Source organism: Streptomyces sp. NPDC051173 (genome assembly GCF_040689515.1).
In the GTDB taxonomy this organism is placed as follows: Bacteria; Actinomycetota; Actinomycetes; order Streptomycetales; family Streptomycetaceae; genus Streptomyces.
This window is the reverse complement of sequence record NZ_JBFBBD010000049.1, coordinates 1-52,169: the sequence shown is the minus strand read 5'-3', so window position 1 is coordinate 52,169 and position 52,169 is coordinate 1. Positions and strand designations below refer to the sequence as shown.

The window sequence follows — 52,169 nt, the reverse complement described above, 5'->3', positions numbered from 1 at the left end:
GGACGGGCTGATTTCAGCCCGTCCGGCGTTTGAGGACCGGGGTCTGGGGCGGAGCCCCAGTTTCGGGAAGGGGCGGGGCTGGGGAAAAAGCCCGCCGCAGGCGGCAACGGACCCGCACCCAGAAGCCCGCCAGGCCACCCCCTAAGCCCCCGGCAACCGCACCGTCAGCCCGTACAGCCGAGTGACCTGCTTCGGGTTCTCGTTGTCGTCGCTGACGAGCAGCAGGCGGAGCCGGCCGCCCGGCGCCCGCCCGGTCACCGCCAGCCCCTCGATGTTGTCCAGCAGCGGATTGTGCTGCGGCTGCTTCGCCCTCGCGCCCAGCGAAGGGCACGCCCCGATGTCCGCGACCAGCGTCTTGCGCACGGTACGGACGGCGGGCGACAGTTCGCCGACGCCGCTGACGTCGTCCGCGCCCCGGAGGTCCGCCACATACAGCCGCACCGTGTTGCCGACGCCCTGCGTGAAGCCGCGCTCCAGGACGAGCAGGCGGCCGTCGCCCGCGGCGGTCGCCTCGGAGACGCCGAGTCCCGCGTCGACGGGGTAGGCGAACTGCCGGGAGAGGCGGAACTCCCCGCCGCCGTGCCGCTGCCAGCTCTGGAGGCGTACGAGCGGGTGCCCGGCGGCGTCCGGGCCGTCGCCGGTGAGCGGGGCCTCCATGGACGCCACGAGGGTGTGCCCGCCGGGCTGGAGGGCGAGGCCCTCGAAGGTGAGGTTGGGCCGGGCGCGCCCGGCCGGGGCGACCCGCAGGGCGTCGGGGACGGGCAGCCGGCCGAGGAGCTTGCCGGAAGGGTCGTAGCGGCGGACCGACGGCTCGGTCTCGGAGGTGATCAGGCGGCTGCCGTCGCGGTCCACGACGAGCGCCTCGGAGTCGAGCTCGGCGCCCTTCTCGTCGGCAAGCCGCACGACCCGCACGGGCTCGGCCGTGGGCCCCTTCCGTACGTCGAGGGAGAACAGCCGCGACCGGTCGGAGAGGGCGGCGACCGTGCCGTCCCGGTCGACGGCGAGCGCCGAGAGGTCGCCCACGACCGCGCCCTGGAATGTCGTCTTGTCGAGCCCGTCGGAGAACCCGTCGATCCGGGCGTACGGCGAGCAGGCGCGCGACGCCCCGTGCGCCTGTGCCTGTGCTTGCGCCTGCGCCGGCCCGGCGACGGTCAGGCAGGCGGCCACCGCCAGCGCGGCGGTGGCGGCGAGCGCGGGTCGGATGCGCACAGGCGGACCTCCTGGGTCTCGAACAGTTTTCGGCTGCTGTCGACGGTAGAGGCCCGTGTGCGGGGCGGGAGGCGGGTTCCCGGAACTCGCGGTGAACGCCCGGTTCACATCCCGGGGGCGCGTCACATCCCGGGGACGAGCTGGAGCAGCAGGTCGATGACCTTGATGCCGACGAACGGCGCGACGAGGCCGCCCAGGCCGTACACGCTCAGGTTGCGGCGCAGCAGCGCGTGCGCGGTGGAGGGGACGTAGCGGACGCCGCGCAGGGCGAGCGGGATCAGGGCGACGATGACGAGCGCGTTGAAGATGATCGCCGAGGCGATGGCCGAGGTGGAGCTGTGCAGGCCCATGACGTTGAGCTTCTCCAGGCCCTCGTAGCCGGCGACGCCGCCGAACATCGCCGGGACGATCGCGAAGTACTTCGCCACGTCGTTGCAGATGGAGAAGGTGGTGAGCGCCCCGCGCGTGATGAGCAGCTGCTTGCCGACCTCGACGATGTCGATCAGCTTGGTGGGGCTGGAGTCCAGGTCGACCATGTTCCCGGCCTCCTTGGCGGCGGAGGTGCCGGTGTTCATGGCGACGCCGACGTCCGCCTGGGCGAGGGCCGGGGCGTCGTTGGTGCCGTCGCCGGTCATGGCGACGAGGTTGCCGCCCGCCTGTTCCTGCCGGATGCGGGCCAGCTTCTGCTCGGGCGTGGCCTCGGCCAGGAAGTCGTCGACTCCCGCCTCGGCGGCGATGGCCTTGGCGGTCAGCGGGTTGTCGCCGGTGATCATGACGGTCTTGATGCCCATGCTGCGCAGGGCGGCGAAGCGCTCGGCGATGCCGGGCTTGACGACGTCCTTGAGGTGGACGGCGCCCAGGACGCGGGCGCCGTCGCGGTCCTCGACGGCGACGAGCAGCGGGGTGCCGCCGCCCGCCGCGATGGAGTCGGCGATCCAGCGGGCGTCGTCGGGGACGTCGCCGCCGCGCGTGGCGACCCACCGCGTCACCGCGCCGGCCGAGCCCTTGCGGATCCGGCAGATCTCGCTCTCCCAGGCGAAGTCGACGCCGCTCATGCGCGTCTGCGCGGAGAACGGCACGAAGTACGCGTGCGCGAGCTCGCCCTCGGCGCGTTGCCGGATCCCGTGCTCCTTGGCCAGGACGACGACGGAGCGCCCCTCGGGCGTCTCGTCGGCCAGCGAGGAGAGCTGGGCCGCGTCGGCGAGGAGGTCGTGCCGGACGCCCCGGACGGGGACGAAGGCGACCGCCTGCCGGTCGCCGAGGGTGATGGTGCCGGTCTTGTCCAGGAGCAGGGTGTTGACGTCGCCCGCGGCCTCGACGGCGCGCCCCGAGAGGGCGAGGACGTTGCGCTGGACGAGCCGGTCCATCCCGGCGATGCCGATCGCGGAGAGCAGCGCGCCGATGGTGGTGGGGATCAGCGTCACCAGCAGGGCGACCAGCACGGTGATCGTCTGCGGGGCGCCCGCCCAGCCGGCCATGGGCTGGAGCGAGACGACGGCCAGGATGAAGATCACGGTGAGCGAGGCGAGCAGGATGTTGAGCGCCAGCTCGTTGGGGGTCTTCCGGCGGCTGGTGCCCTCGACCAGGGCGATCATGCGGTCGAGGAAGGTGTGGCCGGGGCGGGAGGTGATCCGTACGACGATGCGGTCGGAGAGCACCTTCGTGCCGCCGGTGACGCCCGACCGGTCGCCGCCGGACTCCCGGATGACCGGTGCGGACTCCCCGGTGATCGCCGACTCGTCCACGGCCGCGACGCCTTCGACGACCTCGCCGTCGCCCGGCACGGTCCCGCCCGCCTCGACGACCACGACGTCGTGCGGCCGCAGTTCGGCGGCGGGCACCTGCCGCTCCTCCCAGTCGCGCGCGTCCATGCCCACCCGCCAGGCCTGCAGCCGGCGGGCGACGATGGTGGAGCGCGTACGGCGCAGCGTCTCGGCCTGGGCCTTGCCGCGGCCTTCCGCGACGGCCTCGGCGAGGTTGGCGAAGACGACGGTGAGCCAGAGCCAGCCGCTGATCAGCCAGGTGAAGACGGAGGGGTCCAGCACGGCGGAGAGCGTGGTGAGGACCGAGCCGACCTCGACCACGAACATCACGGGGTTCCTGACCATCGCCCGCGGGTGCAGCTTGCGGACGGCGTCCGGCAGGGACGCGATCAGCTGCTTGGGGTCGACGGCACCGCCGGCGACGGCCCGGTGCCTGTGCCGCTGCCCGAGGGCGATGGGCGGGGTGGTGTCCTGCGGGGCGACCAGGTGCGGCATCAGGGGCCTTCGGGTGAGGTGAACGATCACCTCACCCAACCGGCCGGGCGGGGGCCGCGCCGACGCCCTGACGGGCCTTTGTCGCCGCCGGGCACGCGCCTGACGGGGCTTTGACGCGCCCGCCCCCGGTCGCGTCGCGTCAGCCCCGGGACGCCGCGATCTGCCGGGACATGATCGTCGTCAGCTCGTACGCCGTGTGGGACGCCGCCACGGCCGTGATCTCCGCGTGGTCGTACGCGGGGGCCACCTCGACCAGGTCCGCGGAGACGAGGTTGCAGGAGGACAGGCCGCGGATGATCTCCAGCAGCTCGCGGGAGGTCAGGCCGCCCGCCTCCGGGGTGCCGGTGCCGGGGGCGTGGGCCGGGTCCAGGACGTCGATGTCGATGGAGATGTACAGCGGGCGGTCGCCGACGCGCTGGCGCAGCTGGTCGGCGACCTCGTCGACCCCGCGGCGCATGACGTCGGCGGACGTGACGATGCCGAAGCCCATCTTCTCGTCGTCGGTGAGGTCCTTCTTGCCGTACAGCGGGCCGCGCGTGCCGACGTGGGACAGCGCCTCGGTGTCGAGGATGCCCTCCTCGACGGCCCGGCGGAACGGCGTGCCGTGGGTGTACTCGGCGCCGAAGTACGTGTCCCAGGTGTCCAGGTGCGCGTCGAAGTGCAGCAGGGCCACCGGGCCGTGCTTCTTGGCGACCGAGCGCAGCAGCGGCAGCGCGATGGTGTGGTCGCCGCCCAGCGTCATCATCCGGGCGCCGGTGCCGAGCAGGTCGTCGGCCGCGGCCTCGACGGTCTCGACGGCCTCGTCGATGTTGAACGGGTTCGCGGCGATGTCACCGGCGTCGGCGACCTGCGCGAGCGCGAAGGGAGAGGCGTCCTGGGCCGGGTTGTAGGGGCGCAGGAGGCGGGACGCCTCACGGATGGCGTTGCCGCCGAAGCGGGCGCCCGGCCGGTAGGAGACGCCGCTGTCGAAGGGCACGCCGACGACGGCGACATCGGCGGTGCCGACCTCGTCCAGGCGCGGCAGGCGGGCGAAGGTCGCCGGGCCCGCGTAGCGCGGGATCCGGGAGGAGTCGACAGGGCCGCGCGGTTCACGGGGGGCGGGGGTGCTCATACGGAAGCCTCTCGAAATCACGGACGCGTTACGGTCGGACCAACGCCGGGGCGGCGGCTGCGGACGTACCCGAGGGTAGGCAGGGCGGCGGGTTCCGCACATGTACGTACTGAAGGATCCGGCACCGCCATATGGACATCACGTCCATCGCGAGGCCGTCGGGGGAGAGAATGAGCCGTATGCCGATACCGAGCCGTGCCGAACTGATCGACCACCTTGTCCGTACGCGCATCGCGGGCGCCGTGGCGACCCCGCGCGAGAACAACCTCGACCACTACCGCAAGCTCGCGTCCGGCGACCGGCGCCACTGGCTGGGCCTGGAGCTGGGCGACCGCTGGACGGACGAGCAGGACGTGCTGGCCGTGATGGCGGAGCGCTGCGGCGTCAGCGACGACCTCGGCCACCGTGCGGGCCAGGACACGATCGACCCCGAGCTGACGGTCGACGGCCTGGAGCGGATGGCGACGCTGCTGCGCAAGGCGGCCGAGGGGCGGCAGCGGGTGCTGCTGGCGACCGGGCACCCGGGCGGCCTGCTGGACGTGCACCACACGACGGCGAAGGCGCTGCGCGCGGCGGGCTGCGAGATCGTCCGCATCCCGGGCGGGCTGCGGGCCGACGAGGGCACGGTCTGCCAGTTCGCGGACGTCGCGGTCTTCGAGGGCGGCGCGACGCTGTGGCACACGCACTCCCCCGCGCCGATGGCCACGATCCTCGACGCCCTCGCCCGGGAGGGCCGCCCGCTGCCCGATCTGGTCGTCGCCGACCACGGCTGGGCGGGCTGCGCGGCGCAGCGCGGCATCGACGCGGTGGGCTACGCGGACAGCAACGACCCGGCGCTCTTCCTGGCGGAGTCGGAGGGGACGCTGCGGGTGGCCGTGCCGATGGACGACCACGTGGTGGATCCGCGGTTCTACGAGCCGATGACGGCGTACCTGCTGAACGCGGCGGGGCTGGCGGTACCGGCGTAGCGCATGGCCGACTGTTGTCCGGCTCTCCCCGGACTCCACCCGGGGGCGCCCCCAACGGACTGACCACGCTGTGCCGTTGGGGGTCTGGGGGCGGAGCCCCCCCACGCGGCGGAGCCGCACATCAGATGCAGCCGGGAAGGGGCGGGGCTGGGGAGAAAACCCCGGTCACCCCCGCGGCACCCGCACCAAGCCCTCCTGGATCACCGATACCGCCAGCGCGCCGTTCTCCGTGAAGATCCGGCCCCGGGCCAGCCCCCGCCCGCCGGAAGAGGTCGGGCTCTCCTGGTCGTAGAGCAGCCAGTCGTCGGCCCGGAACGGCCGGTGGAACCACATCGCGTGGTCCAGGCTCGCCCCGACGACGTCCCCGACGGCCCAGCCGCCGCGCCCGTGCGCGAGCAGCACGGAGTCCAGGAGCGTCATGTCGGAGACGTAGGTGGCCAGACAGATGTGCAGCAGCGGGTCGTCCGCCAGTTTGCCGTTCGTCCGGAACCAAACCTGCGACTTCGGTTCGCGGGGCTCCCCCACCTTGCCGAACGGCGGCTCGTCGGCGTAGCGCAGGTCGACCGCCGCGCGGGCGTCCAGCAGCCGGTCCAGCAGTCGCGGGTCGGCGAAGCGGTGGGCGTGGCGGGGCAGCATCTCGGCCGCGGTGGGCAGGGAGAGCGGGTCCGGCGCGGCCGGCATCGGCTCCTGGTGCTCCAGTCCCTCCTCGTGCGTCTGGAAGGACGCGGAGAGGTGGAAGATCGGCTGGCCGTGCTGGACGGCGACGACCCGGCGGGTGGTGAAGGACCGCCCGTCGCGGATGCGGTCGACGCTGTAGACGATGGGCACCTCGGGGTCGCCGGGGCGCAGGAAATAGGAGTGCAGGGAGTGCGGGAGCCGGTCCCCGGGGACCGTGCGCCCGGCGGCGACCAGGGCCTGGGCGGCGACCTGGCCGCCGAAGACGCGCGGCACCAGCGACGGGCGGCTGGTGCCGCGGAAGATGTCCCGCTCGATCTGCTCGGGGTCGAGGACGGAGAGCAGGTCGTCCAGGGGTGTAAGGGGCTCGTTCATGGCGTCTGGGGCTTACCGGCCCTACAGACCCATGGACTTGGCGATGATGGAGCGCATGACCTCGCTCGTACCGCCGTAGATCCGGCTGACGCGGGTGTCCGCGTACAGGCGGGCGATGGGGTACTCCATCATGTAGCCGTAGCCGCCGTGCAGTTGGAGGCACTTGTCGATGACGACGGCGGCGCGCTCGGTGGTGAAGAGCTTCGCGGAGGCGGCGTCGGCGGCGGTCAGCTCGCCCGCGTCGTGGGCCTCCAGGGCGCGGTCCACGACCGCCTCCATGGCGTCGACCTCGGCCTTGCAGTCGGCGAGCACGAACTTGGTGTTCTGGAAGGCCGCGACGGACTGTCCGAAGACGGTGCGGTCCTTCACGTACGCCTTGGCGAACTCGACGGCCGCGGCGGACTGGGCGTACGCGCCGACGGCGATGTAGAGCCGCTCCTGCGGGAGGTTGTGGCCGAGGTAGCCGAACGCCTTGCCCTCCTCGCCGAGGAGGTCCTCCACGGGCACCTTGACGTCGGTGAAGGAGAGTTCGGCGGTGTCGGAGGCGTGCAGGCCGAGCTTCTCCAGCTTGCGGCCGACCGCATAGCCCTCGGAGCTCGTGTCGACGACGAGGATGGAGATGCCCGCGCGGCGGTCCTCGGGGGTGGGCGGCGCGGTGCGGGCGCAGACGAGCACCCGGTCGGCGAGCACGCCGCCGGTGATGAAGGTCTTCGCGCCGTTGAGGACGTAGTGCGTGCCGTCCTCGGAGAGCTTGGCGGTGGTCTTCATGCCGGCCAGGTCGGAGCCGGTGCCCGGCTCGGTCATGGCGATGGCGGTCATCATGTCGCCGGAGACGAAGGACGGCAGCCAGCGCCGCTTCTGCTCCTCGGTGGCGTACTTCAGGATGTAGGGCAGGCACAGCGCGGTGTGCACGCTGCTGCCGCCGAAGCTGACGCCGGCGCGGGCGCACTCCTCGGTGACGACGGCGTGGAACTTGAAGCTGTGCTCACCGGCGCCGCCGTACTCCTCGGGCACCTCGATGCCGAAGACGCCCAGCTCGCCGAGCTTCTTGTAGAACTCGCGCGGCGCGGCGCCGGCTTCGCGCCACTGCTCGTAGTACGGCACGACCTCCGCGGCGACGAAGTCGCGGATCGTCTCCCGGAACGCCTCGTGGTCCTCGCCGTACACGGTCCGACGCATGGCCATCCCCCAGTCTGCGTATCACCTAAGCGCTTGCTCAGGGCGAAGTTACCCGGCGGTCACCGAGACTGTCCAGAGGTCAACTTCCCGTCCTCGCGGGCCCGCGAGCCGTCCGAGAGGGCCGCGAGGGCGCCCAGCGCCAGGCGGCGCAGGAGGGCCGCGGTGGCCGCGCGGCCGGGGAGGGCGCCGGGGCGGCCGAGGTGGGGCGTGGAATTGAGCAGGCCGAAGACGGCGTGGACCGCGGCGCGCGCCTCGGCCTCCAGGGCGTCCGGGTGCAGCCCGCGGACGACGTCGACCCACAGCTCCACGTACTGCCGCTGGAGGGAGCGCACCAGCTTGCGGTCGGCGTCGCGCAGCTGGCCCAGCTCGCGGTCGTGGAGCGTGATCAGCGCCCGGTCGTCGAGGGCGAAGTCGATGTGGCCGTCGACGAGCGAGTCCAGCACGGCGGCCGCGCCGCCGCCCGCCGCGACGGCCTCGGCCACCCGCTTGCGGCCGCCCGCGAAGAGCCGCTCGCTGATGCCCACCAGCAGCTCGGCGAGCATCGCGTCCTTGCCCGCGAAGTGGCGGTAGAGGCCGGGCCCGCTGATGCCGACGGCCGCCCCTATCTCGTCGACGCCGACGCCGTGGAAGCCGCGCTCGGCGAAGAGGCGGGCGGCCTCCTGGAGGATCTGCGCCCGGCGGTTGGAGGCGGCCGGTGTGCGGGTCGGTGCGTTGTTCACGAAATCGATTCTAGACAGCGGCGTTAGTGGTCGTTAACCTGAAGGCGATGTGTTAACGCTCATTAACCGAGTTGACCGAGCAAGGGAGCTCGAGCACATGCAGCAGGCACCGGTGCTGGGGAGCACCGCGGACCCCGCGTCCGATTCCTGGCGGACGAACGAGGCGGCGCACCGCGAGCTGTCCGCGGGGCTGCGGGAGCGGCTCGCCGCGGCGCGGCTGGGCGGGGGCGAGAAGGCCCGGGCGCGGCACACCGCGCGCGGCAAGCTGCTCCCGCGCGACCGGGTCGACACCCTGCTGGACCCGGGGTCGCCGTTCCTGGAGCTCGCGCCGCTGGCGGCCGAGGAGATGTACGGCGGGGCCGCCCCGGCGGCGGGCGTGATCGCGGGCATCGGCCGGGTGTCCGGGCGCGAGGTGGTGATCGTCGCCAACGACGCCACCGTCAAGGGCGGCACGTATTACCCGATGACGGTGAAGAAGCACCTGCGCGCCCAGGAGATCGCCCTGGAGAACCGGCTGCCGTGCCTGTATCTCGTGGACTCCGGCGGCGCCTTCCTGCCCATGCAGGACGAGGTCTTCCCCGACCGCGACCACTTCGGCCGGATCTTCTACAACCAGGCGCGGATGTCCGGCGCGGGCATCCCGCAGATCGCCGCGGTCCTGGGCTCGTGCACGGCCGGCGGCGCGTACGTGCCCGCGATGAGCGACGAGGCGGTCATCGTGCGCGGCCAGGGCACGATCTTCCTGGGCGGTCCGCCGCTGGTGAAGGCCGCCACCGGCGAGGTCGTCACCGCGGAGGAACTGGGCGGCGGCGAGGTCCACTCCAAGGTCTCCGGCGTCACCGACCACCTCGCCGAGGACGACGCGCACGCCCTGCGGATCGTCCGGACGATCGTCTCCACCCTGCCCGAGCGCGGGGCGCTGCCCTGGCCGGTGGAGCCGGTCGAGGAGCCGAAGGCCGACCCCGCGGGGCTCTACGGCGCGGTCCCGGTCGACTCCCGCACGCCCTACGACGTGCGCGAGGTCATCGCGCGCGTGGTGGACGGCTCGCGGTTCGCGGAGTTCAAGGCCGAGTTCGGGCAGACCCTGGTGACCGGCTTCGCCCGGATCCACGGCCACCCGGTGGGCATCGTCGCCAACAACGGCATCCTCTTCTCGGAGTCCGCCCAGAAGGGCGCGCACTTCATCGAGCTGTGCGACCAGCGCGGCATCCCCCTGGTCTTCCTCCAGAACATCTCCGGCTTCATGGTCGGCCGGCAGTACGAGGCGGGCGGCATCGCCAAGCACGGCGCGAAGATGGTCACGGCGGTGGCCTGCGCCCGTGTTCCCAAGCTGACGGTCGTCATCGGCGGCTCCTACGGCGCGGGCAACTACTCGATGTGCGGGCGCGCCTATTCGCCGCGCTTCCTGTGGATGTGGCCCAACGCCAAGATCTCCGTGATGGGCGGCGAGCAGGCCGCGTCCGTCCTCGCCACCGTCAAGCGCGACCAGCTGGAGGCGCGCGGCGAGGAGTGGAGCGCCGAGGACGAGGACGCCTTCCGCGCCCCGATCCGCGAGCAGTACGAGACGCAGGGCAGCGCCTATTACGCCACCGCGCGGCTGTGGGACGACGGCGTCATCGACCCGCTGGAGACCCGTCAGGTGCTGGGCCTGGCGCTGACGGCCTGTGCCAACGCCCCGCTGGGTGAGCCCGGCTACGGCGTCTTCCGGATGTGAGGCGGAGCATGTTCGACACTGTCCTTGTCGCCAACCGAGGCGAGATCGCCGTACGGGTCATCCGTACGCTGCGCGCGCTCGGCATCCGCTCCGTCGCCGTCTTCAGCGACGCGGACGCCGACGCCCGGCACGTACGCGAGGCCGACACGGCCGTGCGGATCGGCCCGGCGGCCGCCGCCGAGAGCTATCTGTCCATCGAGCGGCTGCTGGAGGCGGCCCGCCGGACGGGCGCGCAGGCCGTGCACCCCGGCTACGGCTTCCTCGCCGAGAACGCGGCCTTCGCGCGGGCGTGCACGGAGGCGGGCCTCGCCTTCATCGGGCCGCCCGCCGAGGCGATCTCGCTCATGGGCGACAAGATCCGCGCGAAGGAGACGGTCCGGGCGGCGGGCGTGCCCGTCGTCCCCGGCTCCTCGGGCAGCGGGCTGAGCGACGCCGAACTGGCCGCCGCGGCACACGAGATCGGCATGCCCGTCCTGCTGAAGCCCTCCGCGGGCGGCGGCGGCAAGGGCATGCGGCTCGTGCGCGACGCGGCGCTGCTGGGCGAGGAGATCGCCGCCGCCCGGCGCGAGGCGCGCGGCTCCTTCGGTGACGACACGCTGCTCGTCGAGCGCTGGGTCGACCGCCCCCGGCACATCGAGATCCAGGTGCTCGCCGACGGCCACGGCAACGTCGTCCACCTCGGGGAGCGCGAGTGCTCCCTCCAGCGCCGCCACCAGAAGATCGTCGAGGAGGCGCCGTCCCCGCTGCTGGACGCGGCCACGCGCGCGGCGATGGGCGAGGCGGCCGTCCAGGCCGCGCGCTCGTGCGGCTACGCGGGCGCGGGCACGGTGGAGTTCATCGTGCCGGGCGACGACCCCGCCTCGTACTACTTCATGGAGATGAACACCCGCCTCCAGGTCGAGCACCCCGTCACCGAGCTGATCACCGGGCTGGACCTGGTGGAGTGGCAGGTGCGGGTCGCCGCGGGCGAGCGGCTGGGCATCGCCCAGGAGGACGTGACCCTGACCGGGCACGCGGTCGAGGCCCGCATCTGCGCGGAGACCGCACGGGCCGCCGGCGACCGCGTCGACTTCCTGCCGTCGGCGGGCACGGTGCGGCTGCTGCGCGAGCCCGCGGGCGAGGGCGTGCGGGTCGACTCGGGCCTCTCCGAGGGCACGGAGGTCGGCACCTCCTACGACCCGATGCTCGCCAAGGTCATCGCGTACGGCCCGGACCGGGCGACGGCGCTGCGGCGGCTGCGCGCGGCCCTGGCGGAGACGGTGGTGCTGGGCGTCGACACCAACGCGGGATTCCTGCGGCGGCTGCTCGCGCACCCGGCGGTGGTCGCGGGCACGCTGGACACGGGCCTGGTGGACCGGGACGCGGCGACGCTCGTGCGGTCCGAGGTGCCCGACGAGGTGTACGCGGCGGGCGCGCTGCTGCGGCAGGCGGCGCTGGAGCCGGGCGCCCCCGGCGGGACCGGCCCCGCCCCGGCCGCGCCGTCCGCGTCGGCCGCGTCGGCCGGGGCCCTGACCCCCCGGCCGGCCGCCTGGGTGGATCCCTTCTCCCTGCCGACCGGCTGGCGCCTGGGCGGCGAACCCGCCTGGACCGTCCACCACGTGCGCGTGCCGGGCCAGGACCCGGTCACGGCCCGGGTCCGCGACACCGGGGCGGCCACGGAGATCGCACTGGAGGGCGCGACAGGGCTCGGGGAGAAGACCTCCGCCCGCCTCGTCCCCCTCGACAGCACCACCCTCACCCTCGAACTGGACGCCCTGACCCACCGCTTCACCCACGCCCCCGCCCCGGAGGGCACCTGGCTCGGGCGCGACGGCGACGCGTGGCTCGTGCGCGAGCACGACCCCATAGACGCGCGCGGCGGCGCGAGCACGGCCGGCGCCGACACCCTCACCGCCCCCATGCCCGGCACCGTCACCGTCGTGAAGGCGGCCGTCGGCGACGAGGTCCGCGCCGGGCAGAGCCTGCTGGTCGTGGAGGCGATGAAGATGGAGCACGTCATCGCGGCCCCGCACGACGGCACCGTCACCGAGCTCGACGTCCAGGCAGGTGCCACGGTCGCCATGGACCAGGTCCTGGCCGTCGTCACCCCCGCGGAGGAGTCATGATCGAGGGACTGCCGATGACCGTGCCGGAGCCCGGTCTCCCGGCGCGCGTGCGGATCCACGAGGTGGGCCCGCGCGACGGTCTGCAGAACGAGAAGACGGTCGTGCCGGTCGAGGTGAAGGCGGAGTTCGTCCGCCGCCTCGCCGCGGCCGGGCTCGGCACCGTGGAGGCGACGAGTTTCGTGCACCCCAAGTGGGTGCCCCAACTGGCCGACGCCGAGCAGCTGATGCCGATGCTGGACGGCGTGCCGGCCCGCCTGCCCGTCCTCGTGCCCAACGCGCGCGGCCTGGACCGCGCGCTCGCCCTGGGCGTCCGGGAGATCGCCGTCTTCGGCAGCGCCACCGAGTCGTTCGCGAAGGCCAATCTCAACCGCACGGTGGACGAGTCCCTGGAGATGTTCGCCCCGGTCGTCGCCACGGCCCGCGAGGCGGGCGCGCGGGTGCGCGGCTATCTGTCCATGTGCTTCGGCGACCCCTGGGAAGGGGCCGTCCCCGTCGAGCAGGTGGTGCGGGTCGCCCGCCGCCTGCTGGACCTCGGCTGCGACGAGCTGAGCCTCGGTGACACGATCGGCGTGGCGACGCCGGGCCACGTCACCGCGCTGCTGACCGCGCTGAACGGCGCCGGGCTGCCGACCGGCCGGCTCGCCGTGCACTTCCACGACACGTACGGCCAGGCGCTCGCGAACACCCTCGCGGCGCTCCGGCACGGCGTGACCACGGTCGACGCCTCCGCAGGCGGCCTCGGCGGCTGCCCGTACGCCAAGAGCGCGACGGGCAATCTCGCCACCGAGGACCTCGTCTGGATGCTCGACGGCCTCGGTGTCGACACCGGGGTCGATCTCGGCCTGCTCACCGCCACCAGCGTGTGGATGGCCGACCGGCTGGGCCGGCCCAGTCCGTCCCGCACCGTCCGCGCCCTCTCCCACCAGGAGCCCTGAGCCATGTCGCTGGACCACCGCCTCTCCCCCGAGCACGAGGAACTCCGCCGCACCGTCGAGGAGTTCGCGCACGACGTCATCGCACCGAAGATCGGCGACTTCTACGAGCGCCACGAGTTCCCGTACGAGATCGTGCGGGAGATGGGCCGCATGGGCCTGTTCGGACTGCCCTTCCCCGAGGAGTACGGCGGGATGGGCGGTGACTATCTGGCGCTCGGGCTCGTCCTGGAGGAGCTGGCCCGGGTCGACTCCTCGGTGGCGATCACCCTGGAGGCCGGGGTGTCGCTGGGCGCGATGCCCGTCTTCCGCTTCGGCACCGAGGAGCAGAAGCGGGAGTGGCTGCCCAAGCTGTGCTCCGGCGAGATGCTGGGCGCCTTCGGGCTGACGGAGCCGGGCGCCGGCTCGGACGCCGGCGGCACCCGCACCACCGCGCGGCTGGACGAGGCCACGGACGAGTGGGTGATCAACGGCACCAAGTGCTTCATCACCAACTCCGGCACGGACATCACCGGCCTGGTCACCGTCACCGCCGTCACCGGCCGCAAGCCCGACGGCAAGCCGCTGATCTCCTCGATCATCGTGCCGTCCGGGACGCCCGGCTTCACCGTCGCCGCCCCGTACTCCAAGGTCGGCTGGAACGCCTCGGACACCCGGGAGCTGTCGTTCTCCGACGTGCGGGTGCCGAGGGCGAACCTGCTGGGCGAGGAGGGACGCGGCTACGCCCAGTTCCTGCGGATACTGGACGAGGGCCGGATCGCGATCTCCGCGCTGGCCACCGGCCTGGCGCAGGGCTGTGTGGACGAGTCGGTGAAGTACGCCAAGGAGCGCGAGGCGTTCGGCCGCCCGATCGGCGCGAACCAGGCGATCCAGTTCAAGATCGCCGACATGGAGATGCGGGCGCACACGGCCCGCATCGCCTGGCGGGACGCGGCGTCGCGGCTGGTGCACGGCGAGCCGTTCAAGAAGGAGGCGGCGCTCGCGAAGCTGTACTCCTCGGAGATCGCGGTGACCAACGCCCGCGAGGCCACCCAGATCCACGGCGGCTACGGCTTCATGAACGAATACCCGGTGGCCCGCATGTGGCGCGACTCCAAGATCCTGGAGATCGGCGAGGGCACGAGCGAGGTCCAGCGCATGCTGATCGCCCGGGAGCTGGGGCTGTAACCGGCGTCCCGAGAAGAAGACCCGGGAGAAGCTCCGCCCCGGATCCGGCCCCAGCGGCCGGCTCCGGGGCGGAGCCCTGTCGAAATCACCGCCAAGATCACCGATCTGTCCCCAAAGGGCGTTTTCCCCCGCTTGACCGCTTCCACCCCTCCCCCTTGCCCGATATCGGGCAGGATTCTTGCGAAACGTCGCGGCAGCCCGCAGTATCGACGGGTGCTCGAACGCCGTACTTCCCATGACGACCTGGTGGATCACCTGGTGCGCAGCACGCCGCTCCAGCGCGGCGAGGCCGCCCGGGTGGTCCTGGACGTCCTGGCGTACTTCGACGAGACGACCGAGGCGTTCGTTCGCCGCCGCCACCGCGAGCTGCAGTCCGGCGGACTGCGCAACGCGGAGATCTTCGAGCGGATCGCGGCGGAGCTGCCGCACCGCGCGGTGGCACCACCCGAACTCTCGCTGCGGCAGCTGCGCCGCATCGTCTACGGCTGATCACGGCGGCTCCTGCCGTCGTCGAGCATCACCGAACTTCGCCTGGGAGGGCTCACTATGTGCGGAATCGTCGGATATATCGGTAAGCGCGATGTCGCTCCGCTGCTGCTGGAGGGCCTCCAGCGCCTGGAGTACCGCGGCTACGACTCCGCCGGCATCGCCCTGCACGCCAGCGGCAAGGCCGGTGGCCTGAAGACCGCCAAGGCCAAGGGCCGCGTCCGCGAGCTGGAGGCGCGCCTGCCCAAGCGCTTCGCGGGCAGCACGGGCATCGCCCACACCCGCTGGGCCACCCACGGCGCCCCGAACGACGTCAACGCCCACCCGCACGTGGACGCCGAGGAGAAGGTCGCCGTCGTCCACAACGGCATCATCGACAACGCCTCGGACCTGCGTGCCCGGCTGACCGCCGACGGCGTCGTCTTCCTCTCCGACACCGACACCGAGGTCCTCGCGCACCTCATCGCCCGCTCCCAGGCCGAGACCCTGGAGGAGAAGGTCCGCGAGGCGCTGCGGCACATCGAGGGCACGTACGGCATCGCCGTGCTGCACGCCGACTTCCCGGACCGGATCGTCGTCGCCCGCAACGGCTCGCCCGTCGTGCTGGGCATAGGCGAGAAGGAGATGTTCGTCTCCTCCGACGTCGCCGCCCTGGTGAGCCACACCCGCCAGGTCGTCACCCTCGACGACGGCGAGATGGCCACCCTCAAGGCCGACGAGTACCGCACGTACACCACCGAAGGCTCCGCCACCTCGGCCCAGCCGACCACCGTGGAGTGGGAGGCCGAGTCGTACGACATGGGCGGCCACGACACGTACATGCACAAGGAGATCCACGAGCAGGCCGACGCCGTGGACCGCGCGCTGCGCGGCCGCATCGACGACCGCTTCTCCACCGTGCACCTGGGCGGCCTCAACCTCGACGCCCGTGACGCGCGCGCCGTGCGCCGGGTGAAGATCCTCGGCTGCGGCACCTCCTACCACGCGGGCCAGATCGGCGCCCAGATGATCGAGGAGCTCGCGCGGATCCCCTCCGACGCCGAGCCCGCCTCGGAGTTCCGCTACCGCAACCCGGTCGTGGACCCCGACACCCTCTACATCGCGGTGTCCCAGTCCGGTGAGACCTACGACGTCCTCGCCGCCGTCCAGGAGCTCAAGCGCAAGGGCGCCCGCGTCCTGGGCCTGGTGAACGTGGTCGGCTCGGCGATCGCCCGCGAGACCGACGGCGGCATCTACGTCCACGCGGGCCCCGAGGTCTGCGTCGTCTCCACCAAGTGCTTCACCAACATGGTGGTCTCCTTCGGGCTGCTCGCCCTGCACCTGGGCCGCATCCGCGACCTGTCCGTCGCCGACGGCAAGCGGATCATCGAGGGCCTGCGCAAGCTGCCCGCCCAGATCGCCGAGATCCTGGCGAACGAGGCGGAGATCGAGAAGCTGGCCGGGGAGTACGCGGACGCCAAGTCGATGATGTTCATCGGCCGGGTGCGCGGCTACCCCGTCGCCCGCGAGGCGTCGCTGAAGCTCAAGGAGGTCTCGTACATCCACGCCGAGGCGTACCCGGCCTCCGAGCTGAAGCACGGCCCGCTGGCGCTGATCGAGCCCGCGATGCCGACCGTGGCGATCGTGCCGGACGACGAGCTGCTGGAGAAGAACCGCGCCGCGCTGGAGGAGATCAAGGCCCGCAGCGGCCGCATCCTCGCCGTCGCGCACCAGGTGCAGGAGAAGGCCGACCACACCATCTTGGTGCCGAAGAACGAGGACGAGCTGGACCCGATCCTCATGGGCATCCCGCTCCAGCTGCTGGCCTACTACACGGCGAAGGCCATGGGCCGTGACATCGACAAGCCGCGCAACCTGGCGAAGTCCGTCACCGTCGAGTAGCCCCCCCGGGGCGCCCTCGCGCCCCCTTGAACCCGGTCCTGCCGCACCTGTCCTGCGGCGGGTCCGGGACAGCCCTCCCCACGCGTGCCACCCGTCGCGCGGGGAGGGCTGTCTCCCCTTGCCGGCGGACTCTCCCGCCGGCGGATGCCGCCGGTTCCGGGAACCGTCACCTCCCGTCCGGCAGCACGTCACACATCCGATCCCTACCCGCCACCGAGGCCCGGCCCACCCCTACGCGCGGGTAGATTCATGAGCCGTCAAACGCGTGGTACGGGATCACCGCCCGGACGGGCAACGGAAGTTGACGTGGTCCCGGGTCAGGGGATGACGACGACCGGCCGCTGCGCGCGCCGCGCCAGCCGCCCCGCGACCGAGCCGAAGATGCGGCCGACCAGGCCGTGGGTGGAGCCGACGACGATCGCGTCCGCCGCGTACTCCCGGCCGACCTCCTCCAGTTCGTGACAGATGTCGCCACCGCGCTCGACGAGGATCCACGGCACCTCGGACAGGTGGTCCGCACAGGCCAGTTCGAGGCCCAGGACCTCGGTGCGGTGATCCGGGACGTCCACGAAGACCGGTGGCTCGCAACCCGCCCACACGGTCGTCGGCAGCCGGTTGGCCACATGGACGATGATCAGGCCCGAGCCGGAGCGCCGGGCCATCCCGATTGCATACGCAAGCGCTCGCTCGCTCGACATGGAACCGTCGAAGCCCACCACGACACCGTGCTGGAACGCCGGATCGCAGGAATGGCGTGATTCTTCCGCCGCTTCGGGGTGCGCCGCGTGATCGGCGACCCGCTTGCGGTCCGCGGGTTCGGGGAATTCGTGACCGGCCATCGGTGTCTCGGCGAAGGATGTCCTCGTGCGGAGGGATCAGCGGTGGACTGGTTGCAGTTGTCAGAGGAGGAGCAGAAGCAAGCGCCGGGAAAGACGCGGCCCGGAGCATCCCACAGGATCATGGACGCGAAATCCGTCCGGGATTCATCTTTTCAAGCACTTACCTTCAAGGGTACGGCGACACCTGCCGCCTGCCCAGAGGCCACCCGGCGCGACGGCCCCGAGCTGCCGGGACGGCGGCACCGTCCCCGGGCCCGGGGACACGAGGACGCCGGGCGTTCCCCGGAGCATGCACGAGGGCGGCCCGCAGCGCAATGCCCCCGCAGCAACGCGGCCGTACTCCTGATGCACGCGGCGCAGTGACCCAGGCGCCCGGCCGGGCGTTGTACCACCGTCAGCCGCCGCCAGCAGGGAGCCGCTCCGTGCCCGGAACCCGTGATCACACCCGCGCCGACGACCCCGGGGCGGACTCCCCCGATCCGGTGAGCGATGTGGTCCGCTGGGCGGCCTTCAGCTGTGTGCTCGTCCCTGTCGTCCTGCTGATGTGCGGTCAGTCCTTCGGCGGGGCCGCCGGCACCGCGGCCGGGCTGGTGGCCCTGACCTGTGTCTGCCGCGCGCTGCTGCGCCGCTCCGAACGCACCGCCGCCCGGGTCCCGTCGGAGTCCCGCCCGGAGCCGCCCGTACCGGAGTCCCCTCTTCCGAATCTCCCGCCGAACCTCCCGCACCGCGGCCGCCATGGCCGCACAGGCGTCGGCAGCCATCGCGGCGGCCGCCAGCCGGGCGCGTCCGCGCCGGGCGGCACGCGGGGCGCACCCCGGGGTGATACGCCGGGTAGTACGCCCGGTGAATGACGCCTTCGTACGGATGCACCCGCTGCTTTTCGGCCAACTTCAGGCCGAACCCCTCACCTTGGCCTGAGCAGCCCCCAACAGCCGGTCGACCAGCAAGGAAAGGACCGCCGAGGGCGGTTGCACCCTACGGGGATTGGGCATGGGCGAGAGGCGTACTTTTCACCGAGCCCTGCAAGTGCAACGCTTCGTGATCGAACGCTTCGCGCCAAGTTGTCATGTCGACATAGAGCCGGGTGGTGAACTGGTCACCGCGACTCCGTGTGACGCAGTAGATTCGATCTTGGCCATGACCGGCGGGGGAACCGTTCAGGACCGAGGGGAAACGTGCAGGACCGAGAGGACTCGACCGCCGAGGGGGGCTTAGCGCCATGAGCCAGGACTCCACGACCGTACCGGAGACCACGCGCAAGCTCTCCGGACGCCGCCGCCGGGAGATCGTCGCAGTGCTGCTTTTCAGCGGCGGCCCCATCTTCGAAAGCTCCATTCCGCTCTCAGTGTTCGGGATCGACCGACAGGACGCTGGGGTACCCCGCTACCGACTGCTGGTATGCGCGGGCGAAGATGTGCCATTGCGAACAACCGGCGGCCTGGAATTGACCGCACCGTACGGCCTGGAGGCACTCTCCAGGGCCGGCACCGTCGTCGTACCGGCCTGGCGGTCGATCACCCAGCCGCCGCCCACGGCCGCACTCGACGCACTGCGCCGCGCCCATGAGGAGGGTGCCCGCATCGTGGGGCTGTGCACCGGTGCCTTTGTACTGGCCGCCGCGGGCCTGCTCGACGGCAGGCCCGCCACCACCCATTGGATGTACGCGCCCACGCTCGCCAAGCGCTATCCGTCGGTCCATGTGGACCCGCGGGAGCTCTTCGTCGACGACGGTGACGTACTGACCTCCGCGGGCACCGCGGCAGGCATCGACCTGTGCCTGCACATCGTCCGCACCGACCACGGCGCCGACGCGGCGGGGGCCCTGGCCCGCCGTCTCGTCGTGCCGCCCCGCCGCAGCGGCGGACAGGAGCGCTACCTCGACCGGTCTTTACCGGAGGAGATCGGCGCCGACCCGCTCGCCGAGGTCGTCGCCTGGGCGCTGGAGCACCTCCACGAGCAGTTCGACGTGGAGACGCTGGCGGCCCGCGCCTATATGAGCCGCCGCACCTTCGACCGGCGGTTCCGCTCGCTCACCGGGAGCGCCCCGCTGCAGTGGCTGATCACTCAGCGGGTGCTCCAGGCGCAGCGGCTCCTGGAGACCTCGGACTATTCCGTGGACGAGGTCGCCGGGCGCTGCGGCTTCCGCTCGCCCGTGGCCCTGCGGGGTCACTTCCGCAGGCAGCTGGGGTCCTCCCCGGCCGCCTACCGCGCCGCCTACCGGGCGCGCCGCCCGCAGAGCGGCGTGGCCGACCGGCCCGAACGGAGCGAGCGGCCGGACCGTACGGACCGGCCGGAGCGCTCCGACCGGTTCGAGCGGGCGGAGCTGGGCGAGCAGCGCAGCGGGGAGCCGGCGGTGATGGCGATGCGGCGGACGGCCCTGGCCGGCGCCCATGCCGTGGCCGGTCCGATCATGACCACTCCACCACCACATAGTGGGCATGGCGGACATATCACTCAGTCCGCTTCTCACGGAGGGCACGGTGGTGGTCATCTCGGCAGCGGCGGCGGTCCGGATCCGGGCAAGCCGGAGTCGGACCTCTACACCCCACGCCTGCCCGGCCAGCGGGAACGCCCCGTAGGGTGAGACGCATGAACGATCGCATGGTGTGGATCGACTGTGAGATGACCGGGCTCTCACTGTCGAAAGACGCGCTCATCGAGGTGGCCGCCCTGGTCACCGACTCCGAGCTGAACATCCTCGGCGACGGCGTGGACATCGTCGTCCGCCCGCCCGCCGAGGCGCTGACCACCATGCCCGAGGTGGTGCGCCAGATGCACACGGCCTCCGGGCTGCTCGCGGAGCTGGACAACGGGACGACGCTCGAGGACGCGGAGCGACAGGTCCTGGCGTACGTCCGCGAGCACTGCCCGGAGCCGGGCAAGGCCCCGCTGTGCGGAAACTCGGTCGGCACCGACCGCGGCTTCCTCGCGCGGGACATGCCGGCACTGGAGGACCACCTGCACTACCGGATCGTCGATGTGTCGTCGGTGAAGGAGCTGGCCCGCCGCTGGTATCCGCGGGCCTACTTCAGCAGCCCCAAGAAGAGCGGCAACCACCGGGCGCTCGCGGACATCCGCGAGTCGATCGCCGAGCTCCGCTACTACCGCGAGGCGATCTTCGTGCCGCAGCCCGGCCCGGACTCGGACACCGCGAAGGCCATCGCGGCCCGGCACGTGCTGCCCGCTCAGGCGGAGTGACGCAGCTCGCTCCCAGGACCAGCACCACCTGGGAGCGAGCACCCCCCAAGACCCTGTACACTTTTTCTCAGCCGGTGGGAAACACACCGGACATGGTGGGTATAGCTCAGCTGGCAGAGCACCTGGTTGTGGTCCAGGATGTCGCGGGTTCAAGTCCCGTTACTCACCCTGATCGAGGGCCCCGATCCGCGAAAGCGGATCGGGGCCCTCGGCGTTGGCGGCTGCTCCCCCGGGGCGTGCGCCTGTAGCCCCTAGGAGTGAGCCGGGGCCCGGGCGGGGAGAGTTCACCGCCCGCCCGGGGGAAGGCTCAGGTGTCGCAGTGCGCGCTGCGGCCGGCGCCGCGCCGTGGCATCTGACGGAAGGTCGTGACCGATGGCCCGTGACCCGGTGGAAGCCCGCAGGCCCCGCGAAGGATCCCGCCCCGGACGACCGTGAGCACCCCGGTGGGCGGCCCGCGCCGCCCGGGACCGGCGCCCGCGGCACTCGTCACCGCCGCCGCGCTCACCGTGGCCCTGCTCGGCGGCTGCGCCAGGGACGACGGGGACGCGGAGCCGGCCGGCGGCCGGACCACCGTGACCATCGGCACCTTCGGGGTCTTCGGCTACAAGCAGGCGGGGCTCTACGCGGAGTACGAGCAGCTGCACCCGGACGTCACGATCAAGGAGAGCGTGATCGAGCGGAACGACACCTACTACCCCCAGCTGCTGACACACCTCGCGGCGGGCAGCGGCCTCTCCGACATCCAGGCCGTGGAGGTGGGCAACATCCACGACGTGGCCACCACCCAGGCCGACCGCTTCGAGGACCTCTCCCGGGTCCCGGGCGTCCGCAAGGGTGACTGGCTGGACTGGAAGTGGGCCCAGGCCACGTCCCGCGACGGCAGGACGGTCGGCCTCGGCACGGACATCGGACCCATCGCCGTCTGCTACCGCAAGGACCTCTTCGAGAAGGCCGGGCTGCCCACGGACCGCGAGCGCGTCGGCAGGCTGTGGGCCGGTGACTGGCGGAAGTACCTCGACGTCGGCAGGGCGTACCGGGACAAGGCACCGGCCGGCACGGTCTTCACCGACTCCGCGGCCGGGATCTACAACGCGTCCATCCACGGATACGCCGAGCGCTACTACAACCGGCGCGGCAGGGCGGTCTACCGCCGGAGCCCCGCGGTCAGGACGTCCTGGCGGCTGGCCGTGCAGGCGGCGCGGGGCGGGCTGACGGCCAGGCTCAAGCAGTTCGAGAAGCCCTGGGACCAGGCGTTCGCCAACGGCCGCTTCGCCACCGTCGCCTGTCCGCCGTGGATGCTCGGCTACATCAAGGAGAAGGCGGGCGCGGCGGGCAAGGACAAATGGGACGTGGCCCCCGCGCCGAGGCCCGCCAACTGGGGCGGCTCCTTCGTCACCGTGCCCAAGGGCGGCCACCACAGGGCGGCGGCGACCGCGCTCGCCGTCTGGCTGACGGCGCCCGCGCAACAGGCCAAGCTCTTCGACCGGCAGGCGAGCATCCCCTCCACCCCCGCCTCGTACGCCATGCCGCTGGTCCGGGACGCGCGCAACCCCTACTTCGGGGGCGCGCCGACCGGGCGGATCTTCGCGGAGGCCGCCCGGAACATCCCGACCCTGGTGATCGGCCCCAAGGAGCAGCAGATCGGGACGGCCTTCACCGATGTGGCCATCCCCCAGGTCGAGCAGCAGGGCAGATCGCCCCGGGCGGCCTGGAAGGCGGCGCAGAAGGAGATCGACAACGCGGTGGACGAATGACGGCGACCGCCGAGGCCCCCCGGGACACCGACGTCCCACCGCCCGGGGGCGCGGAGCGGGGGCGGAGCGGGCCGCGGCCCTGGCGCAGCCGGCTCTGCCGGTGGGACGTGCGCTACAGCCCGTACGCCTTCGTCGCCCCCTTCTTCCTCTTCTTCTCCGCCTTCGGGGTCTTCCCCCTCCTCTACACCGGCTGGGCCTCGCTGCACCGGGTGGACCTCTCGTCGCCGGACCACATGGAGTGGGCGGGGGCGCACAACTACCTCCGGCTGCTGGACGACGACTTCTTCTGGAACGCGCTGCGCAACACCTTCACCATCGGGGTCCTCTCCACCGTCCCCCAGCTGCTGATGGCCCTCGGCCTGGCCCACCTGCTCCACTTCCGGCTGCGCGCCGCCTCCTTCTGGCGGGTCGCGCTGCTCACCCCGTACGCCACCTCGGTCGCCGCCGCGACGCTCGTCTTCGTGCTGCTCTACGGGCGGGACTACGGGATGGTCAACTGGGCGCTGGGCGCGGCCGGAACGGGGCCGGTCGACTGGCAGAACGGCCGGTGGACCTCCCAGCTGGCGGTCGCCTCGATCGTGATCTGGCGGTGGACGGGCTACAACGCGCTGATCTATCTGGCGGCGATGCAGGCCGTGCCGGACGAGCTCTACGAGTCGGCGGCGCTGGACGGCGCGTCGCGGACGCAGCAGTTCCGCCATGTCACCGTGCCCGCGCTGCGGCCGACGATCCTCTTCACCGTGGTCGTCTCCACGATCGGGGCGACCCAGCTCTTCGGCGAGCCGCTGCTGTTCGGCGGGGCGGGCGGGCAGAAGGGCGGCGCCGCGCACCAGTTCCAGACGCTGGGGCTCTATCTCTACGAACAGGGGTGGTTCGACTTCCATCTCGGGCGCGCCTGCGCCGTCGCCTGGACGATGTTCCTGATCCTGCTGGTGATCGGCGCGGTCAACGTCGTGATCGCGCGACGGCTGGGGAAGACCCGGTGAGGGGCTGATGTGACGATCACTTCGACCGGGCGCGCCGGACGGCAGCTGCACGGCGGGCCGGTCACCTACGCCGTGCTGACGCTGTTCACCGTGGGCTCCCTCTTCCCCCTGGTGTGGACCGCGATCGCCGCGTCGCGCGACAACACACGGCTGGCGCGGACGCCGCCGCCCTTCTGGTTCGGCGGCAGGCTGGCGAAGAACCTCGGGACCGCGTGGGGCGACGCCCACATGGGCCTCGCGCTCCTCAACACCACGGTGGTGGCGGGCACGATCGCCCTGGGCACGGTGTTGTTCAGCACCGTGGCCGGCTTCGCCTTCGCCAAGCTGCGGTTCCGGTTCAGGGACGCGCTGCTGCTGCTGACGGTCGGGACGATGATGGTCCCGCCGCAGCTGAGCGTCGTGCCCCTCTTCATGGTCGTCGCCCAGCTGGGCTGGACCGACCAGCTCCAGTCGGTGGTGCTGCCCACCCTGGTCAGCGCCTTCGGGGTCTTCTTCATGCGGCAGTACCTCGTGGAGGCGCTGCCCACCGAGCTGATCGAGGCGGCCCGCGTGGACGGCGCGAACAGCCTGCGCGTGGTGTGGCACATCGTCCTTCCCGTCGCGCGGCCCGCGATGGCCGTGCTCGGGATGCTCTCCTTCGTGCAGGCGTGGAACGACTTCTTCTGGCCGATCATCGCGCTCACGCAGGAGAACCCCACCGTGCAGGTCGCGCTCACCGGGCTGGGCCGCGGTTACGTACCCGACCAGGCGGTGGTGATGGCCGGGGCGCTGCTGGGCACCCTGCCGCTGCTGCTCGCCTTCACCCTCTTCGGCAGACAGATCGTCGGCGGCATCATGCAGGGCGCCGTCAAAGGCTGACTTCCCGTCCCCCATATCGCCTTTCTCCCTCCTTCTCCCCTTTCCTCTCTCCGACTTCCCCCCACCCGGGAGCACTTCCATGACCGTGAACTTCCCGCCCGGCTTCCTCTGGGGCGCCGCGACCGCCGCGTACCAGATCGAGGGCGCGGCACAGGAGGACGGCCGCACCCCCTCCATCTGGGACACCTTCTCCCACACGCCCGGCAGGACCCTCGGCGGCGACACCGGCGACACGGCCGCCGACCACTACCACCGCCGCGCGGAGGACGTCCGGCTGATGGCCGAACTCGGCCTGGGCGCCTACCGCTTCTCCGTCTCCTGGCCCCGCGTACAGCCCACCGGGCGGGGGCACGCCTCCCAGCGGGGCCTCGACTTCTACCGCGCGCTCGTCGACGACCTGCTCGACCGGGGCATCCGGCCCGTGCTGACCCTCTACCACTGGGACCTGCCGCAGGAGCTGGAGTCGGCGGGCGGCTGGCCCGAGCGCGGCACGGCGCACCGCTTCGCCGACTACGCGCACCTGGTCGCCGAGGCGCTGGGTGACCGGGTGGAGCTGTGGACGACCCTCAACGAGCCCTGGTGCAGCGCCTTCCTGGGCTACGGCTCGGGGGTGCACGCCCCGGGCCGCACGGATCCCGTGGCCGCCCTGCGCGCCGCCCACCACCTCAACCTGGCCCACGGCCTCGGCGCCCAGGCGCTGCGCGCGGCCCTGCCCTCGCGGGCCCAGGTCTCCGTGACGCTCAACCCGGCGGCCGTCAGGGCCCGCACGGACTCCCCCGAGGACCGGGACGCTCAACGGCGGATCGACGCGCTCGCCACCCGTATCTTCACCGAGCCCATGCTCCGCGGCGCGTACCCCGCCGATCTGCTCGCCGACACCGCGGGGCTCACCGACTGGTCCTTCGTGCACGCCGGCGATCCGGACACCATCCGGCACCCCCTCGACTCGCTGGGCATCAACTACTACGCGCCTACAGTGGTATCAGACGCCACTGACAACGCCCCGTCCCGCGACGACGGCCACGGCTCCGCCGACCGCTCCCCCTGGCCCGGGGCCGACCGCGTCGCCTTCCACCGGCCGCCCGGCAAGCGGACAGCGATGGACTGGTCGGTCGACCCCACGGGCCTGCACGAACTGCTGACGCGCTTCTCCCGCGAGTTCCCGGGCCTGCCCCTCATGGTCACCGAGAACGGGGCCGCGTACGACGACAAGCCGGACGGCGACGGCGTGGTGCACGACCCGGAGCGCATCGCCTATCTGCACGCCCATCTCGACGCCGTCCGGCGGGCGCTGGCCGACGGCGTGGACGTGCGCGGCTACTTCCTCTGGTCGCTGCTCGACAACTTCGAGTGGGCGTACGGCTACAGCAAGCGCTTCGGCGCGGTGTACGTCGACTACGCCACCCAGGCGCGCATCCCCAAGTCGAGCGCCCGCTGGTACGCCCAGGTGGTGCGTACGGGGCAACTCCCGCCGTACTGACGGCCGTCGGTCCACGGTCCGGCGAACTGCCGGGCCGCTACTCGAAGACGGACGGCGGCGGGGCCGGTGACGGCTTGGCGCTCGCGTCGGTGACGGGTGCGGCCCCGCCCGTGAAGTCGGCCAGGGCGCGGCCGTGTTCGACCCTTCCCTGGTGCGGGTCGGTGGCGGCGCGCCGGGTCAGCTCCGCGATCGGCAGCTCGTGGTCGGAGGCCAGCAGCACGGCGTTGCCGAAGCGGCGTCCGCGCAGGACCGCCGGGTCGGCGGTCAGGCACAGCTCGGGGAAGACGGTGCGCACGGTGGCGATCTGCGCCTTGACGTAGGACAGGGGCGGCCCGTCCGCGAGGTTCGCGGCGTAGAAGCCGCCCGGCCGCAGCGCGCGGCGCACCTCGGCGGCGAACTCCGCGCTGGTCAGGTGCGCGGGGGTGCGGGCACCGCTGAAGACGTCGGCGATGATCAGGTCGGCCCAGCCGTCCGGCACCTTGGCCAGGCCCTCGCGGGCGTCACCGCCGCGCACCCGGACGCGCCAGGAGGGGTCCAGGGGCAGCTCGCGGCGGACCAGCTGGACGAGCGGGGCGTCGATCTCCACGATCTGCTGGGTGGAGCGGGGCCGGGTCGCGGCGACGTAGCGGGCGAGGGTGAAGGCGCCGCCGCCCAGGTGGAGCGCCTGGACCGGCTTGCCGGGCGGGGCCACCAGGTCGGCGATGTGGCCGAGCCTGCGCTGATAGGCGAATTCGAGATACGTGGGGTCGTCGAGGTCGACGTGGGACTGCGGCGCCCCGTCGATCGTCAGGGTGAAGCCGCGCGGCCGGTCACGGTCCGGCACGAGGGCGGCGGCCCCGCCCGCCACCTGCTCGGTGACCGGCTCCGCCGCCCGTCCACGCCCTTGCTTCTGTCTGCCCTTGCCCATCGGGCAATTATCGCCCGTTCCGCCCGCGGGGCGCCCGCCACCTGCGGCGGACCGCCTAGCGGCAGCGGTCGACGGCCTCGATCGTGCGCGCCGCCTCGCCGAGCGCCGCCCGCAGCACGACGGGGTCCGTCGCCTCGGAGAACGCGGCCTCCGGCGCGACGAGCCAGCCGGTGCCGGTGAGGGGCGGCGGCTCCGCCGGGTCCACCTGGAAGCCGCGGCCGTGCGTCTGGGTGCAGGCGCTGCCCGGGACGTCCCAGGCGTCCGCCGTGCCGGGCGGCACCAGGAAGCCGAGGGTGTCGCACTCTCCGTCGTGCAGCACGGGGCCGACGCCGTCACGCAGCCGCAGGATGTCGACCGCCTCCAGGCCCTGCCGGGCCGGCACGGTGACGAGGTCGCACTGCCCGGCGTCGACGGCCTCCTGGGCCGCGCACGGGGACGGCGACGGGCTGTGGTCCTCACGCGGCAGGTGCAGGGCCGTCGTCCGCGAGCTGCTGATGTCCACTCCGGCCTCCACCAAGGGAAACCCCTCCTCCGCCGTGCCACTCCGCGTCGAGCGCGCTCATGGGTACAACGCGCGAACCACGTCAACGGCAACGGCGCCATGCCGTCACAAAGGATGGCACTTCATGGCGGATCACGGGTGGGATATCCGTTTTGTAGCCAAACAGGGGGTAGTGGCCCTCTCGTTGCCGGTACGGTCTTCTCCGCCGAACGGCAGCTCCGGCGCTCGGCAGCCCGAAGGGCAGCAACAGCCCACGCCCCCGTTCGTATCCCGGGGGGCGGCATTCGCCAGGGAGAGGGGCTGGCCATGGCGTCGTCCCACGCGTCACCTCCACCCCGCCCGAACGAGGCGTTCCGGCAGTTGCGGGGCAGCCGGTCGCCGGCCGAGTTCGCGGCGGCCGTACGGCGCGCGGCCCGGGAGATCGGCGAGCAGGTCTCGTGCGACGCGCGCTACATCGGGCGCGTGGAGTCCGGCGAGATCCGCTGCCCCAACTACGCCTACGAGCGGGTGTTCCGGCACATGTTCCCCGGAAGGGAACCGGCGGACATGGGTTTCACGCCGCGGAACGTGGTACGCGGCAAGAGGGCGCGCGGAACCGCCGAGGCGTCGCCGCGGGAGTCCGGGGAGCCGCTCGTCGAGCGCGCCCCGGCCGCTCCCGGCATTCCCTTCGACAGCCACAAGGAGAGCGACGTGTTGCGTCGCGCGTTCATGACCAGCGGCACCGCGGCGATGGCGGCGGTCTCCCTGGGCGCCGTCGTCCCGGCCCCCCGCTCCCCGCGCCACGCGGGCGAGCCCGAGGCGGCGGCCGTCGAACAGGCCGTACGCCGTATCCGGCTGCTGGACGACCGGCACGGCGCGGACGGCCTCTACCGGCGTGCCGCACAGCCGCTGCGGGTGGCGTACGAACTGCTGGACGCGGACACCCGGCGGCAGTCGGTCGCGGACCGGCTGCACTCGGGGGCGGGCGAACTGGCGATCTCCGTCGGCTGGCTGGCCCACGACTCGGGCCGCTTCGCGGACGCCCGCTCGCACTACGCGGAGGCGCTCGCCACGGCGCGGGTCGCCGGGGACCCCGCGCTGGAGGCGCACGCCTTCTGCAACACCTCCTTCCTCGCGCGCGACGCGGAGCGCCCGCGGGAGGCCGTCCGGGCGGCGCAGGCGGCGCAGCGGGCCGGGCGGCAATTGGCGTCACCGCGGCTGATGTCCCTGCTGGCCCTGCGCGAGGCCGGCGGCTGGGCCGGGCTCGGGGACCGGGGGGCGTGCGAGGAGGCGCTGACACGGGCGCGGGCGCTCTTCGAGCGCGGGTCCGCCGACGCGGATCCGGAGTGGATGTCCTTCTTCGGCGAGGCGGAGCTGGAGGGGCTGGAGGCTCAGTGCTGGTCGGCGCTCGGCGACTGGGCGCGCGCGGCGGACCACGCGCGGCGCGCGGTCGACCTCCAGAACCCGCACTTCGCCCGCAACATCGCGCTGTTCACCACCCAGCTCGCGAGCGACCTGGCCCACGGCGGCGAGCCGGACGCGGCGGCCGCAGCGGGTGACCGGGCACTGGACCTGCTGACGGAGGTCCACTCGACGCGGATCAGGACCATGCTGGCCGCGACGGCCCGCCGCCTCCGCCACCACCCCCGCGAGACGGAGGGCTTCCTGACGCGCTACCGGCACGCGGTGGCGAACGGCGGGTAGTTGGGGCCGGTCCGGCAGATCTTGTGGCCGGTTCCGCGGGTGGCCGTCATCCGCACCACCGCGGCGCGGACGCGCCGGAAGGGCGCCCCGCCGCAGACTGCCCACAGCCCGGCGACGATCCGCCGGACGGGCCGAGCTGCGTGGACCGAGCCCGCGGCCCGCGGTCGAAGGCTCCGTCACCTTCGTCTTCGAGGTCGTCGGGCTACCGAGCCCGCGGCCCGCAGGCGAAGGCGCCACAGTCCGTGGCAATCCAGCCCGTTGGGGGCACCTCCCAGCGGTAGCTGGGGGAGTTTGAGGACACCGCCGCGCAGCGGTGGTGCGGACGACACGGCCCGCAGAAGGACGACGGGGCTCAGCCACTCACATCCGCTGCGTCACGCCAAGTGCCCCGTGTCGTTCCACCGCTCGATCGCCGGCGCGTCGTACGCCCAGCCCAGGATCGACAGCGACGTGGGGTCCAGGCGGATACGCGCCGCGAAGGACACGTCGAGGCCCAGCCAGCGCGCCCCGATCGTCCGCAGGATGTGTCCGTGCGCGAAGATCAGCACGTCGCGGTCGGCCGAGCGCGCCCACTGGACGACCTCGTCGGCGCGGGCGCCGACCTCCGCCAGGGTCTCGCCCTCCGGGACGCCGTCGCGCCAGATCAACCAGCCGGGGCGCTGCGCCTTGATCTCGGCCGGGGTCATCCCCTCGTACGCGCCGTAGTCCCATTCCATCAGCGCGTCCCAGTCGGTGGCCCGGTCGCCGAAGCCGGCCAGCTCGCAGGTCTCCTTGGCGCGCACCAGGGGGCTCGTACGGATCTCGACGTCCCGCAGCCCGTCCCAGGGGGCACGGTGCAGGCGCTCGCCGAGCAGCTTCGCGCCGCGCCGGCCCTCGTCGAGGAGCGGGATGTCCGTGCGGCCGGTGTGCTTGCCGGACAGCGACCACTCCGTCTGTCCGTGCCGGGCCAGCAGGATGCGCGGTGCCATGACGAGGGACCCTTCAGAAGATTTCGGTGATTTTGGCTACAGATGGCGGCAGATAATTACAAGCTCTGCCAGAACCGATCCGCTCGTTCTCCATCATCGCTCACACCCACCTCAGGCAACCCTCCAGTGGCTTCCGGCGTCTCCTCCCTCGCACTCCGCCCACCCTCGCCGAACGGCGGGCGAACTGGGCGTTTCCGATAAGCCGCGGGCCGGTGTGCGAACGATGCGGCGTACACCGTACGGTGGCATGCGCGCTTGTTGGCCGCCTGAACACATGGAGAGCGTCCGGATGTACCGCACCGCACCACTCGGGAAGCGGCCGCGCTGGTGGACCGAGCTGCCACTGATCGCCGTGGTGTACGCGCTGTACTCGGCGGGCCGCCTGCTGGTCAGGCAGGACGTGCAGACGGCCGTCGACCACGGGCTGTCGATCCTCGACCTCGAGAAGACCTTCCGAATAAATTTCGAGCACCCGCTCAACCGGCTGCTCACGGACCACCCGGCCCTCGGCATACCCGCCGACTTCGCCTACGCGTCCCTGCACTACATCCTCACCCCGGCGATCCTGGTCTGGGCCTTCCGCCGCCGCCCGGCCGACTACCGCTTCCTGCGCAGCTGGCTGATGATCTCCACCCTCATCGGCCTCATAGGCTTCACCCTGCTGCCCACCTGCCCGCCCCGGCTGCTGGACCCGGCCGAGGGCTTCGTCGACACGATGCGCATGTACGCCGAGTACGGCTGGTGGGGCGGCGACGCCAGTGCCCCGAGGGGCCTCGGCGGGATGACCAACCAGTACGCCGCGATGCCGAGCCTGCACGTCGGCTGGGCCCTGTGGTGCGGCGTCGTGATGTACCGCTACGGCCGCACCCCCTGGGCGAAGATCGCCGGTGTCGTCTATCCGCTGTCGATCACCTTCGTGGTGATGGGCACCGCCAACCACTACTTCCTGGACGCCGTCGCGGGGGCGGCCGTCATGGGTGTGGGCTTCCTGCTGGCCAAGCCCGCGCTGCGGGCCGTCGACCGGATCACGAGACGCCTCTCCCGGTCGACAGGCAAGGAAACCGCCGGTACGCCCGCGAATGTCGGTGCCGGATGCGAGACTTCGGCAGGTACAGCGCTTCCCCGGGGCGCGGCCTCCGGCTCCCCGGCCGGAGACGGCTCCCGGGGCGCGCCGGAGAGACTTCGCGAGGCGGACGCCAGTGACCAGATCCCTCGACAGCCGGGCTCCGGCGGGGCCGGAGACAGCCGCGCCGGCGGCGCTGCGACAGCGGCTCGCTGAGCTGCGCGGGCCGGGCACCGCCGCCCGCCCGCTGGACGCCCGCGCCCTGGCGGCCCTGGCCGCCAACCCCGGCTGCCGGCGCCGGGCGCTGCTGGACGGCGCCGGGGTCGACAAGGGCGCGCTGGCCCGGGCCCTGGGCTCCCCGGCGACCTTCGGGCAGTCGCAGTTCGCCCTGGTGCGGGGCCACTCCTTCGAGCAGCGGGTCAAGGCCGACGGCGGGGCCGCCCTGATCCGCCTGCTGCACGAGCGGCTGGCCGACGGCACTCCGGAGCCGGACGCCGTCGACACCCCCGACCTCTCCGCCGCCGGCCCCGAGGGCCGCACCGCGCGTACGGCGCTGGCCCTGCGCGAGGCCACCGCCGCCGGGCGCTGGGCGCTCCTGGACCACCCTCTGCTGGCCCTGAGTGTCGCGGGCACGCCCGCCTATCTGGAGCCGGACGCCGTGGTCGTCCACCCCGACGGGAGCTGGACCGTCGTGGAGATCAAGTCCTTCGCGATGGTCGACGGCGCGGCGGACGCCACGAAGGTGGGCGCGGCGGCCCGGCAGGCCGCGGTCTACGCCCTCGCCCTGGAGGACGTGGCGGCGCGGCTGGCGGCCGCCCCGCGCGTGCACGCGCGCGTGCTGCTCGTCTGCCCCAAGGACTTCTCCAACCTCCCCGCCGCCGCGCTCGTCGACGTACGCAAGCAACTGGCGACCACCCGGCGGCAGCTCGGCCGGCTGTCCCGCGTCGAGGACATCGCGGCCGCCCTGCCCGAGGGCACCACCTTCGACCTGCGCCTCGCCGAGGACGGCCGCACAGCGACGCGCCCCGTGGAAGAGCTGCTGGACGCCGTCGAGTGCGTCGAGGCTGCGTACGCCCCGGAGTGCCTGGCCGCGTGCGAGCTGGCCTTCCACTGCCGGGCGCGCGCCCGGCGGGCGGGCGCGGTGGAGTCCCTGGGGCGCGGCCTGCGCGGGGAGCTCGGCGGGCTGACCACGGTGGAGTCGGTGCTGTCCGCCGCCCTGGGCGGGACCGGCGACCCCGAGGACCCGGCCGTCGCCGCCCTGCGCCGCGCGGCCGCCCTGCGCGCGGAAGCGCTGGCCCTGGCGGGCACGGGTACGGAGGCCGCCGTATGACGACGCCCGGCGGACGGAAAGAGGCCGTATGTCGCTGATCACCTCGCTCGCGCGCATGGAAGCCGTGCGGGACGGCAGGGCCCGGCCCCTGGCGACCGTGCGGCACCGGCACCTCGCGGAGCGCCCGCTCGTCTTCGTGCCCCTCACCACGGCCGGTGAGGCGGGCGCCCCACTGGGCGCGCTGGTGGGCACCGACCGGGACGCGCCCCGACTGCTGGTGGTGCCGCAACCGCGCGACAGGGACCTGCGGTTCGCCTTCCTCGCCGAGCTGGCCGACGCGGTGCTGCCCTACGTCGAGGAATTCGCCGACGCGGTCGAGAGGGAGGAGCGCAAGGAGACCGACCCGGAGACCGGCAGGAAAGTGCCGGTCGAGGTCGAGCTGTGCGCACAGGCCCCGCAACTGCTGGTGCCGGGCACCGCGGCGGTGGAGTACGTACGGCTGCTGGGCCGCTCCATGCGGTTCCGGCGCACCGCCGAGCAGGATCCGGAGGCGGCGTATCCCGCGCCCCCGCGCGTGCCGCTGCTCGGCCGCTGGCTGACGCACTTCGGGGAGCGGGCGCGGGTGCCCGGCTCGTCGTTGCTGCTGCCGATGACGCAGCTGCTGAGCAGACACTGGGCGACGGGGCAGAGCAATCTGGAGGACCAGCACCTGGGCGCGCTGCTCGCCTGGATCGCCCCGTCGCCCGGCTCTACGGGCGCGGAGGCGGCGCTCCGCGCGGAGCTGGCCCGGGACGGTGACGGCCTGCTGCTCCAGCCCCCGGCGGGTCCCGCGACGGACCCGGCGTTCGACAACAAACGGCTGGCGCCCGCCACGGCCCGCTTCGACCGCGCCCGCGCGGAGGCGGCGGAGGCGGCCGCGGCGCTGGAGGCGGCAGGGCCGGCGGGCGCGTCCATGGCCCGGGCCCGGCAGCGTGCCGCCGCGGCCGCGCGGGAGAGTGCCGAGCGGGAGATCCGCGCGCTGCTGGAGTCGCAGCTGCGGCCCACTTGGGACGCCGTCTGGCAGGGCGTCGACCTGCTGCGCGGCCTGCGCGCGGGCGAGCGGGTGGCCGACCGGTGGAAGCGGGACCGGTGGTCGTACACAGCGCACCGCGACCGCGTACGGGCCGGGGAGCCGCCGCAGCCCCGGCGGGACGACGCGGTGACGGCCGCCCGGAAGCTGGCCGCGCGGGAGACGGCGCTCGCGCAGCTCGACGCCCAGGAGGCGCTGGACGACCCGCTGGTGATGGCCACGCGGCGGCTGTCCGGGGAGGCGTTCGCGGGCGAGGTCACCGAGGTGGTGATGGAGTATTCGACGGCGAAGGTGCCGCGTCCGCGGCCCCTGGTGACGGTGCGCACGGACGACGCCCCGCTGCTCGCGGAGGGGGCGAAGGTCCACCGGGCGCACGGCGCGAGCGCGCAGACGGCGGAGTTCGTCGGCCCGGTGGCGGGCGAGCCCGGCGTGCTGACGGTGCGGCTGACCGGTGGCATGGGCCGGGGCAAGGTCCCCGACGCGGGTTCGGTGCCGGAGAAGGGCGACCGCGTCTGCTGGACCCTCTTCGAGCACTCCCCGCGCGGCGGGCCCGAGCTGCCCGACCCCGAGCGGACGCCCTGGACCCACGGCGGCCCGCCGGGCGAGGCCGTGGAAGCCCCCGATCCGGTGACTCCGGAGGACCACCTGTGAACGTGACGGAGGACCGGCTGTGAACCCGACCGACGCGGCGCCCGCCGTCCCGGCGGCGCGGTCCCGCCCCGCCCCCGGATTCGACCCGTCCGCGGCGGCCGGCGCCGCGACCGACGCGATCCTGCGCGACACTCTGCACGGCACGCACCGCGGCGTCGTCGTCGACTCCCCGCCGGGCGCGGGCAAGTCGACGCTGGTCGTGCGGGCCGCGCGGGAGCTGGCGGCCGCGGGCCGCCCGCTGATGATCGTCGCGCAGACCAACGCCCAGGTCGACGACCTGGTGCTGCGGCTGGCCGCGAAGGACCCGGAGCTGCCGGTCGGGCGGCTGCACAGCAACGAGGCCCAGCCGTACGACCTGGCGCTGGACGCGCTCCCGTCGGTGGTGAAGTCGGCGCGGGCCGCCGACCTCGCGGGGCTCGACGTGGTGGTCTCCACGGCCGCGAAGTGGGCGCACACCAAGGTCACCGAGCCCTGGGGGCACGCGATCGTCGACGAGGCCTACCAGATGCGCTCCGACGCGCTGCTCGCGGTGGCCGGGCTCTTCGAACGGGCGCTGTTCGTCGGCGACCCGGGGCAGTTGGACCCCTTCAGCGTGGTGGGCGCGGAGGGGGCGGCGCAGTGGGCCGGGCTGTCGTACGACCCTTCGGCGAGCGCGGTGTCCACCCTGCTCGCCCACAACCCGGGCCTGCCCCAGCACCGGCTGCCCGTCTCCTGGCGGCTGCCCGCCTCGGCCGCGCCGCTGGTGTCGGCGGCCTTCTATCCGTACACGCCCTTCCGCAGCGGCACCGGGTACGGCGACCGGCGGCTGGCCTTCGGGGTGCCGTCGGACGGCTCGGCGCCGGACCGGGTGCTCGACGAGGCCGCCGAGACGGGCTGGGGCCTGCTGGAGCTGCCCGCCCGCAGGACGCCGCGCACGGACCCGGAGGCGGTGGGCGCGGTGGCCCACGTCGTCCGGCGGCTGCTGGACCGCGGCGGCGCGGCCACGAGCGAGCTCTCCCCCGACCCGGTGCCGCTCACGGCGGACCGGATCGCGGTGGGCACGGCCCACCGCGACCAGGCGGCCGCCGTGCGGTCGGCGCTGGCCGGGCTGGGGGTACGCGGGGTGACCGTGGACACGGCGAACCGGCTCCAGGGCCGGGAGTTCGACGTGACCGTGGTGCTGCACCCGCTGTCCGGCCGCCCGGACGCGACCGCCTTCCACCTGGAGACGGGCCGCCTGTGCGTGCTGGCGTCACGCCACCGGCACGCGTGCGTGGTGGTGGGCCGGGCGGGCGTCGACCAGCTCCTGGACGAACACCCGTCGACGGATCCGGTGCGCCTGGGAGTGACGGTGAAGTTCCCGGACGGGTGGGAGGCGAACCACGCGGTATGGGCCCACCTGACAGAACACCGAGTGGCCTGGCGGCCGTGAACCGGCGTTCCGCCGCTTGCCCCCACGAACGCCGCCCTCCCGCCGGACGGAGTCCGGCACGCCGCCGGAGGCGCCCAAGGGAAACAGCCCGGACGGCTGGAAGGCGAACCACGCGGTATGGGCCCACCTGGCGGAACACCGGGTCGCCTGGCGGCCGTGATGCCGGGATTTGTTCGCGTCCGCTGGAGTGCCCCGTCGGCCTGGTGCGCGGCCGCAACATGTGGACTGGTCGCTTACGGAGGCGCGGCCCCGCCCGCTGGGCCCACTTGCGCGGCGCAGGACAATGGATGACGGTGCAGACGATCCTGGAGGTATGTACATGTGCGAGCCGAAGCCGGCTCCCGGCGCGCGCGACAGTGGGCCGCGCCGCTTGAAGCCCGCGCAGCTGCTCTTCGAGCCGCCCGAGGCCCTCGCCGACCCGGAGCACTTCTTCGACCTGGAATCGATCGAGGACCCGCGCGAGCTGCTGGCCCGTTCCACCGAGCTGGCGCTGGCCTTCCGCGCGGCGGCCGACAGAGCGATCGAGTTCCAGGCGGTCGCCGCGGCCCAGCTCGCCGACCCCCGGCGCTTCGACAGGCTGCCGCCCGCGGTGATCGCGGAGCGCGCCGAGTGGAGCGAGGACTACGCGAAGAAGATGGTCGAGTTCGGCCGTGACCTGCTGCGGGGCAGCAGCACCGTCGACTGATCCGCACGGCCCGTGGTCCGCCGACCATGGGCCGTTGGCATATGCGCGGCGGAAGATAGCGCACCGCCCGCACCGCTGTCCCGATTTCCCGTAACTACCGCGAGCGGGCGGGGGTGTGGCGCAGACCATAGGGCATGAGCTCCCGGCCGAACGACCCGCGCCCCATCCGTTTCCGGCAGACCACGCCCCGGCGCGCCGCACCGCCGCACGCCGCGTACCGGTCCGCCGCCTCCCACGTCACCCTCGCGGGGGCCGACTGGCTCGCTTCCGCCGGTGCGGCTCCGCATCACGTGCACGCCCTGTGGGCGGAGAACCCGGGCGCCCCCATGGTGCTGCCGTGCGGCACGGCGTTCGACGTGGTCGGGCTCCCGGCCCTCTTCGGGCGCAAGGTCCTGGACCGGTTATGGGCGGACGGGCCCGGGTCCGGGCCGGTCGCCGTCCAGCGCGGCCGCCTGCTGCTCTTCGCCGCCCCCGGCACGGCCCAGCGGCTGCCCGCGCTGCTGACGTGGGAGGAGTGGGCCCGTGCGATGCCGCCGCTGCTGTGCCACGGCACGGGCGACGCGGTGACGGTCCCCCCGCTCTATCCGGCCGCCGAGGACGAGCCCGTGCCCCCGGCGTCGCGCTGGCTGGTCGCTCCCGAGTTGCGCCACCCCTGGCTGCCGGACGCCGAGGTGCTGCTGTGGGCGTGCGTACGGGTCACCCGGGAGGCCGCGGGCCCGGACCTCAGGAGCGGCGGCGCGCACCCCGAGGACGCCACGGCCGCCACGGCCACCCGTGTGACCAGCACACCCGCGCATTCTCCCGGCTGAAACATGCGGATTTTCGTTCCACCGGATCAGGGTGCTAAAGTCTTCCACGTCAGCAAGCGCCGCTAGCTCAGTTGGTTAGAGCAGCTGACTCTTAATCAGCGGGTCCGGGGTTCGAGTCCCTGGCGGCGCACAGACAGAAGAAGGCCCCCCACCTCGGTGGGGGGCCTTCTTCGTGCGCGGGACCGTCCGCCGTCAGTCCCGGGTCACGACGACCGTCCAGGAGCCGCCCGCCGTCCGGCCCCGTACGGACACCCGCACCCCGTCGGCCTCCGAGCGCAGGGACTCCCCCACGCCGAGCGGCGCGTCGGCGAGCGCGGGGTAGACCGACTCGCCCCAGCACGCCTGGTGGCCGGGGTGGCCGTCCAGCACCTGCACGGGCCCGTTGCCGGAGGCGGTGTCGCTCTGCACGCGGTAGACGAGCACGCCCTCCGTGCAGGTGGCGGCGTCATTGCCGGCCGCGGAGCGGGCCTCGACGGCGATGGCGCTCTCCGGGCCCGTACGGACCACGACCATGCGGGTCCGGTTGTCGCCGCCCGGTTTCATCGGGGCCTCCAGGGGCTGGATGGTGTGCAGGCTGCTGCCGCGCCCCCGGACGCAGGCGACCTGTCGCGAGCCGAGCCAGCCGAGCTTCCACTTGTGCCAGCCGAAGGGGTCCGAGGCCAGTCCGAACTGGCTGCCCATGAGGTCCCAGTCGCCGACGTGGGTGTCCCAGTCGCCCTTGCCGTCCTGCGGGCGGTGATAGAGGTCGGGCAGGTCCAGGACGTGGCCGGTCTCGTGGGCGAGGACGTTGCGGTCCGGCGGGTGGTGCTCGAAGACGGTGACGACGCGGCGCAGCGTGGTGCCGTCGACCTGGACGGGGTGGTCGAGGTTGACGACCTTGGTCGCGTCGGAGTCGACGCCGGGGGCGTCGGGGTCGGCGACGAAGTAGACGAGGTCGTAGCGGCTGAAGTCGACGTCGGCGTCGGCCACGGCGATGGCGTCCCGCAGGTATTCGGAGCGCTGGTCGCCGTCCCAGTCCCGCTGTATGTGGTACGAGGTGGCGGGCCGGGGCATCCGCAGCCACTTCTTCAGCGGGTGGGCCTGGAGGGAGAACCGCCCGTAGGAGGCCCGCTCGAAGAAGCGGGAGGTGGCGGGGAAGTGATCGGCCGCGAGCCGCTCCGGGGAGACCTCGGGCTTGGAGTCCGGGAAGGACAGGAAGATCATCACGGCGTCGAGCCGGCCGACGGGCCGGGGGTAGGCCGGGTTCCAGGTGTCGAGCCCCTCGGAGTGGTGGGCCTGGCTGCGCGGCAGCGCGCACGGCCCGCCGGGCCCCACCGCGTGCGCCGGTCCGGCGACGACGGTGGTGGCGATCGCACAGAGGGCGGTCAGGACGGCGCCGACGCGACGCAGTCGCGGCCGCGGCCGGTCCACCCCCATGGGTGTCTGCGGACGCACCACGTCGACCTCCCGGGACGGATTCGGGACACCTCATCCAGCCTCATTGGATTTGTGGTGATATGCCCGTTTCTATTACCCCGGTCGAGTGACTAAGCCGACTTCTGGGTACATCACACTCAGTCACTGACGGTCAATCGAGACGGCGCGGCGCCATCAGCTCAGCCAGGAGCGCGCAGGGTCGATCAGGAAGGGACAAAGGGGAGAAGGCACCCGGAGCCCCGAGGGCCGGGCCGCTGGAACGGGCCACGTGCGCGCTCTATGATCGCCACATTTCCAGCACGGATTCCCCCGGACAGGCGGCCGCCAGCCGTGTGTTCGGACGTACGTACGAGATCCATGAGACCCATACGAAGCCAGTGCGGAACGAATGCCATGCGGGAGCGAGCGGTGAGCGGAACCCTCGACAGCCAGGGCGGCGCGCCCGGCTCAACGCCTACAGTCGTCACGCAACGTAATGAATCCAGCGATTTTCGCGCCGCCTTCAACGCCGCGCAGCTCGCCATGGCCGTGGTGGGCCGCGACGGGCTGGTGCGCACCGCCAACCACGCGCTCGGCGAGCTGCTGGGCACCGACCCGGCCCGGCTCGCCGACGCGCCGGCCGCCGATCTCACCGGGCTGCGCGAGGACTCGCGCACCTGGCTCGCCTATCGCGAGGTGCTGCTCGGCCGCCGCGAGCGGCTGCACTGCACGCGCCGGCTGCGGCCGCGCGGCGGGCAGGGGATGTGGGCCGAGGTGATCGTCACGCCGCTGCCCGACAGCTGCGACACCCTGCTGTCGGTCGCCGACATCAGCGACCGGCGCGATCTGCGCGCCCGGCTGCGGCACTTGAGAATGCACGACCCGGTGACCCGGCTGCCCAACCGGAGCCTCTTCTTCGAGCGGCTGACCACGGCGCTCACCAGCGGAGCGGTCGCGCACGGCGGGCGCGGCCGGATCGGGCTGTGCTATCTCGACATCGACGGCTTCAAGGCGATCAACGACACCCTCGGCCACCGGGCCGGCGACCGGCTGCTGAGCGCGGTGGCGAAGCGGCTGACGGAGTGCGCGGCGCCGGGCGGCCATCTGGTGGCCCGGCTCGGGGGCGACGAGTTCGCCCTGCTGGTCGAGGAGTCGGCGGGCACGGAGCAGCTCGTCGCCCTCGCCGCGGCCGTCCAGACCAAGCTGCAACGGCCGTTCGAGGTGGCGGGCCAGCGGCTGGCCGTGTCGGCGAGCATCGGGGTCGTCGAGCGGCCGGCCGCGGGGACGCACGCCACGGAGCTGATGCAGGCCGCTGACACCACGCTGTACTGGGCCAAGGCCGACGGCAAGGCGCGCTGGACCCTCTTCGACCCCGAGCGCAACGCCCACCGGATGACCCGCCAGGCCCTCTCCAGCACGCTGCGCCCGGCGGTCGAGCGGGGCGAGTTCGTGCTCCAGTACCAGCCGCTGGTGGGGCTGGGCGACGGGGTCGTGCGCGGCGTGGAGGCGCTGGTGCGGTGGCGCCACCCTCAGTTCGGGATGCTCTCGCCGAATCGGTTCATCGGGCTGGCCGAGGAGACGGGCGCGATCGTCCCGCTCGGCCGCTGGGTGCTCGCGACGGCCTGCCGTCAGGCGCGGCGCTGGCAGCTGGACCACCCGCGGGCGCCGATCGTCGTCAGCGTCAACGTGGCCGTACGGCAGGTCTGGGACTCCGACCTGGTCGCGGACGTGGCGACGATCCTCGCCGAGACGGGGCTGCCGCCGCGCCTGCTCCAGCTGGAGCTCACGGAGTCCGCCGTGATGGGCTCGGCCGGGCGGCCGCTGCAACAGCTGCAACAGCTCAGCGACATGGGGGTGGCCATCGCCATCGACGACTTCGGCACGGGCTACTCCAACCTCGCCTACCTCAGCCGGCTGCCGGTCTCCACGCTCAAGCTCGACGGCTCCTTCGTCCACGGCTTCCGCTCGGAGGAGCCGCCGAACCCGGCCGACGAGACGATCGTCGAGGCACTGGTCCAGCTGGCGCACCGGCTGGGCATCAAGGTGACGGCGGAGTGCGTGGAGAGCGCGGAGCAGGCCGAACGACTGGGCCGCATCGGCTGCGACACGGGCCAGGGCTGGTTCTACTCCCGCCCCGTCCCGGCGGACTCGATCTCGGCCCTGCTGGAGACGGTGGGGGTGGGCCGGTTCTGAGGCCGTCGTGCCGGACGGGCCCCCGTCCGGCACGACGCGCCGCCCTACTTCCCCGGCAGCCCGAACGCGTCGGCGATCAAGTCGAAGCTGTGCAGCCGCGCGTCCGCGCCGTGCGCGTTGGAGGTGATCATCAGCTCGTCCACGCCCGTCCGCTTGACCAGGCCCCGCAGCCCCTCGGCCACCTCGTCCGGCGTGCCGTGGACGACGTTCGCCAGCCAGCTGTCGACGAACTCCCGCTCGCCCGCGCGGTAGTCGTACGCCTCCGTCTCCTCCGGCGTCGGGATCAGACCGGGCCGCCCCGTGCGCAGCCGCAGCATCGAGAGCGCCCCGGTGCGCACCTGGCGGAGGGCCTCGGCAGCGTCCGGCGCGGCGAACGCCTGGACGCCGATCTTGGCGTACGGCCGGTCGAGGATCTCGGACGGCCGGAAGGACTCGCGGTAGAGGTCGAGTGCCGGAACCGTGTTCGCCGAGGAGAAGTGGTGCGCGAAGGAGAACGGCAGGCCGAGCACACCGGCGAGCCGCGCGCTGAAGCCGGAGGAGCCGAGCAGCCAGATCGAGGGGCGGTCGGCCCGCTGCACCCCGCCGGGAACCCGGCCCTGGACGGGCCCCGGCACCGCGTGGATGCGGGAGTAGGGGTGCCCGTCGGGGAAGTCGTCGTCCAGGAAGCGGGTCAGCTCGGAGAGCTGCTGCGGGAAGTCGTCCGCGTCCTCCCGGAGCCGGTCCGCGCGGCGCAGCGCGGCGGCGGTCGCGCCGTCCGTGCCGGGCGCGCGCCCCAGGCCGAGGTCGATGCGCCCCGGGGCGAACGCTTCGAGGGTGCCGAACTGCTCGGCTATGACGAGCGGCGCGTGGTTGGGCAGCATCACGCCGCCGGAACCGAGGCGGATGCGGTCGGTGTGGGCCGCGATGTGGGCGAGGACGACGGCCGGGGAGGAGCTGGCGATGCCGGGCATCGAGTGGTGCTCGGCGACCCAGAAGCGGTGGAAGCCCCGCCGCTCGGCCAGCCGCGCCAGCTCGACGGAGGTGCGGAGCGCCTGCCCGGCGGTCCGGCCGCTGCCGACGGTCGCGAGGTCCAGTACGGACAGAGGGACGGGCGCGCTGCCCTCTGCCGTGCCCCGGATGAAGTCACCGTCCTGTACATCGGCCACGGTGGTCCGCCTTCCTGATCGCCCGCGGCACTCCCGTGCCGCACTCCGGTCGTCTCGCTTTCGCCGGGAGCAACCGGAGAGACTCTCCGCTTATTCCCGCGGCGGGCAGCTTTCCCGATCTTTCCCCCCGCCCCCGCCGTACCCACATGACAACCGCATATGCCAAGGTGGCGCGCCCCAGGACAGCGCCTTGCCAGTTGGCCGCGGTCTGGTCAACACCCTCTCTCCGGCACCCTTTTCGCGGTTATCGTGAGAGCGGGAAACTCGACGGAAAGCCCGCTAGGGGGAAACCGTGGCGCTCAAACACGAGCCGACCGCGCCGTTCCACTCGGTGCAGTACGCCCTCCGGGTGCTGGACACGGTCACGAGACGCCCCGGCGGCGTGACCGAGGCACTCATCTCACGCGAGACCGGTCTGCCCGTCGCGCTCCTCTCGCCGTTACTGCTGATGCTCCGCCGCGAGGGCTACGTCGAGCGGCTCGCCGACGGCGCGTACACCGTCGGCGGCTCCCTGGCCCTGCTGGGCTCCGCCGAGGACCGCGCCCACGCCCTGCGGCTCAAGCTGCGGCAGTCGCTGTCGGAGCTGCGCGACTCCGTCGGCGCCGCCGTCTACCTGAGCCGCTACGTCGACGGCGAGATCAGGATCACGGACTACGCGGACAGCCCGCAGACCCCCAAGGTCCACGAATGGGTCGACTTCCGCTCCGCCGCCCACGCCAGCGCCATCGGGAAGTGCCTGCTCACCCAGCTCGACCACGACGACCGCCGCGATCACCTCTCGCGCCACAGGACGGCCCGGCTCACCTCCCGGACGATCACCAGTGAGCAGGCCCTCTTCCGCAGGCTCGACGCCCAGCCCGCGACCGTGCCCGTCCTCGATCTCCAGGAGTACGCGGTGGGCACGGTGTGCGCGGCCGTGCCGATCACGGCGGGACGTTCGGTCGGCTGCCTGGCACTCTCGCTCCCGCTGACCGACGCCCACCGGCTTCGGCAGGCGGCCGACACCCTGAACCGGCGGGCGACGCCCGTGCTGCTGTCGATGGCCCTCTGATCCCGCCGGCCCGGGCGCCGGGTCGGCGGGTGGTCGGGAGCACCTGTTCGGACCAGGTATATTTATCTCTGTCAGCAGGCGCCGCTAGCTCAGTTGGTTAGAGCAGCTGACTCTTAATCAGCGGGTCCGGGGTTCGAGTCCCTGGCGGCGCACAGACAGAAGAAGGCCCCTCACCACGGTGAGGGGCCTTCTTCGTGTACAGAAGCGGGGACGACAACGGGTACGCGACCGGGGGCATGACAAAAGTCATCGTGGACCCATGATGTCCGGGCCTGCCACCGGGTCACCCCCGCCGGAAGAATTCTTCCCATGGACACCACGACGACCGCCCCCGCCACTGGCACCGGCACCGCCACCGTGCAGCCGGCCGACATCAAGCCGCTGCCCCTCTGGTACTTCGGCTTCGAGGCCGTGGCCTCCGGCGCGTACGACCTGTACAAGGCGTTCCCGCAGATCCTCTGGGTGCTGGGCGCGCTCGCCGTGGTCAACCTCGTCGTCTCCCTGACCGTCCTGCGCCCCCGGCTCCAGCTGGCCAAGCGGCTATGGCGCGGCAAGAGCACCCGCAAGATCGCCATCGGGCTGCTCACCCTCCGGCTCGGCAGCCACTTCGTGCTGGCCCTGCTGGGCATGTCGGTGGTCTCCACCGCGGGCCACCTCGCCTTCGCCGCGGTGATGGCCGCCATAACCGGCCCGCTCCTCTGGTTCGCCCAGCGCACCGCGCTGCGGGCGCTCGCCTCCGAGGACGCCCGCGCGGCGGAGCTCGCCGCCCGGGAGGCGTGACCGGCGGGCCCGTAGCATGGAGGGCCCACCGCTCGCACGAGAAGTCCGCGTCGCGGAGCCCGTACGAGCAAGAGCGACAGGAAGGAGCAGTACGTGCCGCAGCACCGCCGTCCATCGGCCGCCGCCGTGCTCCTGCTCCTCCTCGCGGTCGTCTTCGGCCCGTCCCTCGCCGGGACGGGCCCGTTCGCGTCCGCGTCCGCGTCCGGGAAGGGGGCCGCGGTCTCGAAGGTGGCGGAGGCCGCCCGGCAGACCCCTGTTCCCGCACCCGGGTCCCAGGCCCGGCCGCACGCCGCGGACGCCTTCGGCTCGGGCGGCACCTGCAAGCAGCAGGACGCGCCCCTCAGCGGCACCCAGGCGGTCGTCCCCCACGGCCACACCGACCCGCTGACCGGCCCCGGCGCCGGCCGGGCCGCCCTGCCCGAGGGGCACGCGCCCCGGCCGGGCGCCCCCCGCGCGCCGCCCGTCCCGGTCGGCGGCTGCGCCGAGCTCCTCCCCGTCCTACGGATCTAGACCGCCCGCCCACGGCCCGCGCACCGGGCCGTGCCCCGGCATGTCCAGATTTCCGTACGCCCCAGGGAGCACTCCCCCATGTCCGCACGTCTCTCCTCACCCTCCCGCCGCATCGCCGCGATCGGCGCGGTGGTCGCCCTCGTGGTCGCGCTCGTCGCCACGGGCATCGCGATCGGCAAGAACTCCGGCGGCTCCGGCAAGCGCGAACCCGCCGCCGGGGCCGCCGGGGAAACCTCCCCCTCCGCCGACGAGCGGCAGAAGGTCTACGCGCAGCTGGAGAAGGCCAGCGTCCGCCGCGGCGGCGACGACCCGCTGGCCGTCGGCAAGGCCGACGCACCCGTGGTCCTCGTGGAGTACGCCGACTACCAGTGTTCGTACTGCGGCAAGTTCACCCGCGACAGCCAGCCCGAGCTGGTCAAGAAGTATGTGGACGAGGGCACGCTGCGCATCGAGTTCCGCAACTTCCCGATCTTCGGCAAGGACTCCGAGCGGGCCGCCCGCGCGTCCTGGGCCGCCGGGCAGCAGGGCAGGTTCTGGCAGTTCCACGACGAGATCTACGCCAAGACCCGCAAGGGTGACGCGCTCGCCGAGGACAAGCTCGTCGACATGGCCGGCAGCGCCGGCGTCAAGGACCTCGACAAGTTCCGCGCCGATCTGAACGGGTCGGCCTCCGCGGCCGCGGTCAAGAAGGACCAGGAGGAGGGGTACTCCATCGGCGTGCAGTCCACCCCGACCTTCCTCGTGAACGGGCGGCCGATCGCGGGCGCCCAGCCCATGAGCGCCTTCGACGAGGCCATCGCGCAGGCCAAGGCGGCGAAGAAGAGCGACAAGTGACCGACATCGGCTACCTCGCCGCCTTCCTCGGCGGCGCTCTCGCCCTGGTCAGCCCGTGCAGCGCGCTGCTGCTGCCGGCGTTCTTCGCCTACTCCCTCGCGAGCCCCGGCCGGCTGCTAGCCCGCACCTGCGTCTTCTACCTCGGGCTCGCGACCACGCTCGTCCCCCTGGGCGCCGCGTCGACCGCCGCCAGCCGCCTCTTCAACGGCCACCGCGACGTGCTGATCAGCGTCGGCGGCTGGCTGGTGATCGCGATGGGCGTCGCGCAGATCCTCGGCCTGGGCTTCGCGTCGAAGCGGGCACAGGCCGCGGCCGGGCGGATCACTCCGCGGTCGGCGGCGTCGACGTTCCTGCTGGGCTGTGTGTACGGGCTGGCCGGCTTCTGCGCCGGACCGATCCTCGGCGCGGTGCTGACCCTGACCGCCGCGACCGGCAACCCTGCGTACGGCGCGTCGATGCTCGCCGTCTACGCCCTGGGCATGGCCCTGCCGCTGTTCGTGCTGGCCCTGTTCTGGGACCGCTTCCAGCTCGGCCGGCGCCGCTGGCTGCGCGGCCGCGAACTCCGGGCGGGCCGGCTGCGGCTGCACACCACCTCCCTCGTGTCCGGCCTCTTCTTCATCGGCATCGGCGTGCTCTTCCTCGCCTACGACGGGACGACCGGCCTGCCCGGCGTCCTGGACGCCGACCAGGAGTTCCGTCTGGAGGAGCTCGCGTCCCGGGTGGGCAACGCGGTGCCGGACTACGCGCTGCTGGCGGTGGTCGCGCTGGTGGTGGCCGGCGTACTCGCCCGGATCGCCCTGCGCCCGGAGAAGCGGCCGGAGCCGGAGCGGGACTGAGGCCCGGCCGCCGGCCGGGCTCGACCGCACATCCGGATCGAGCCCGGCCGACGCACCGGGGCCGGTCAGAACTGCACGTCGGAACACGCGTAGAACGCGTTGCCCGTGTCCGCGATCGTCCAGACCGCCAGGATCAGCTGCTTGCCCGTCCGCCCGGCCGGGATCGTCCCCTGGTGGGTGACGGTCGCGTCAGGGATCTTGCCTCCGTACGGGACGGTCAGGAACGGCTGGTCCTCCAGGTCCGACCGGGTGAGCGGCCGGGTGGGGTCGTAACCGGGCTTCGTGAGGTAGTAGCTGAAGTCCGTCGTGGCGTGCCGGGCCGTGAGCCGCCAGCGGAAGGTGTAGTCCTGTCCGGCCGTGACCGGGGTCGCGGGCCACTGCCCGCCCCGGGGGTCGTCGAGCTGTGCGAAGCGACTGTTGCCGCCCGCGCATATCGTCCCGTCGGACGGCCCGTGCGAGGGGAATCCCTTGGGGCCCTCGACGCTCTGGGGTTCCCACTGGATGTCCCCGCAGTCCTGCACGGTGCCGTTCGCGCAGAACTCCTGGCGACTGGTGGGGGAGTCGGTGTAACCGTGACTGCTTGCACTGCTCGTGCCGAGCAGGGAGACGCCGGCGATGCCGAGGCCGATGATCGCCGCACTGATCTTTTTGCGCATGCTTCGCTCCTCGAAGAACGTGGGGGGTTCTGTGAGCCGAGTGCTGTGAGCCGAGTGAACTGCGGTCTAGACCAAGGCGGAGGCTAGTACCAGCCTGTGGTCATGTCCAGGCCAATGAACGAAGTCATCCGGCCGAAGTTCACCCGCGAGGACGTCACCGGTTCGCCGCCAAGAGGTGGTTGTCCTGCATACGGGCACGCGCCGGCCCCACGGCGCTTCGTGATTCAAGGACGCGCCCTTGACGTGGGCCACCGGGCGGGCACGCCGTACCGCGGCCGTACGGGTGCCAGGCCGGACCGGGGTCAACGCACCCGGCCGTACAGGTTCGGGTCGTAGTGCGCGAACGTGGAGACCCGGACCTTCCTGCCGGGCCTCGGCGCCTCGATGTACCGCTTGCCGCCCAGATAGATCGCGGCGTGGTGCACCCCGGACGCCTTGCCGTTGGACGACCAGAAGACGATGTCGCCGCGGCGCAGGGCCGACCGCGGGATCCGGGTCGTGGCGCGGTACTGGTCGGCCGCGATCCGCGGCAGCCTGGCCCCCGCCTTGCGGTACGCCTTCTGGATGAGCCCGGAGCAGTCCCAGCGGTGCGGGCCGTTGCCGCCCAGGGCGTACGGATCCCCGATGTGGGCCATCGCGAAGGCGATCGCGGGTTCGAGATCCCGCCGCCCGGCGGCCGGCCGCTGGGGGTGCTGGGGCCGTGCCGGCTCGGGGGGCGCGGGAGGCTCCTGCGACTCCTCCGGGCCGGACTCGTCGGCGGGCGCCTCGGCCTCCTCCTGGGCGGACGCCTCGTCGTCCCCCTCCTCGGCGCCCTCTTCCTCGGTGTCGCCGTCCTCGGCCTCACCGCCGGGCGCCGCCTCGGCTTCGACGGCGTCCGGATCCGCCTCCGACTCCGGCACGGCCTCGGCCGCACCCTGCCCCTCCTCCGCCTCCCCACCTGCGGAAACGGCACCCGGATGCGGGAGCGGAGGACTCTGTGGAGCGTTCGCGCTCTCCGTCTGCCCCGGGCCCGGCCGCGGGGATGCCACCGCCGCGCCCACCCCGGGCCCCGCCAGGACCACCGCGCCCACCGCCACCGCGACCGCGCCTCGGAGGGCACACCGGTGCCGTACGGGACCGGCGGCCGTCCGGCGCTTCCCCACGGCCACCGCGGCGGCCCCGTCGACGCAGAGCGCGCACGCGCAGTCGCCGGGTATCGCCTCGGTGAAAGCCGGTATTCGCACGGCACCGCTGCCTTCCGTCGTACTCGGCACAGCTTCTCAACGGCCGAGGAAAACCGCATGTCGGAAAATACGGGCGAATCTCTCGGCGGCCGAGAACCTTCGCCCCGCCCGCACGGCCCGCCCCGCCCACGCAGCCCGCACGACCCGCGCAGCGCCGCACGCAGGCGCTTTCCACCTCCCACCGGCTCCGGGAGGTGGTCAGGAGCACCCTCCGGGATCAGGTAGAGTTTCCTCTGTCAGCAGGCGCCGCTAGCTCAGTTGGTTAGAGCAGCTGACTCTTAATCAGCGGGTCCGGGGTTCGAGTCCCTGGCGGCGCACAGACAGAAGAAGGCCCCCCACCACGGTGAGGGGCCTTCTTCGTGCGCGCGGAAGGCCCCGGAGGGCCGGGCACCACTTCCGAATGCTTCAGCCTCCTTCGTACGGATCTTCGCATCACGCACCGCTTTGCCCGGTAAACACCTCGTTTCACCCTTGTGATCATGACGTGGCGTCCGAGATCCTGAGCCGAGAGCAATGACTCAACGTCAATGAGTGACCAATGAGTTGCGCGTGCCGGTGGGGAGCCGGTGCGCACAGGGTCCATGCGGCTGTGGGGGGCCGACGGACTCACGACGGACACACGCAGTCAGCATGCGTGCGGGGGGATGACCATGACGACCACGCCTGCCGATGCCCGGCAGCAGACCCACGCCCCGGCGGCCGCCGGCGGCCCGCCACGGGCACCCGGAGTGCCACAGCAGCCCGCCGGGCCCACGACGGCACCACCCGGCGGAACGACGGGCGACCGGACCACGGTCCGGTCGCCCGTCCGTCCGCCGGCAGCGCGCCCGCGCTTCGACTACGAGCACTACAGCAGGCTGGCCGGCCCCCTCACCGAGCCCCAGCCGGGCCGGCCGTACCGCGTCCGCTACCGCAGCCTGCTCGCGGACGAGACGCACCGCGTCCTCGGCGCCCTCCTGCTCGGCGCCGCGCCCGTGGTCTCCCTGGGCCTGCTGCTGTGGCTGATGCAGCCCGCCCACTGGACGCACCGCGACCACTCCACCGCGCTGATGCGGTCCCTGGACACCGTGATGCTGGTGTCGATCGGCCTGATCGAGCTGTTCCGCACCCTGAACGTGGCGTCCAACGCCCACGCCACCCTCGTCGCGCGCGACCCCGTGCCGGTGGTGCCCGAGAGCGGCACCAAGGTCGCCTTCCTCACCTCGTTCGTGCCCGGCAAGGAGCCGCTCGAGATGGTCACCCGGACCCTCCAGGCGGCGATCAGACTGCGGCATCGCGGGCCGCTGCACGTATGGCTGCTGGACGAGGGCGACGACCCCGGGGTCAGAGAGGTGTGCAGACGGCTCGGCGTCCACCACTTCTCCCGGAAGGGCGTCGAGAAGTGGAATCAGCCGAAGGGCCCGCACCGCGCGAGAACGAAGCACGGGAACTACAACGCCTGGCTGGCCGCCCACGGCGACGACTACGACTTCTTCGCTTCCGTCGACACCGACCACGTGCCACTACCGAACTTCCTCGAACGCATGCTCGGCTATTTCCGTGACCCGGACATCGCGTTTGTCGTTGGACCACAGGTGTACGGGAACTACGATGCGGCCGTGACCAAGGCCGCCGAGAGCCAGCAGTTCCTGTTCCACGCCCTGATCCAACGCGCCGGAAACCGTTATGGCGCGCCCATGTTCGTCGGCACCAACAATGCCGTCCGGATCAGCGCGCTCAAGGGCATCGGCGGGCTCTACGACTCGATCACCGAGGACATGGCCACCGGTTTCGAACTGCACCGGCACCGCAATCCCGCGACCGGTCGCAAATGGCGCTCCGTGTACACCCCGGACGTCCTCGCGGTGGGCGAGGGGCCGAATTCCTGGACGGACTTCTTCACCCAGCAACTGCGTTGGTCGCGAGGCACGTACGAGACCATCATCAAGCAGTTCTGGAAAGGCCCGTTCACCCTGTCACCGGGCAAATTCGTCAACTACACGCTGATGGTCATCTATTATCCGATGACCGCACTCAACTGGCTGCTGGGCGCCTTGAGCTGTGCGCTCTTCCTGGGGCTCGGCGCCTCCGGGATCCAGATCGACTCCCAGGTCTGGATGATGCTCTACAGCGACGCCGCCGCCCTCCAGATCGGGCTCTACATCTGGAACCGCCGGCACAACGTCTCCCCGCACGAGCCCGAGGGCTCCGGCGGGCTCGCGGGCATGGTGATGTCCGCGCTGTCGGCGCCGATCTACGCCCGTTCGCTGATGGACGCGGTGCTGCGCCGCAGGAGCACTTTCGTGGTGACGCCCAAGGGTGACTCGGCGAGCCCGGACACCCTCTTCGGCACCTTCCGCGTCCACCTGTTCTTCCTGGTGGTGTTCGGCGGCTCGCTGCTGTCCTCGTTCTGGCTCGGCCACACGCACGCGGCGATGCGCACGTGGGCGGCCCTGGCCCTCGCCATCACCGTCGCGCCGGTCCTCGCGTGGTGGTGGACCGTGCGCAACGCCAAGCAAGCCGTGGAGGTCAGCAGATGAACCAGGCCCGTTTCCATGTCAGCCGCCGCACCCGCCGCATGGCCGTCGGGTCGGCGGTGGTGCTCGCCCTGGCGGGGATGAACGGACCGGCGCTGTGGGGCTACGCCTCCGACCAGTACCACGACTACAAGATCAACCAGCCGGAGTACAAGGCGAAGAACGGCCACTGGGACATGGTCGACGTCCCCGACGAATACCGCATCAACACCATTCACGCGGCCCTGCTGCACACCGGCAAGGTGCTGCTCGTCGCCGGGTCGGGCAACAACGCCGCCAACTTCAAGGCGAAGTCCTTCCGTTCGGTCCTGTGGGACCCGGAGAAGAACACCTTCAAGAACATCCCGACCCCGAAGGACCTCTTCTGCGCCGGGCACACCCAGCTGCCCGACGGGAATCTCCTGGTGGCCGGCGGCACCCAGCGCTACGAAAAGCTGGGCGGTGACGTGACCAAGGCCGGCGGGCTGATGGTCGTCCACAACGAGGACCCGGACAAGCCGATCACGCTGCCCGCGGGCACCAGATTCACCGGCAAGAACAACGGGAAGACCTTCGAGTCCAAGGACCCCGTGCTCGTGCCCCGGGCCAAGAAGGTGCAGGACGACGAGAGCCACAAGGTCACCGTCACGGTCAGCACCGCGCGCGTCTATGTGGAGGCCCTGGAAAAGGGCCACCAGCACGAGACCGGGCTCACCGACAACTACAGCATCCAGGGCCTGAAGGGCACCGACACCCGTAACGTCTACGGAATCGCCAACAAGCTCTCGTTCGACAAGAAGGACTTCCAAGGCATCAAGGACGCCTATGAGTTTGACCCGGTCGCCGAGCGCTATGTCACGGTCGACCCGATGAACGAGGCCCGCTGGTATCCCACCCTCACCACCCTCCAGGACGGCAAGGTCCTCTCCGTCTCCGGTCTCGACGAGATCGGCCAGGTCGTGCCGGGGAAGAACGAGATCTACGACCCGAAGACCAAGAGGTGGACCTACCTGCCCAAGGAGCGCTTCTTCCCGACCTATCCCGCGCTCTTCCTCACGGACAAGGGCCGGATCTTCTACACGGGTTCCAACGCGGGCTACGGGCCGGCCGACAAAGGCCGCGTCCCCGGCGTGTGGGACCTGGGAAGCAACGACTTCACCGAGATCCCCGGGATGAGCGACCCGGACACCCTGGAGACCTCGATGTCCGTGCTGCTGCCGCCCGCCCAGGACCAGCGCTACATGGTCCTCGGCGGCGGCGGGGTCGGCGAGGACAAGAAGGCGACCGCCCGGACCCGGATCGTCGACCTGCACGCCCCGCAGCCGCGCTTCAGGAACGGCCCCGATCTCTACGCCGAGGCCCGCTACCCCAGCAGCGTCATCCTGCCCGACGACACGGTCCTGACCACCAACGGCTCGGGTGACTACCGCGGGCGCAGCGATTCCAACATCCTCAAGGCGGAGATCTACGACCCGAAAGACAACTCCCGGCACCCGGCCGCCGATCCGCTGGTGGGCCGCAACTACCACTCGGGCGCCCTGCTGCTGCCCGACGGCCGGGTGATGACCTTCGGTTCCGACTCGCTCTTCGGCGACAAGGCCAACAGCAGGCCCGCGACCTTCCAGCAGGAGATCGACCTCTACACCCCGCCGTACCTCTTCAAGAGCGGCGCCCGGCCCGAGCTGAAGGACACCGGCACCGAGCCGAGGACGCCGGCGCTCGGCGACAAGGTGACGTACCGGACGGGTGGTCCACGGCCGGTCGCGAAGGCGCGGCTGATCCGGCCTGGGTCTTTCACGCACGTCACGAATGTGGAACAGCGGTCGATCGCGCTGGACTTCACGAAGGAACGGGACGGTATCGCCGTCACCATCCCCAAGGATCCGTCGCTGGTGCCGCCTGGTTGGTACATGCTGAACGTCGTGGACGACCGGGGAGTGCCGTCACCGGCGGTGTGGCTGAAGGTCAAGGGGGCGTAGGGGGTTTTCTTCCCCTGCCCCTTCCCGCACTGGGGCACGCGCCCCAGCCCCCCGGCTGCGGGCCGGTCGGCGCCTGCGGCGGGCTTTCCCCCACCCCGCCCCTTCCCGAAACTGGGGGCAAGCCCCCAGACCCCCGAAGCACGCTTCGCGCGCTGTCCTC

Annotated in this window: 43 protein-coding genes and 4 tRNA genes; 33 read left to right on the top strand and 14 right to left on the bottom strand. The window is 72.5% G+C overall.

The genetic code is table 11. The features are described from left to right. Positions 1-141: 141 nt before the first annotated feature. The 3 genes from AB0435_RS23460 to speB form a co-directional block, all read right to left on the bottom strand. Complete coding sequence (locus AB0435_RS23460) at positions 142-1,209, bottom strand: esterase-like activity of phytase family protein (protein ID WP_366003501.1); 1,068 nt, start codon at positions 1,207-1,209, stop codon at positions 142-144. 122 nt (positions 1,210-1,331) lie between these two features. Then, positions 1,332-3,467: a potassium-transporting ATPase subunit KdpB gene (gene kdpB, locus AB0435_RS23455; RefSeq protein ID WP_366003499.1), complete on the bottom strand. Its 2,136-nt coding sequence runs from the start codon at positions 3,465-3,467 to the stop codon at positions 1,332-1,334. A 139-nt stretch (positions 3,468-3,606) separates the two neighbouring features. Then, positions 3,607-4,578 (bottom strand): agmatinase, encoded by a 972-nt coding sequence (speB, locus tag AB0435_RS23450; RefSeq protein WP_366003498.1) that lies wholly within the window; start codon positions 4,576-4,578, stop codon positions 3,607-3,609. A gap of 179 nt (positions 4,579-4,757) precedes the next feature. Between speB and AB0435_RS23445 the strand changes: the two genes are divergently transcribed. Beyond that, the gene (locus tag AB0435_RS23445) at positions 4,758-5,546 is read left to right on the top strand and encodes a phosphatase (RefSeq protein WP_366003497.1); all 789 of its coding nucleotides are present in this window, start codon (positions 4,758-4,760) and stop codon (positions 5,544-5,546) included. A 165-nt stretch (positions 5,547-5,711) separates the two neighbouring features. On the opposite strand, the gene AB0435_RS23440 is transcribed toward AB0435_RS23445, so the two are convergent. The 3 genes from AB0435_RS23440 to AB0435_RS23430 are packed head-to-tail and all read right to left on the bottom strand — an operon-like array spanning position 5,712 to position 8,494. Further along, complete coding sequence (locus AB0435_RS23440) at positions 5,712-6,596, bottom strand: acyl-CoA thioesterase II (RefSeq protein ID WP_366003496.1); 885 nt, start codon at positions 6,594-6,596, stop codon at positions 5,712-5,714. Positions 6,597-6,617: 21 nt separating this feature from the next. After that, the gene (locus AB0435_RS23435; RefSeq protein WP_366003495.1) at positions 6,618-7,775 is read right to left on the bottom strand and encodes an acyl-CoA dehydrogenase family protein; all 1,158 of its coding nucleotides are present in this window, start codon (positions 7,773-7,775) and stop codon (positions 6,618-6,620) included. A gap of 59 nt (positions 7,776-7,834) precedes the next feature. Continuing rightward, on the bottom strand, positions 7,835-8,494 hold the full coding sequence (locus AB0435_RS23430; RefSeq protein ID WP_366003494.1) for a TetR/AcrR family transcriptional regulator: 660 nt from the start codon (positions 8,492-8,494) through the stop codon (positions 7,835-7,837). Positions 8,495-8,591: 97 nt separating this feature from the next. Here AB0435_RS23430 and AB0435_RS23425 point away from each other — a divergent pair, with 97 nt between their 5' ends. The 6 genes from AB0435_RS23425 to glmS all read left to right on the top strand — a co-directional run bounded on the left by AB0435_RS23425 (position 8,592) and on the right by glmS (position 16,779). Further along, a complete protein-coding gene (locus AB0435_RS23425; RefSeq protein WP_366003493.1) occupies positions 8,592-10,208 on the top strand; it encodes a carboxyl transferase domain-containing protein in 1,617 nt (538 codons plus the stop codon). An 8-nt stretch (positions 10,209-10,216) separates the two neighbouring features. After that, positions 10,217-12,313: a biotin carboxylase N-terminal domain-containing protein gene (locus tag AB0435_RS23420; RefSeq protein WP_366427879.1), complete on the top strand. Its 2,097-nt coding sequence runs from the start codon at positions 10,217-10,219 to the stop codon at positions 12,311-12,313. Beyond that, positions 12,310-13,248: a hydroxymethylglutaryl-CoA lyase gene (locus tag AB0435_RS23415; protein WP_366003491.1), complete on the top strand. Its 939-nt coding sequence runs from the start codon at positions 12,310-12,312 to the stop codon at positions 13,246-13,248. Before AB0435_RS23420 ends, AB0435_RS23415 begins: the two co-directional genes overlap by 4 nt. 9 nt (positions 13,249-13,257) lie before the next feature. Next, positions 13,258-14,412: an acyl-CoA dehydrogenase family protein gene (locus AB0435_RS23410; RefSeq protein WP_366427880.1), complete on the top strand. Its 1,155-nt coding sequence runs from the start codon at positions 13,258-13,260 to the stop codon at positions 14,410-14,412. Between the two features lie 213 nt (positions 14,413-14,625). Further along, entirely contained in the window at positions 14,626-14,901 is a 276-nt protein-coding gene (locus AB0435_RS23405) for a hypothetical protein (protein ID WP_366003490.1), read from the top strand. A gap of 57 nt (positions 14,902-14,958) precedes the next feature. Continuing rightward, positions 14,959-16,779, top strand: coding sequence for a glutamine--fructose-6-phosphate transaminase (isomerizing) (gene glmS / locus AB0435_RS23400; protein ID WP_366427878.1), 1,821 nt, complete (start codon positions 14,959-14,961; stop codon positions 16,777-16,779). Between the two features lie 317 nt (positions 16,780-17,096). Here the strand turns inward: glmS and AB0435_RS23395 are convergent, their stop codons facing one another. Then, the gene (locus tag AB0435_RS23395; RefSeq protein WP_366003486.1) at positions 17,097-17,618 is read right to left on the bottom strand and encodes a universal stress protein; all 522 of its coding nucleotides are present in this window, start codon (positions 17,616-17,618) and stop codon (positions 17,097-17,099) included. Between the two features lie 482 nt (positions 17,619-18,100). Here AB0435_RS23395 and AB0435_RS23390 point away from each other — a divergent pair, with 482 nt between their 5' ends. The 8 genes from AB0435_RS23390 to AB0435_RS23355 all read left to right on the top strand — a co-directional run bounded on the left by AB0435_RS23390 (position 18,101) and on the right by AB0435_RS23355 (position 25,894). Next, positions 18,101-18,469, top strand: coding sequence for a hypothetical protein (locus AB0435_RS23390; RefSeq protein WP_366003559.1), 369 nt, complete (start codon positions 18,101-18,103; stop codon positions 18,467-18,469). Positions 18,470-18,837: 368 nt separating this feature from the next. Next, positions 18,838-20,202 (top strand): helix-turn-helix domain-containing protein, encoded by a 1,365-nt coding sequence (locus AB0435_RS23385; protein WP_366427877.1) that lies wholly within the window; start codon positions 18,838-18,840, stop codon positions 20,200-20,202. Between the two features lie 5 nt (positions 20,203-20,207). Further along, positions 20,208-20,816, top strand: coding sequence for an oligoribonuclease (gene orn / locus AB0435_RS23380; protein ID WP_366003484.1), 609 nt, complete (start codon positions 20,208-20,210; stop codon positions 20,814-20,816). A gap of 95 nt (positions 20,817-20,911) precedes the next feature. Next, positions 20,912-20,984 (top strand) — tRNA-His (locus tag AB0435_RS23375). A gap of 263 nt (positions 20,985-21,247) precedes the next feature. Further along, the gene (locus AB0435_RS23370) at positions 21,248-22,570 is read left to right on the top strand and encodes an extracellular solute-binding protein (protein ID WP_366007038.1); all 1,323 of its coding nucleotides are present in this window, start codon (positions 21,248-21,250) and stop codon (positions 22,568-22,570) included. Continuing rightward, complete coding sequence (locus AB0435_RS23365) at positions 22,567-23,556, top strand: sugar ABC transporter permease (protein ID WP_366007039.1); 990 nt, start codon at positions 22,567-22,569, stop codon at positions 23,554-23,556. The genes AB0435_RS23370 and AB0435_RS23365 overlap by 4 nt, the downstream gene beginning before the upstream one ends. A gap of 9 nt (positions 23,557-23,565) precedes the next feature. After that, a complete protein-coding gene (locus AB0435_RS23360) occupies positions 23,566-24,414 on the top strand; it encodes a carbohydrate ABC transporter permease (RefSeq protein WP_366007040.1) in 849 nt (282 codons plus the stop codon). Positions 24,415-24,493: 79 nt separating this feature from the next. Further along, positions 24,494-25,894, top strand: coding sequence for a GH1 family beta-glucosidase (locus AB0435_RS23355; protein WP_366007041.1), 1,401 nt, complete (start codon positions 24,494-24,496; stop codon positions 25,892-25,894). 37 nt (positions 25,895-25,931) lie between these two features. Here the strand turns inward: AB0435_RS23355 and AB0435_RS23350 are convergent, their stop codons facing one another. Together AB0435_RS23350 and AB0435_RS23345 are read right to left on the bottom strand one after the other, a co-directional pair. Further along, the gene (locus AB0435_RS23350; RefSeq protein WP_366007042.1) at positions 25,932-26,801 is read right to left on the bottom strand and encodes a fused MFS/spermidine synthase; all 870 of its coding nucleotides are present in this window, start codon (positions 26,799-26,801) and stop codon (positions 25,932-25,934) included. Between the two features lie 55 nt (positions 26,802-26,856). After that, the gene (locus AB0435_RS23345) at positions 26,857-27,318 is read right to left on the bottom strand and encodes a hypothetical protein (RefSeq protein ID WP_366007043.1); all 462 of its coding nucleotides are present in this window, start codon (positions 27,316-27,318) and stop codon (positions 26,857-26,859) included. A gap of 291 nt (positions 27,319-27,609) precedes the next feature. Between AB0435_RS23345 and AB0435_RS23340 the strand changes: the two genes are divergently transcribed. Next, positions 27,610-28,986: a tetratricopeptide repeat protein gene (locus tag AB0435_RS23340; protein WP_366007044.1), complete on the top strand. Its 1,377-nt coding sequence runs from the start codon at positions 27,610-27,612 to the stop codon at positions 28,984-28,986. A gap of 374 nt (positions 28,987-29,360) precedes the next feature. On the opposite strand, the gene AB0435_RS23335 is transcribed toward AB0435_RS23340, so the two are convergent. Further along, positions 29,361-29,954 carry a histidine phosphatase family protein gene (locus AB0435_RS23335; RefSeq protein ID WP_301887267.1) on the bottom strand — a complete coding sequence of 198 codons (594 nt, stop codon included), beginning with the start codon at positions 29,952-29,954 and terminating at the stop codon, positions 29,361-29,363. A 289-nt stretch (positions 29,955-30,243) separates the two neighbouring features. Here AB0435_RS23335 and AB0435_RS23330 point away from each other — a divergent pair, with 289 nt between their 5' ends. The 7 genes from AB0435_RS23330 to AB0435_RS23300 all read left to right on the top strand — a co-directional run bounded on the left by AB0435_RS23330 (position 30,244) and on the right by AB0435_RS23300 (position 37,042). Beyond that, on the top strand, positions 30,244-31,233 hold the full coding sequence (locus tag AB0435_RS23330) for a phosphatase PAP2 family protein (protein WP_366007045.1): 990 nt from the start codon (positions 30,244-30,246) through the stop codon (positions 31,231-31,233). Next, positions 31,154-32,347 carry a hypothetical protein gene (locus tag AB0435_RS23325; protein ID WP_366427876.1) on the top strand — a complete coding sequence of 398 codons (1,194 nt, stop codon included), beginning with the start codon at positions 31,154-31,156 and terminating at the stop codon, positions 32,345-32,347. Before AB0435_RS23330 ends, AB0435_RS23325 begins: the two co-directional genes overlap by 80 nt. A gap of 28 nt (positions 32,348-32,375) precedes the next feature. After that, complete coding sequence (locus tag AB0435_RS23320; protein WP_366007047.1) at positions 32,376-34,007, top strand: hypothetical protein; 1,632 nt, start codon at positions 32,376-32,378, stop codon at positions 34,005-34,007. Between the two features lie 19 nt (positions 34,008-34,026). Further along, entirely contained in the window at positions 34,027-35,418 is a 1,392-nt protein-coding gene (locus AB0435_RS23315; protein WP_366427875.1) for an AAA domain-containing protein, read from the top strand. Positions 35,419-35,737: 319 nt separating this feature from the next. Next, positions 35,738-36,103 (top strand): hypothetical protein, encoded by a 366-nt coding sequence (locus AB0435_RS23310; protein ID WP_366007049.1) that lies wholly within the window; start codon positions 35,738-35,740, stop codon positions 36,101-36,103. Between the two features lie 134 nt (positions 36,104-36,237). After that, positions 36,238-36,912 carry a bifunctional DNA primase/polymerase gene (locus AB0435_RS23305; RefSeq protein ID WP_366007051.1) on the top strand — a complete coding sequence of 225 codons (675 nt, stop codon included), beginning with the start codon at positions 36,238-36,240 and terminating at the stop codon, positions 36,910-36,912. Positions 36,913-36,968: 56 nt separating this feature from the next. Continuing rightward, positions 36,969-37,042 (top strand) — tRNA-Lys (locus AB0435_RS23300). 62 nt (positions 37,043-37,104) lie between these two features. On the opposite strand, the gene AB0435_RS23295 is transcribed toward AB0435_RS23300, so the two are convergent. Next, entirely contained in the window at positions 37,105-38,328 is a 1,224-nt protein-coding gene (locus AB0435_RS23295; RefSeq protein ID WP_366007061.1) for a M6 family metalloprotease domain-containing protein, read from the bottom strand. A 393-nt stretch (positions 38,329-38,721) separates the two neighbouring features. Between AB0435_RS23295 and AB0435_RS23290 the strand changes: the two genes are divergently transcribed. After that, positions 38,722-40,500 (top strand): EAL domain-containing protein, encoded by a 1,779-nt coding sequence (locus AB0435_RS23290; protein WP_366007052.1) that lies wholly within the window; start codon positions 38,722-38,724, stop codon positions 40,498-40,500. Positions 40,501-40,544: 44 nt separating this feature from the next. Here the strand turns inward: AB0435_RS23290 and AB0435_RS23285 are convergent, their stop codons facing one another. Continuing rightward, on the bottom strand, positions 40,545-41,645 hold the full coding sequence (locus AB0435_RS23285) for an LLM class flavin-dependent oxidoreductase (RefSeq protein WP_366007053.1): 1,101 nt from the start codon (positions 41,643-41,645) through the stop codon (positions 40,545-40,547). A gap of 292 nt (positions 41,646-41,937) precedes the next feature. Here AB0435_RS23285 and AB0435_RS23280 point away from each other — a divergent pair, with 292 nt between their 5' ends. The 6 genes from AB0435_RS23280 to AB0435_RS23255 all read left to right on the top strand — a co-directional run bounded on the left by AB0435_RS23280 (position 41,938) and on the right by AB0435_RS23255 (position 45,656). Further along, on the top strand, positions 41,938-42,696 hold the full coding sequence (locus AB0435_RS23280) for an IclR family transcriptional regulator C-terminal domain-containing protein (RefSeq protein WP_366007054.1): 759 nt from the start codon (positions 41,938-41,940) through the stop codon (positions 42,694-42,696). Positions 42,697-42,774: 78 nt separating this feature from the next. After that, positions 42,775-42,848 (top strand) — tRNA-Lys (locus AB0435_RS23275). Between the two features lie 157 nt (positions 42,849-43,005). Then, the gene (locus tag AB0435_RS23270) at positions 43,006-43,476 is read left to right on the top strand and encodes a hypothetical protein (RefSeq protein WP_366427874.1); all 471 of its coding nucleotides are present in this window, start codon (positions 43,006-43,008) and stop codon (positions 43,474-43,476) included. A 93-nt stretch (positions 43,477-43,569) separates the two neighbouring features. Next, entirely contained in the window at positions 43,570-43,986 is a 417-nt protein-coding gene (locus AB0435_RS23265; RefSeq protein WP_366007056.1) for a hypothetical protein, read from the top strand. 78 nt (positions 43,987-44,064) lie between these two features. Beyond that, entirely contained in the window at positions 44,065-44,820 is a 756-nt protein-coding gene (locus AB0435_RS23260) for a DsbA family protein (RefSeq protein WP_366427873.1), read from the top strand. Continuing rightward, positions 44,817-45,656, top strand: coding sequence for a cytochrome c biogenesis CcdA family protein (locus tag AB0435_RS23255; RefSeq protein ID WP_366427872.1), 840 nt, complete (start codon positions 44,817-44,819; stop codon positions 45,654-45,656). Before AB0435_RS23260 ends, AB0435_RS23255 begins: the two co-directional genes overlap by 4 nt. Positions 45,657-45,721: 65 nt before the next feature. Here AB0435_RS23255 and AB0435_RS23250 read toward each other — a convergent pair whose 3' ends face one another. Continuing rightward, on the bottom strand, positions 45,722-46,312 hold the full coding sequence (locus AB0435_RS23250) for a lytic polysaccharide monooxygenase (protein WP_366007059.1): 591 nt from the start codon (positions 46,310-46,312) through the stop codon (positions 45,722-45,724). A 302-nt stretch (positions 46,313-46,614) separates the two neighbouring features. Beyond that, positions 46,615-47,535 carry a C40 family peptidase gene (locus AB0435_RS23245; protein ID WP_366427871.1) on the bottom strand — a complete coding sequence of 307 codons (921 nt, stop codon included), beginning with the start codon at positions 47,533-47,535 and terminating at the stop codon, positions 46,615-46,617. A gap of 243 nt (positions 47,536-47,778) precedes the next feature. On the opposite strand from AB0435_RS23245, the gene AB0435_RS23240 reads away from it, so the two are divergent. The 3 genes from AB0435_RS23240 to AB0435_RS23230 all read left to right on the top strand — a co-directional run bounded on the left by AB0435_RS23240 (position 47,779) and on the right by AB0435_RS23230 (position 52,009). Next, positions 47,779-47,852, top strand: a tRNA-Lys gene (locus AB0435_RS23240). A gap of 333 nt (positions 47,853-48,185) precedes the next feature. After that, on the top strand, positions 48,186-50,054 hold the full coding sequence (locus AB0435_RS23235) for a glycosyltransferase family 2 protein (RefSeq protein ID WP_366427870.1): 1,869 nt from the start codon (positions 48,186-48,188) through the stop codon (positions 50,052-50,054). Then, entirely contained in the window at positions 50,051-52,009 is a 1,959-nt protein-coding gene (locus AB0435_RS23230) for a kelch motif-containing protein (RefSeq protein ID WP_366004165.1), read from the top strand. The genes AB0435_RS23235 and AB0435_RS23230 overlap by 4 nt, the downstream gene beginning before the upstream one ends. The last annotated feature ends 160 nt before the right edge of the window (positions 52,010-52,169 follow it).

Coding starts and splice junctions, on each gene's coding strand:
- AB0435_RS23420 (WP_366427879.1), top strand. CDS start 10,217: ATGTTCGACACTGTCCTTGTCGCCAACCGAGGCGAGATCGCCGTACGG.
- AB0435_RS23335 (WP_301887267.1), bottom strand. CDS start 29,954: ATGGCACCGCGCATCCTGCTGGCCCGGCACGGACAGACGGAGTGGTCG.
- AB0435_RS23305 (WP_366007051.1), top strand. CDS start 36,238: ATGAGCTCCCGGCCGAACGACCCGCGCCCCATCCGTTTCCGGCAGACC.
- AB0435_RS23385 (WP_366427877.1), top strand. CDS start 18,838: ATGAGCCAGGACTCCACGACCGTACCGGAGACCACGCGCAAGCTCTCC.
- AB0435_RS23440 (WP_366003496.1), bottom strand. CDS start 6,596: ATGAACGAGCCCCTTACACCCCTGGACGACCTGCTCTCCGTCCTCGAC.
- speB (WP_366003498.1), bottom strand. CDS start 4,578: ATGAGCACCCCCGCCCCCCGTGAACCGCGCGGCCCTGTCGACTCCTCC.
- AB0435_RS23260 (WP_366427873.1), top strand. CDS start 44,065: ATGTCCGCACGTCTCTCCTCACCCTCCCGCCGCATCGCCGCGATCGGC.
- AB0435_RS23350 (WP_366007042.1), bottom strand. CDS start 26,801: ATGGGCAAGGGCAGACAGAAGCAAGGGCGTGGACGGGCGGCGGAGCCG.
- orn (WP_366003484.1), top strand. CDS start 20,208: ATGAACGATCGCATGGTGTGGATCGACTGTGAGATGACCGGGCTCTCA.
- AB0435_RS23330 (WP_366007045.1), top strand. CDS start 30,244: ATGTACCGCACCGCACCACTCGGGAAGCGGCCGCGCTGGTGGACCGAG.
- AB0435_RS23270 (WP_366427874.1), top strand. CDS start 43,006: ATGGACACCACGACGACCGCCCCCGCCACTGGCACCGGCACCGCCACC.
- AB0435_RS23235 (WP_366427870.1), top strand. CDS start 48,186: ATGACGACCACGCCTGCCGATGCCCGGCAGCAGACCCACGCCCCGGCG.
- AB0435_RS23435 (WP_366003495.1), bottom strand. CDS start 7,775: ATGCGTCGGACCGTGTACGGCGAGGACCACGAGGCGTTCCGGGAGACG.
- AB0435_RS23365 (WP_366007039.1), top strand. CDS start 22,567: ATGACGGCGACCGCCGAGGCCCCCCGGGACACCGACGTCCCACCGCCC.
- AB0435_RS23310 (WP_366007049.1), top strand. CDS start 35,738: ATGTGCGAGCCGAAGCCGGCTCCCGGCGCGCGCGACAGTGGGCCGCGC.
- AB0435_RS23340 (WP_366007044.1), top strand. CDS start 27,610: ATGGCGTCGTCCCACGCGTCACCTCCACCCCGCCCGAACGAGGCGTTC.
- glmS (WP_366427878.1), top strand. CDS start 14,959: ATGTGCGGAATCGTCGGATATATCGGTAAGCGCGATGTCGCTCCGCTG.
- AB0435_RS23425 (WP_366003493.1), top strand. CDS start 8,592: ATGCAGCAGGCACCGGTGCTGGGGAGCACCGCGGACCCCGCGTCCGAT.
- AB0435_RS23290 (WP_366007052.1), top strand. CDS start 38,722: ATGCGGGAGCGAGCGGTGAGCGGAACCCTCGACAGCCAGGGCGGCGCG.
- AB0435_RS23320 (WP_366007047.1), top strand. CDS start 32,376: ATGTCGCTGATCACCTCGCTCGCGCGCATGGAAGCCGTGCGGGACGGC.
- AB0435_RS23295 (WP_366007061.1), bottom strand. CDS start 38,328: ATGGGGGTGGACCGGCCGCGGCCGCGACTGCGTCGCGTCGGCGCCGTC.
- AB0435_RS23415 (WP_366003491.1), top strand. CDS start 12,310: ATGATCGAGGGACTGCCGATGACCGTGCCGGAGCCCGGTCTCCCGGCG.
- AB0435_RS23230 (WP_366004165.1), top strand. CDS start 50,051: ATGAACCAGGCCCGTTTCCATGTCAGCCGCCGCACCCGCCGCATGGCC.
- AB0435_RS23395 (WP_366003486.1), bottom strand. CDS start 17,618: ATGGCCGGTCACGAATTCCCCGAACCCGCGGACCGCAAGCGGGTCGCC.
- AB0435_RS23445 (WP_366003497.1), top strand. CDS start 4,758: ATGCCGATACCGAGCCGTGCCGAACTGATCGACCACCTTGTCCGTACG.
- AB0435_RS23250 (WP_366007059.1), bottom strand. CDS start 46,312: ATGCGCAAAAAGATCAGTGCGGCGATCATCGGCCTCGGCATCGCCGGC.
- kdpB (WP_366003499.1), bottom strand. CDS start 3,467: ATGCCGCACCTGGTCGCCCCGCAGGACACCACCCCGCCCATCGCCCTC.
- AB0435_RS23355 (WP_366007041.1), top strand. CDS start 24,494: ATGACCGTGAACTTCCCGCCCGGCTTCCTCTGGGGCGCCGCGACCGCC.